The 57671-nt window shown below is 48.3% G+C and carries 42 protein-coding genes (2 of these 42 running past the window's edge); 26 read left to right on the top strand and 16 right to left on the bottom strand.

What is annotated here, in order from left to right:
• From ACKTSF_RS00790 to ACKTSF_RS00810, 5 genes are all read left to right on the top strand, one after another.
• Positions 1–1932, top strand: the 3' portion of a protein-coding gene (locus ACKTSF_RS00790) for a glycoside hydrolase family 31 protein (RefSeq protein WP_407885706.1). It extends 114 nt beyond the left edge of the window; only the last 1932 of its 2046 coding nucleotides appear in the window; its start codon lies off the left edge, out of view; it ends in the stop codon at positions 1930–1932.
• Positions 1933–2240: 308 nt separating this feature from the next.
• On the top strand, positions 2241–4244 hold the full coding sequence (locus tag ACKTSF_RS00795) for a MucBP domain-containing protein (RefSeq protein ID WP_407885708.1): 2004 nt from the start codon (positions 2241–2243) through the stop codon (positions 4242–4244).
• Between the two features lie 318 nt (positions 4245–4562).
• Positions 4563–7256: a MucBP domain-containing protein gene (locus tag ACKTSF_RS00800; RefSeq protein WP_407885710.1), complete on the top strand. Its 2694-nt coding sequence runs from the start codon at positions 4563–4565 to the stop codon at positions 7254–7256.
• Positions 7257–7694: 438 nt separating this feature from the next.
• Positions 7695–9980, top strand: a complete 2286-nt coding sequence (locus ACKTSF_RS00805; RefSeq protein WP_407885712.1) for a MucBP domain-containing protein — start codon at positions 7695–7697, stop codon at positions 9978–9980.
• Positions 9981–10333: 353 nt separating this feature from the next.
• Positions 10334–12403, top strand: coding sequence for a collagen-binding domain-containing protein (locus ACKTSF_RS00810; protein ID WP_407885713.1), 2070 nt, complete (start codon positions 10334–10336; stop codon positions 12401–12403).
• 109 nt (positions 12404–12512) lie between these two features.
• On the opposite strand, the gene ACKTSF_RS00815 is transcribed toward ACKTSF_RS00810, so the two are convergent.
• The 3 genes from ACKTSF_RS00815 to ACKTSF_RS00825 all read right to left on the bottom strand — a co-directional run bounded on the left by ACKTSF_RS00815 (position 12513) and on the right by ACKTSF_RS00825 (position 15939).
• Entirely contained in the window at positions 12513–13256 is a 744-nt protein-coding gene (locus ACKTSF_RS00815; protein WP_407885715.1) for a sulfite exporter TauE/SafE family protein, read from the bottom strand.
• Between the two features lie 384 nt (positions 13257–13640).
• Positions 13641–15050, bottom strand: a complete 1410-nt coding sequence (locus tag ACKTSF_RS00820; protein ID WP_407885717.1) for an adhesin — start codon at positions 15048–15050, stop codon at positions 13641–13643.
• Positions 15051–15237: 187 nt separating this feature from the next.
• Complete coding sequence (locus ACKTSF_RS00825) at positions 15238–15939, bottom strand: SDR family NAD(P)-dependent oxidoreductase (protein ID WP_407885719.1); 702 nt, start codon at positions 15937–15939, stop codon at positions 15238–15240.
• A 173-nt stretch (positions 15940–16112) separates the two neighbouring features.
• Between ACKTSF_RS00825 and ACKTSF_RS00830 the strand changes: the two genes are divergently transcribed.
• Positions 16113–16991 (top strand): NAD(P)H-binding protein, encoded by an 879-nt coding sequence (locus ACKTSF_RS00830; protein WP_407885721.1) that lies wholly within the window; start codon positions 16113–16115, stop codon positions 16989–16991.
• Positions 16992–16994: 3 nt separating this feature from the next.
• Entirely contained in the window at positions 16995–17432 is a 438-nt protein-coding gene (locus tag ACKTSF_RS00835; protein ID WP_407885723.1) for an Rrf2 family transcriptional regulator, read from the top strand.
• 134 nt (positions 17433–17566) lie between these two features.
• On the opposite strand, the gene ACKTSF_RS00840 is transcribed toward ACKTSF_RS00835, so the two are convergent.
• The 4 genes from ACKTSF_RS00840 to ACKTSF_RS00855 form a co-directional block, all read right to left on the bottom strand.
• Positions 17567–19882, bottom strand: coding sequence for a CDP-glycerol glycerophosphotransferase family protein (locus ACKTSF_RS00840; protein ID WP_407885725.1), 2316 nt, complete (start codon positions 19880–19882; stop codon positions 17567–17569).
• A gap of 9 nt (positions 19883–19891) precedes the next feature.
• The gene (locus ACKTSF_RS00845) at positions 19892–20824 is read right to left on the bottom strand and encodes a hypothetical protein (RefSeq protein WP_407885726.1); all 933 of its coding nucleotides are present in this window, start codon (positions 20822–20824) and stop codon (positions 19892–19894) included.
• Between the two features lie 324 nt (positions 20825–21148).
• Positions 21149–21709: a hypothetical protein gene (locus ACKTSF_RS00850; protein ID WP_407885727.1), complete on the bottom strand. Its 561-nt coding sequence runs from the start codon at positions 21707–21709 to the stop codon at positions 21149–21151.
• A gap of 530 nt (positions 21710–22239) precedes the next feature.
• Positions 22240–22602, bottom strand: coding sequence for a winged helix-turn-helix transcriptional regulator (locus ACKTSF_RS00855; RefSeq protein ID WP_407885728.1), 363 nt, complete (start codon positions 22600–22602; stop codon positions 22240–22242).
• A 123-nt stretch (positions 22603–22725) separates the two neighbouring features.
• On the opposite strand from ACKTSF_RS00855, the gene ACKTSF_RS00860 reads away from it, so the two are divergent.
• From ACKTSF_RS00860 to ACKTSF_RS00870, 3 genes are all read left to right on the top strand, one after another.
• Positions 22726–23931: an MFS transporter gene (locus ACKTSF_RS00860; protein WP_407885730.1), complete on the top strand. Its 1206-nt coding sequence runs from the start codon at positions 22726–22728 to the stop codon at positions 23929–23931.
• A gap of 174 nt (positions 23932–24105) precedes the next feature.
• A complete protein-coding gene (locus ACKTSF_RS00865) occupies positions 24106–26256 on the top strand; it encodes a lectin-like domain-containing protein (RefSeq protein WP_407885731.1) in 2151 nt (716 codons plus the stop codon).
• Positions 26257–26515: 259 nt separating this feature from the next.
• Positions 26516–28681, top strand: coding sequence for a WxL domain-containing protein (locus ACKTSF_RS00870; RefSeq protein WP_407885733.1), 2166 nt, complete (start codon positions 26516–26518; stop codon positions 28679–28681).
• 22 nt (positions 28682–28703) lie between these two features.
• Here ACKTSF_RS00870 and ACKTSF_RS00875 read toward each other — a convergent pair whose 3' ends face one another.
• The 3 genes from ACKTSF_RS00875 to ACKTSF_RS00885 form a co-directional block, all read right to left on the bottom strand.
• Positions 28704–29363 (bottom strand): TetR/AcrR family transcriptional regulator, encoded by a 660-nt coding sequence (locus ACKTSF_RS00875; RefSeq protein WP_407885735.1) that lies wholly within the window; start codon positions 29361–29363, stop codon positions 28704–28706.
• A 351-nt stretch (positions 29364–29714) separates the two neighbouring features.
• Complete coding sequence (locus ACKTSF_RS00880) at positions 29715–29987, bottom strand: hypothetical protein (RefSeq protein ID WP_407885736.1); 273 nt, start codon at positions 29985–29987, stop codon at positions 29715–29717.
• A 228-nt stretch (positions 29988–30215) separates the two neighbouring features.
• Positions 30216–31166, bottom strand: a complete 951-nt coding sequence (locus ACKTSF_RS00885) for an aldo/keto reductase (protein ID WP_407885738.1) — start codon at positions 31164–31166, stop codon at positions 30216–30218.
• Positions 31167–31466: 300 nt separating this feature from the next.
• Between ACKTSF_RS00885 and ACKTSF_RS00890 the strand changes: the two genes are divergently transcribed.
• From ACKTSF_RS00890 to ACKTSF_RS00920, 7 genes are all read left to right on the top strand, one after another.
• A complete protein-coding gene (locus ACKTSF_RS00890) occupies positions 31467–32225 on the top strand; it encodes an ABC transporter ATP-binding protein (protein ID WP_407885740.1) in 759 nt (252 codons plus the stop codon).
• Positions 32226–32239: 14 nt separating this feature from the next.
• Entirely contained in the window at positions 32240–34060 is a 1821-nt protein-coding gene (locus tag ACKTSF_RS00895; RefSeq protein WP_407885742.1) for an FtsX-like permease family protein, read from the top strand.
• Positions 34061–34098: 38 nt separating this feature from the next.
• Entirely contained in the window at positions 34099–34479 is a 381-nt protein-coding gene (locus ACKTSF_RS00900) for a GntR family transcriptional regulator (RefSeq protein WP_407885744.1), read from the top strand.
• 223 nt (positions 34480–34702) lie between these two features.
• The gene (locus ACKTSF_RS00905) at positions 34703–35107 is read left to right on the top strand and encodes an iron-sulfur cluster biosynthesis family protein (RefSeq protein ID WP_407885746.1); all 405 of its coding nucleotides are present in this window, start codon (positions 34703–34705) and stop codon (positions 35105–35107) included.
• A gap of 262 nt (positions 35108–35369) precedes the next feature.
• Complete coding sequence (locus tag ACKTSF_RS00910) at positions 35370–36689, top strand: collagen binding domain-containing protein (RefSeq protein ID WP_407885748.1); 1320 nt, start codon at positions 35370–35372, stop codon at positions 36687–36689.
• A 131-nt stretch (positions 36690–36820) separates the two neighbouring features.
• The gene (locus tag ACKTSF_RS00915) at positions 36821–38614 is read left to right on the top strand and encodes a heavy metal translocating P-type ATPase (RefSeq protein WP_407885749.1); all 1794 of its coding nucleotides are present in this window, start codon (positions 36821–36823) and stop codon (positions 38612–38614) included.
• 812 nt (positions 38615–39426) lie between these two features.
• Positions 39427–40962, top strand: coding sequence for a multicopper oxidase family protein (locus ACKTSF_RS00920; RefSeq protein ID WP_407885751.1), 1536 nt, complete (start codon positions 39427–39429; stop codon positions 40960–40962).
• Between the two features lie 572 nt (positions 40963–41534).
• On the opposite strand, the gene ACKTSF_RS00925 is transcribed toward ACKTSF_RS00920, so the two are convergent.
• Positions 41535–41873 (bottom strand): ArsR/SmtB family transcription factor, encoded by a 339-nt coding sequence (locus ACKTSF_RS00925; RefSeq protein WP_407885753.1) that lies wholly within the window; start codon positions 41871–41873, stop codon positions 41535–41537.
• A gap of 70 nt (positions 41874–41943) precedes the next feature.
• Here ACKTSF_RS00925 and ACKTSF_RS00930 point away from each other — a divergent pair, with 70 nt between their 5' ends.
• On the top strand, positions 41944–42549 hold the full coding sequence (locus tag ACKTSF_RS00930; RefSeq protein WP_407885755.1) for a cadmium resistance transporter: 606 nt from the start codon (positions 41944–41946) through the stop codon (positions 42547–42549).
• 52 nt (positions 42550–42601) lie between these two features.
• On the opposite strand, the gene ACKTSF_RS00935 is transcribed toward ACKTSF_RS00930, so the two are convergent.
• Positions 42602–43645 (bottom strand): YeiH family protein, encoded by a 1044-nt coding sequence (locus tag ACKTSF_RS00935; protein WP_407885757.1) that lies wholly within the window; start codon positions 43643–43645, stop codon positions 42602–42604.
• 108 nt (positions 43646–43753) lie between these two features.
• On the opposite strand from ACKTSF_RS00935, the gene ACKTSF_RS00940 reads away from it, so the two are divergent.
• The 4 genes from ACKTSF_RS00940 (at position 43754) to ACKTSF_RS00955 (ending at position 49790) form a co-directional block, all read left to right on the top strand.
• The gene (locus ACKTSF_RS00940; RefSeq protein ID WP_407885759.1) at positions 43754–44638 is read left to right on the top strand and encodes a LysR family transcriptional regulator; all 885 of its coding nucleotides are present in this window, start codon (positions 43754–43756) and stop codon (positions 44636–44638) included.
• 115 nt (positions 44639–44753) lie between these two features.
• Positions 44754–45959 carry an MFS transporter gene (locus ACKTSF_RS00945; protein WP_407885761.1) on the top strand — a complete coding sequence of 402 codons (1206 nt, stop codon included), beginning with the start codon at positions 44754–44756 and terminating at the stop codon, positions 45957–45959.
• Positions 45960–47163: 1204 nt separating this feature from the next.
• Positions 47164–48024 carry a helix-turn-helix domain-containing protein gene (locus ACKTSF_RS00950; RefSeq protein ID WP_407885763.1) on the top strand — a complete coding sequence of 287 codons (861 nt, stop codon included), beginning with the start codon at positions 47164–47166 and terminating at the stop codon, positions 48022–48024.
• A 134-nt stretch (positions 48025–48158) separates the two neighbouring features.
• Positions 48159–49790, top strand: a complete 1632-nt coding sequence (locus ACKTSF_RS00955) for an ABC-F family ATP-binding cassette domain-containing protein (protein ID WP_407885765.1) — start codon at positions 48159–48161, stop codon at positions 49788–49790.
• 114 nt (positions 49791–49904) lie between these two features.
• Here the strand turns inward: ACKTSF_RS00955 and ACKTSF_RS00960 are convergent, their stop codons facing one another.
• Together ACKTSF_RS00960 and ACKTSF_RS00965 are read right to left on the bottom strand one after the other, a co-directional pair.
• Positions 49905–50843: a DMT family transporter gene (locus tag ACKTSF_RS00960; protein ID WP_407885767.1), complete on the bottom strand. Its 939-nt coding sequence runs from the start codon at positions 50841–50843 to the stop codon at positions 49905–49907.
• Between the two features lie 123 nt (positions 50844–50966).
• Complete coding sequence (locus ACKTSF_RS00965) at positions 50967–51908, bottom strand: nucleoside hydrolase (RefSeq protein ID WP_407885769.1); 942 nt, start codon at positions 51906–51908, stop codon at positions 50967–50969.
• Between the two features lie 180 nt (positions 51909–52088).
• Between ACKTSF_RS00965 and ACKTSF_RS00970 the strand changes: the two genes are divergently transcribed.
• The 3 genes from ACKTSF_RS00970 to ACKTSF_RS00980 all read left to right on the top strand — a co-directional run bounded on the left by ACKTSF_RS00970 (position 52089) and on the right by ACKTSF_RS00980 (position 54073).
• Entirely contained in the window at positions 52089–52307 is a 219-nt protein-coding gene (locus tag ACKTSF_RS00970) for a hypothetical protein (RefSeq protein WP_407885771.1), read from the top strand.
• A gap of 176 nt (positions 52308–52483) precedes the next feature.
• Positions 52484–53209, top strand: a complete 726-nt coding sequence (locus ACKTSF_RS00975) for a hypothetical protein (RefSeq protein ID WP_407885773.1) — start codon at positions 52484–52486, stop codon at positions 53207–53209.
• 63 nt (positions 53210–53272) lie between these two features.
• Positions 53273–54073 (top strand): chitosanase, encoded by an 801-nt coding sequence (locus ACKTSF_RS00980; RefSeq protein ID WP_407885775.1) that lies wholly within the window; start codon positions 53273–53275, stop codon positions 54071–54073.
• A 146-nt stretch (positions 54074–54219) separates the two neighbouring features.
• Here ACKTSF_RS00980 and ACKTSF_RS00985 read toward each other — a convergent pair whose 3' ends face one another.
• Positions 54220–55938 (bottom strand): aryl-sulfate sulfotransferase, encoded by a 1719-nt coding sequence (locus tag ACKTSF_RS00985; RefSeq protein ID WP_407885777.1) that lies wholly within the window; start codon positions 55936–55938, stop codon positions 54220–54222.
• Between the two features lie 144 nt (positions 55939–56082).
• On the opposite strand from ACKTSF_RS00985, the gene ACKTSF_RS00990 reads away from it, so the two are divergent.
• Positions 56083–56220 carry a hypothetical protein gene (locus ACKTSF_RS00990; RefSeq protein ID WP_407885778.1) on the top strand — a complete coding sequence of 46 codons (138 nt, stop codon included), beginning with the start codon at positions 56083–56085 and terminating at the stop codon, positions 56218–56220.
• 255 nt (positions 56221–56475) lie between these two features.
• Here the strand turns inward: ACKTSF_RS00990 and ACKTSF_RS00995 are convergent, their stop codons facing one another.
• Positions 56476–57671, bottom strand: partial view of an ATP-binding protein gene (locus ACKTSF_RS00995; RefSeq protein WP_407885780.1) — the 3' portion only. Its footprint extends 331 nt past the window's final position; 1196 of the gene's 1527 nt are visible here — the last part of the coding sequence; the start codon falls outside the window, past its right edge; it ends in the stop codon at positions 56476–56478.

Genomic DNA, 57671 nt, shown 5'->3' on the forward strand with positions numbered 1-57671 from the left:
TGTCATGAAGATAACGCTCTTTCAATGGCTGTTAATCACAGGGCAGATGAATGTCTTGCTGTTGGGCAACGTGGTGAAATTACGAACGGTAAGATAAAGGCTGCCGTGAATGGTCGAGGAAAGATTACCTTTTTCGACCAGAATGACAAAATTCTTCTTGATGAGTATCAAAGAAGTCGTAACGCGACGATGAAAAAAGGCGTGGATGAAGATAGAACAACCCGATTTAACAGTGCTTTAAAAATTGAGCCACGGACATTTTCAGGTATTGCTGGTGGCGATTTCAAGTTAACGCTACGGTTTGAATCAGAACCAAATGAGAAAGTCTTTGGCATGGGACAATATCAGCAAGCCAATTTAGACTTAAAAGGAACTGAGTTGGAACTGGCCCAACGTAATTCTCAGGCCACAGTTCCCTTCATGATTTCAAATCTTGGGTATGGCTTTCTCTGGAATAATCCGGCGATTGGCCGAGCAACGTTTGGCAAGAATGTGACAACTTGGGAGGCCAATGCAACCAAGGAATTAGATTATTGGATAACGGCAGGAGACACGCCTTCAGAAATTGAACGGCACTATGCTGAAGTTACCGGAACTGTTCCCGAAATCCCCGACTACGGACTGGGTTTCTGGCAGAGTCGGCTGCGTTATCGGACACAGGAAGAATTGCTACATGCGGCCCATGAGTACAAACGTCGTCATTTACCAATTGATGTGATTGTTATTGATTACTTTCACTGGCCAAAATCTGGGGAGTTCCGGTTTGATCATAAATATTGGCCAGATCCAGAAGCGATGTGCCAAGAGCTGGATAAAATGGGTATTAAGCTGATGGTGTCAATTTGGCCAACTGTAGATAACACAGCTTCGACATTTGCGGACCTGAATGAACGTGGGCTGCTGGTTCGAGCAGACAAAGGTCCCCAGATTATGATGGACTTTCTCGGAAATAATGGTTTCGTTGACTTTACCAACCCTAAAGCACAACGTTATGTGTGGGATTTGGTTAAGAAAAATTATTATAAAAAGGGTGTTACCTTATTCTGGCTTGACGAAGCAGAACCTGAGTATCGCGCCTATGATTTTGACAATTACCGTTATTATGAAGGCTCTGCACTGGAAGTTGCTAATAAATATCCTGTTGGATTTTCTAAGGCCTTTTATGATGGTATGAGGTCTGAGGGCATTGATAATCCGATGAACTTGGTTCGTTGTGCCTGGGCTGGCAGCCAAAAGTATGGGGCGCTTGTCTGGTCAGGAGATGTTGACTCGAGTTTTAAATCATTACGTAATCAACTAGCAGCGGGATTGAGCATGGGGATTGCTGGTATTCCTTGGTGGACAACTGATATTGGTGGTTTTCACGGTGGTGTTGATACCGATCCAGACTTTCAGGAGTTAGTGACTCGGTGGTTTGAGTTTGCCACATTCTGTCCGGTAATGCGGATGCACGGGGATCGGGATCCACATACTGAACCACTAGGAGATGGGGGTGGACGACAGCCATCAGGCGCTGAGACGGAAGTATGGGCGTATGGTGAAAAAGCATATAACATTATGCGGCGCCATCTCAACATTCGTGAGGCTCTTAAACCATACCTTAAAAGACAAATGGATGTCGCTCATCAAAAGGGTGACCCGATTATGCGGCCACTTTTCTTTGACTTTCCGCGTGATGATGTTTGGGATATTACTGATGAGTATATGTTCGGAACGGATATTCTCGTTGCGCCAGTACTCTATGCAAAGTTGGATAAGCGTCAAGTTTATTTACCAGGTGATTCTGACGTGGATTGGTTCGATGTGTACACTGGTGAAAAACATCTGGGTGGGACTATGATTACGGTCAATTTGGATTTGGATCACTTACCGGTCTTCACTAAGAACAAAGAATTACTAAATAATTTTGATGCCTACCATGAAGTGGAATAGAAGCTACGTATCAGATGTCACTGACTTTCTGTCTAGTGGCATTTTTTGATTGTCATCTTAGTTGAAGCTATAGATCACCTCACATTATTTTAAGAAATGATTCACCTCTTTTTAAGTGAAAGTACGCATGGATGAATCGATAAGAATCTGCAGTAGGGTTAATAATATAATTATATTCATATTTAATAATTAACATTATGATATACTTCTAGTCTTTAATATAGTATAATTTAGGAGGAAAGCTTGGGAGTATAATATTTTCAACGGTAAGGTATTGATTGACGAGTGACGGGTTAGAGGAGCTTATCTTGAAAAAAATCAATTTATTGCAGAATACATATATTGCTGCTAAAACTGTGATGCTAATTGTCATTGTAGCCGCCATTGTGATAGTTAGTGACTTCAATCATAACCAGGCGGTTGCTGCGGAGACGGCGACCCATATGGATCAATTGGTTCAAAGTTTTGGGCCACTCAAGTCGGTAGACGGTAAGCTTCCCAGTACAACGCCTGGTGATATTGATCAGTGGATGCCTAATAAGCGGCTACAAGAATCCATCCTCATGCAATTGAACATTCAGGCTAAAGCGAATAACATTCCATTGAAGTGGCACGATGTGAGCGAAATAAGTCAATTGGATTTGCAGTTTTTACAGATTATCAATGTCGATGGAAGTCCGCAAGGTGGCAATGTCTCAACGTATATTGATGGGCAACAATCCTTTTCAATTGTCGGTTTACAATATGCGCAGAATGCAACCTTTCTCAGCTTAAGTGGTGGGGATTATAATTATGCGCCGTTTACGCTCTTTGGGGACTTAGTAGATATTTCACCGTTGCGGCTGATGCCGGGACTAAAAACTGTGTATTTAGACTACAATCGCATTGAAGATGTCTCTCCGTTGGCGGGATTACAGAAGCTAACTTTTCTATCATTGGTCAACAATCATATCCATGACTTTTCCAGCTTACAGCCGATTCAAGCGGCTGTTAAGGACTATCGATATCAGCACGTGACGTTACCTAGGATTGCGATTGATCCGGTTGATCGGTGGGCACATTTGGAGAACAACTTTCGGTTGCCGAATGGGGAGCTGGCACATTTGATTGTTCGGCCCCGGATGACGATCGATGATTTTTATGACCTACCAGGCGTTGGGAATGAACGCGTTCGATCTCGGATTTACATGAATATTAATAACGACACGATCTATCAAGATGATGCCGAAACGGGTCTGGAGTATTGGGAGATACCGGATCAGGAGGCTGGAATCACAACACTTCCTGGGTGGCACATTACACCACAGCCAGATCGAAACTTTCTACTGGCTGAGGGTCAGTCCGAAGATGAGTCGGAAATTTTTGATATTGTCCAGCCTTATCGCATTGATTCTATGACCGCAGGAAAGATCACCGTGCATTATCGTGATGAGCAGGACAGAACGATTGCACCTGACAAGGAATTGCCGGCAGGGGAGATTGGGAGCCCGTATACGACGCAACCGATTAAGCGGGCAGGTTATACGCTTTTAACAGCGCCTGCCAATGCCACGGGCAAGTATACGGAAACAGCGATTACAATTACGTACAAATACCACAAACAGGCACCAGCAGTCACGGCCCCTAAGCCACCAACACCGACGCAATCGGTAAAGCCAACTTTGCCGGGGACCGTGCATACTTTAAAAGCAACCGTCACCGTGCACTATTTGGATCAGGCTGGGGTGAAATTGCATGCGGATCGCATATTGCGCGGGCAGATCGGGGAATCTTATACAACTGATGCGATCAGTATTCAGGGATATATGCTGTATGATGTGCCACGAAACAGCAAAGGCGTCTTTACCAAGTATCCTGAGGATGTGACTTACGTTTATCAAACGACCATTGCATCGAATGATGTGATCGGAGCTAGCATTAACGGGACGGTAGGGGATGGCGTGACGGCTGACAAGCGTCCCGTTCAAATGATCGGGCAACAAGCTAGCAAGGCCGAGGCCAAGCCAGTAAAGCAGCGGACTAGGAGCGGCGACAGGAAGCGTACAATCACTTCTCAGGGATCTCGACACATAGCTCGGTCAGTGCCTCCGACAATTAAAAGTGCGGGGCCCGCACCGGCAACGTATCCCGGGCAAAGTGATGACACAGTACAGGCGTCAAGGAGCCCTCACAATAAGCGACAACGCGTCGCACAACGACCTAATCTGGATTGGGCGTGGCTCATTATTTTTGTAGGTGTTAGCATGATGACGCTGTGGTTATTTGGTTGGCATCGATCCCGGCGAAGGGAAAGAGAAGACCAGCAGAATTAATAATGACGGTGAAGTGCATCTTAGCAGGTGCGCTTCTTTTGCTGCGATTGAAGTCCATTTAATGTAGAAATATTACCAGAGCGTCGGTATGGCAGCGCAATTATAACGTACACCATTTAATTGTATAAGATACAAGTTTGTGAAAATTCACAAGCGGATTAATTCTATGCCAAATTTAAGCAAATCACCTCCATACCGATCTTTCTAGATATACTGATTTTTGTTGAAAGGGACGCACAATTCCGATTAGACCGTTTTGAAAAAAACCAAAAAAATAAATTGTGAATTCTCTGGGGGAGATTAATAATGAACAAGCAAATGAATACAAAAACGCATTACAAGATGTACAAGAAGGGTAAGTCCTGGGTGATTGCGGGGATCGCGAGTGGGGCCATGATCATGAGTATTGGCGGGGTAACTGCTCAAGCGAATGATCAAGCGATATCAGCTAAAGTTGAAGTCACTGCTAAGGCGGAGTCAACAGCCAGCTCTGTTGAAATGACAGCGGATACAATTGCTGAAGTTCCCGAGGTTACACCCGTTGACGTTGCGGCAACACCTGTGAGCCGACCTGAAATGGAAACGTCTTCGGAAGCTGGTGCGGATAACGAAACGCCAGCAACCGAGACGCCAGCACCTGAGACGCCAGCAACCGAAACGCCAGCAACCGAAACGCCAGCAACCGAAACGCCAGCAACCGAAACACCAGCAACCGAAACGCCAGCAACCGAGACACCAGCAACCGAGACACCAGCAACCGAGACACCAGCAACCGAGACGCCAGCAACTGAAGCGCCAGCAACTGAAACGCCGGTAACCGAAACGCCGGTAACCGAAACGCCAGCAACTGAAACACCAGCAACCGAGACGCCAGGAACTGAAACGCCGGTAACCGAAGCATCAGTAGTTGAAGCACCAACGCCAAATAGTGATTTAGAAACTGTACCAGAGACTCGTCCAGCTGAGATTGTGACAACACCAGTCGCTGTCACGAATCAGACTAGTGCAAGCCATACGTTAGAGGCCGTTCAACTGGTTCAAGCAGAAGTAGCCAAGCCCACAACTACTAAACTCAGTCATACCAAGGAAGCAACGACTATCGATCAATGGATGCCAAACAAAACGCTACAGAAATTGGTTCTGATTCATTTACAAAAGCTGACTGGCGTCGATAAGACTTGGGATAGCGTCGATGATATCACGCAGGACGATCTGCAATTATTGAAGGATCTCTTTGCACTCGGTCATGATGGCTATGACACTTATATCGATGGCAAGACAGAATTTTCTTTGGAAGGGTTGCAGTACGCCACTAACCTGGAAGTCATTATGATGGGCGCATCGTTGAACTATAAGCCGGGAGCAGTCTACGGAGATATTGTCGATGTGACACCGTTAGCAAATCTGCAACATTTAACGACTGTCGATTTGCAAAACAACCGAATCAAGGATGTGACACCGTTAGCGAATTTACAAAATTTAACCAGCTTACAACTGGCCTATAATCATATTCGTGATTTCTCTCCACTAAAGGGGAAGGCGCCAGCTGACTTCAACTACACGGGACAATTTATCATGCTTGAGCCAGCGATGATTAGTGATAAGGATCGCAAAGGACACTTACAAATTCAATGTATTGACGTTGAAGGTAACGTGGTAACGTTAACCGCTGGGGCTGCATTGGCCGAACCAGTCTTCTATACGGATGAAGAGGGGCACACCTATCACATCTACTATACAGGGGGCTATCCAACGCCGGATGGAAATGGGGGAATTAACTATACGAACATTCAGGATCAGAAACCAGGGGCCACGGAATTTCCAGGAGCAACCAATGTAGCAGTTCTCGATGACTATTACTATCTGACTGGCACGTACAAACCACAAGCTGGCGTTGTTGACTTCGCGGTCGTTCAACCTTACGTGATTTCGCAGGAGGCGGCCAACGTGACAGTCCATTTTCAAGATGAAGATGGCAACGAGCTTGCTGACGATGTAGAACTGTCGGGGGGCTTAGTCGGAGAGAGTTATACGACAACACCCAAGCCCATTAAAGGATACACATTATTGACGACACCAAGCAACGCGACGGGTAAGTACAGTGAGACCAAAACTGATGTCGTTTACGTTTATACGCAAGATGAAGATGTGGCAGCGAGTCAGACGACTGTGACGGTTCATCACCAGACGGCGGACGGCAAGCCAGTTGCGGCCGACCAAGTTCAAACCGGAAAGCCAGGTGATGCGTATACGACACAACCGGTAACACCGACGGGGTATAAGTTAGTTACGACGCCAGCCAATGCTAATGGTACCTTTGGTGAAACTAATATCACAGTAACCTATATCTACCAGCTGGTTGAAGCTGGTAACGGCGGTGACGGTGGATCGACCGGTGGCGGCGATAATGGTTCTGGTAATACTGGTGGCGACAATAGTGGATCTGGTGGAAACACCGGCGACAACAATGGGTCAGGCAACGCCGGTGGCGGCAATAACGGCTCTGGTAATACCGGTGGCGACAACAATGGGTCAGGCAACGCCGGTGACGGCGATAGCGGCTCTGGTAATACCGGTGGCGACAACAATGGGTCAGGCAACGCCGGTGACGGCGATAGCGGCTCTGGTAATACCGGTGGTGACAGCAATGGGTCAGGTAATGCTGGCTCCAACGGTAATGATTCAAGTGGCCATAACACGGGACAAGGTAACGTGACCGGTGGCACTGGAGCTATTGTTACGGGAGAGAATTCAGGCCAATCTCTGACGACCGTTCAGTCGACATCTGATGCTAAGCCCCAATCTTTACCGTTAAGTACAGGTGAAAATATGACGAGCACGCGGCCGACTACTGAAGATAATCGTGCAGATAAGGAGACTAATGTGGATGCTAGTGGCGTAAGTGCTATGGCTTTACCACAGACAAGTGAAAAGCAATCGTCTTCACTCTGGGGAATTGCCCTGTTACTAGGCACGTTCAGTCTGTTAGGAATCAAACGAAAGAAAAAGTAGACACATTATTTAAGTAAAAGTCGTAACGCCACTGAGCGGGGTTACGACTTTTTCGCGTGTCAGGTAAAAAGAATGACTAAAGTAGGATTTAAAAATAGGTCATAAATTGACAAGTATAGTAGGTAATATGCAAAATTCACTGGTAAATGATAGTCATAAAGTGATTGTGGCCATAAAAGTTATAGGTCGAAAAACACATAGACCATAAATACTCACCATTAATCACCAGTGCGTGTATCGCTTTACCTAGATGCCTTAAAACTTGCAAGTAGCCGACGTCAGTGCGCCGTGAACGAACGGGTCAGGAAGCAACCTATCTTAAAAATGTGAAATCGGTTACAATGTGGATGTAGAGCTTTTGCCCACATTAACTAATTTGTCACATTCACTTAGCGTGTAGGAAAATGATAAACGTGTAAACGTTGAGGAGGAAGACCCATGAATAACGTGGCTAGCGAGACGAAACGACACTATAAGAGCTATAAGGCAGGTAAACACTGGGTTGTCGCTGGTATTACTGCAATGACACTGGGATTGGGCCTGATGGTGTCCACGGAAACGGCAGCAGCAGATGATACGATGGTAACGGGTGAAAATGCGACGGCGAAATTAACAGCACAAGCTGCAACGCCGGCACAGCAGACCACTTTAAAGACACAAGCGAGTGGTGAAGCAAATTCAGAATCAAGCGATGGTGCAGTTGAAAAGCCGGCAGAAGAAGCGCCAAACGACATGGGCAGTGAGGAGCCAGTGACGGCGCCAACGGTAAATAAGGATCAAGAAAAGGTTGGTTTAGACGCTTCTGATGAGCCTGAGGGTGAGACGCCAACGCCTGAAGCAGGTGTTCCGGGAACGTCAGGCAATAAGTCGTCTACGGCCACAGGCGATTCTGCAGATAAGAATCCAGCTGTTAGTGACCCAGCGGTACCAGCAGAGGATACCCAAGTTAACGACGAAGAGTCAGCCTCTGTGACACCGAAGCCAATTGCCATGAGAGCACCAGCGGCGGTATCTCCTATTTGGGGAGTGAATGCGAGTGAGTGGCTTCCAGATGCAACGCTACGGGATATCGTGATTCGTCAGATAAATGTGGGGGCACCAACCTCAACGATTACGGGGAAACCGTATTACGTTGCAACCGACAGTAACCTCTATCAATATGTTGATAAGCTGACAGACTTGAATGATTACGTGGGTGTGGGGAACGTGGCCAATTTTGCCGGCTTAGGGTATTTCACCAATCTACAGACGTTGTCTTTGACACGCATGCAGGTTCCGATCTCGGCTCTGATCGACTTCTCGGTGGTGCCCTTGGCCTCAGTGTCGCTTCACTTGGCAAATGATGGTGCTAACCACGATATGACGACAATCATGGACACGTATTTTGGAAGCAATCTGAAGTTACGATTCTTGCGTTTGGGAAATAGTTACTTGACCGGGAACATACCAGATTTGAGTAAATATACCAACCTTGAAATGATCTATCTGGCTAACAATCAGCTGACAGGAAGTATACCAAGTTTGAAGACCATTCCCAATCTTTGGTCGCTGGACGTTAGTCATAATCAGCTGAGTGGCGCCTTTCCAGATGTGGGTAACTGGCCTTCAATGACAATGGTAGATGTTTCTTACAATCAACTATCGGGGGCACTACCCGACTTGAGTGGCTTCCGAGGGACAATGACCTACATGTATAACCATTTGAGTAATGGGGTCATTCAACTGCTCGGCAAAAATGATCAGCCCATCGTCAACTATGGTGTCTACCAACGACTCATTGGTAATACCCACAAGATCAGTGCCGCTAACCGAACTTTTGACCCGGTCACAGGCGTGGTAACGGGTTTTCAAGATATGGCGACGGGACAAGTTGATGACAATGAGGGAACCTGGACGGCCGCAATAGCTAATGGCATCACTGTGGCGTATGGGGAGCCCGATCCGAATATGGCGACTACGGATATTGCCGCATGGGCCACTACTGCCGAAGATGCCACCAATTGGTTTAGTATCCAACGAATATCTGGTAATAAAGTTGGATTGACGTTTACCGCTAAGGACGATGTGCCAGATGGCACCTATACCATCCAAGTGGTCAACCAGAGTTTTGGTGCCCTATGGGGATACAGTGCCTACCTTACCTTTAAAGTTGAAAATGAAATTCTGGTTGATCCTGGAAATCCGGGTAAACCTGATCCCGGTATCACGACGGGGACGGTCACGATCGTTAACGTGGATCAGGATGGCAAGATCATCAGTCAGACGCAGCAATCTGGAAACGTTGGCGATGCCTTTACCATCAATGCCCAGACACTGACGGGATATAAATTAGTCGGTAAAAGTATCGCAAATGGTACCTATACGGCAGCCAATCAGACGATCACCTTTACCTATCAGGCTTTGAATCAGGGCGGCGACGGGGACACTGTTAACCCTGATGTGCCAGCAATTGATAAGACGGTCGATACCACGAACGGTGGGGATGCCGACCAGGTTGTCGTTGATAAGCAAAGCCAGCGGTCAACGCGTAAACGCACGGGAACTGTGAATCTGAATGCGGCTTCTTCGGCGACACTGACGCAACAGGCTACTAAGCAGCAAGCGGCTGCGGCGACCACCTTACCGCAGACCGATGAGGCCACCGTTTCACCGTGGGCTGGTTTGGCACTACTGCTCGGCGGTGCTCTGACCGGTTTTGCCCTAAACCGTAAGCGGCGTCACTAATCTAGGGGAAACCGACGACTAGGGTGTTAGATACACGCTCATTTGAATTTTAGTTACGAAACGACTCCGACAGCCAACGGTCGGGTCGTTTTATTTTGGCTTCCTACTAAATACTAATGTAAAAAATGGCAATCTTGTCGCGTTAATTTTCAAAATAACGACCAAATTTTATGAAAACACGTGCTGTTGCTAGTTTGATGAACTAACAATCTGCCAACAATATTTCTTTGGTAAACTACACAATCGTTAATTTGTTAAATTAAAAAATAATTTCAAAATAGCGTTGAATGTTCCCCTGGAGAGGACGAAAATAGAGATGGTATCTTATAGTGAAAGGTAGGGATTTAGTCGATATGGAAACAAAACGCACGCATTTTAAGATGTATAAAGACGGTCGTAAGTGGGTGTTCGCCTGCGCAGTGATGCTTGCCATTGGGGGTGGCGGCATGGTGACGGCTAACGCGTCGGCAACGGAGAGTAGTAGCAATGTGTCAGTCTCTTCTAGCAGCGTGGGATCTGCTGAGAGTGACAGCGGTGGTAGCAGTGAGAGCAACTCTGGCAATAGTAATGCTAGCACTAGCAGTGATGACAGCAATCGTAATAGCAGTAGCAGTAGCAGTACTGATAGTAATAGCGGGTTGGCGCAGGCACAATCAGAAAGTACGGATGTCTCTTCGGCTAAGGCAACTAGTGAAACAGGTAGTCAAAAGCAAAAGTCTAAAGTCGCTTCTGAGAGTTCAACTGCAAAGATCAAGAGCGTAAAGAAATCAGTGACTTCTAATAAGCACATTTCTAAAATGGCGCATACCGTTACGAAAGCGTCAGGGATTAACGCACGTCTGATGACCCCTCAGGAAGGTCTTTCAACAGCTTTAGCCAATGCAAAGCTGCGCGAAAAGGTTAACGCTCTGGTTGAAAGCGCCCAGGCAAAATATGTGCCGGCCACGACCACTGCTCTCGAACCTTTGGCGGAAGCCGAAATTCAATCCGGCGGAACCGTCTACGATGACTATCCCGATTTGGATAACTTGTTAGGTGTCTCGTCCGTCTTCCATATATTTGCCCGAGAAGCTGAATTGCACGCCCATACCAACGGGAATGTTGCCGTTCAGAATCTGATTGGGAATGTGAACTTCGGGACGAACATCATTGAAGAATTACTCGACAAGGATATCTCTTACATACAGAACATTACCAACATTGCCGGGAGTTCCTTTGTTTCCGGGGGTGACACCCGTGAGAACAAGGTCGTCTTTGGGGATGGCATCAGCATTGATATCAGCAATCCTAACCGGCCGATGGTCAATGGGGTTTATATCGACCACCTTTTAGCCAATGAAGTCTACCAAGATCAGAACGGCCAAACCTACATCGATTTCGATGCCGAATTTGCTAAATTAAAGACGTTGAACGAATCCCTTGCCAATAAAGCGAGTGAAGCCAGTTACAGCAACGGTGATTTTGCCGATCAAAATAACCGGGTCATTGACGTGAGCGATATGACGCCAAACGCCAACGGTCAGATTGTGATTAACCTGTCGCCGGATGTTTTGCAAGGCAATACACCGCTTTACATCAAGGGCCTGTCTCCCGATGCTGAGGGCAATACGGTGATTATCAACGTGGATACTGGCGGTCAGGCCGATTACACCATCAACTCACAGATCAAGCTGACCTACAGTGATGGGACCGACCGGGATAACCAGGAAACAGAACATTTTGGAGACAACCACTTGCTGTGGAACTTTTACGATAGCACTGCTAGTGACAAACAGTATGGCGGGGAAATTAACGTCAACGCGCCATTCCAAGGCAGCATGTTGGCACCATCCGCGACAATCGTGGCTAACCAAAATATTGATGGGAACATCATCGCTGATAAAGTCATTGTCAAGGCGGAAACCCATCGGTGGGATCTGCAAGGTAACGGCGATAACGAAGAGGAAGAGACATTTGAAAAGCCCGTTCATCCCGGAATCAACGTGGAATTGCCGAATATTGAGAAGCCTGAAACGCCGGGGCCTGAAAACCCTGGTACCGAGGAGCCGGGGATCACAGAACCAGGTGACGAGGGTGATCTGACCTATGAGCATGAACATCCAAACTATACCGAAGATGAAGTGGTCACGGACTACTGGGATGACTTGATTGCTGATGAAGCAGATACGCCATCAGCGGCACATGCGCGTGAAGCAGCATTGCTACAACGAGTTGACCAAGCGATTGCAGCGGCTAGAGCGCAAGGCAATGCACAACGGGTTGCCCAGCTTCAAGCACTGAAGAACCGAATTCTTGCCGACTTGGGCGGATTGCCACAAACAGGCGAGGCTCAAAATAAGTGGGCACCAGTCGTCGGAGCGGCACTCTTAGCTAGTCTGCTGGGAACGCTGGGCGCCGTCATCATTAAGAAGCGTCGCGATTAATTACAAGCAAACAAAAAGCGCCAATCAGCGTTGTAATTCGCTGATTGGCGCTTTTAGTCGTGAATAACTAAGGACATATCACCACATGTCTTCAGTGAATAAGTTTAGATTAGAATACCATTTTCAAAGCCATGAAGATGATCAGTACGCCCATAAAGGGGTTGAGGTAGGCATTTAGCTTCTGCGGGTTCGCGTGCATCAGGAGACGTGGGGCGCAGAAAGCCCCCAGCATCGCGCCAATCATCAGGCTGACACCAATGCTCCAGTTGACGCTGTTGGCTGACATGTGGAAGATGAGGCCAACGAGGGTTGTCCCAACCAACACATAGGCGGAGGTGGCCGCGGCTGGAATCATATCGAGGCCCAGAACCAAGAGCCCGGCAATGATTGGGCCGCCACCGGATAGGCCGGCAACCCCAACCATTAGTCCACTCAGCACGCCGTAGCAAGCCGCTTGCAGGCCCTGGTGTTGTACGGGCTTGCTCTGACGGTGACTGAAACGTTTAACAAGAATCTGGATGCCCAATAGAAATAAGATGATGGCGACCAGCCACGTGTACAGCTTGACCGGGATGTAGGGGGACAACAGAGCGCCTACGATGGTTGCCGGAATGGCTGCAATTAACATCTGATTGCCAATCTTAAAGTGAATCTGGCCGGTACGGTAGTGACCGTAAGCGCCGACTAGGAGGGACGGAAAAGCTGTGAATAGTGAGGTTGCCGCTGCCGCACCGGGAGCCAAATGAAAGACGGTCGTGAGCAGGCCAAGGTAGATGGCCGCACCACCGCCACCAGTGGAAATAACCAGGAGGCCAACTAAAAATCCTATAAGTAGTAAAAATAACCAGGTCATTAAGTGAGGCATCTCCTTGTCCAATAAATAGCTATTTTTAGTGTACAAGTCGTACGGGCTACCGTCAATTTTTCTGAGTTGATGTATCCGTGCTAGCGTTGTCATAAGTTCAGATAGAGCATTTTTTAATTGATTCTTAGATCACTGAGATTAGGCGAAAATAATGATTAGAAAAAATGAGAGTGGTATAAAAGGCGGTTAGCTGGCGGGCATTAAGGCTGATAGCCGGATAATCCCGGGTTTGGATTGTTCGGCTATCAGTTTTAAGCGGAGTCAGCTGCCTTCTGTCCCACGTTTCAGCAATATAGCTTTGGAGAGTCAAAAAGAGTCTGGGGTTTTATCCCAGACTCGCTTTTTGACCTGTATGAACTAGTGCTAATCGTGTTATTTCGCAATCAGCTTACCGCCACCATTTAAGGTATAGGTCTTACCGTTGAGCCATTTATTCGCGCTATTGCTCTTGCTGTAGTAAACATTGTGGCCGTTGGACTTGATGTGTGTCAAGCTGCTCTTGGTACTGATCAACGACGAGACGTATGAATCTTTAGTGACGTTCCAGGTGTTGTTTCCCTTGAGAATGATCGTAGTTTTACCAGACGTATTGGCACTGTTGATGGCTCCGGTCAAGACGCTCCCAGAGGTCAAACTCAGTTTCAGTGTACTGCCTTTGGCAACGAGAATATTCCCCTTTAATGTCTGATTTTTTGCAGTAAATGTCAGCTTACCACCGTTGCTGCCACTGGTTCCCCAGCGATCGTTGGCAAGGCGAATCAAAGTGCTTGAGGCATTACTTAACTTCACATTGTTTAGATTAATCTTTGCTGTGGTGTTGGTTACGTAGAAGAGCGCTCCAGTGTGGTTGGTCGTTCCTTTAGAGCCACTCTTAACTGTGGATGTCAGGCTACCATTGGTCATGGAGAAGATCGAAGTACCAACTTCAGAATCGCCGGACATACTTTGGTAGAGCATGACACCATTGTTCTTTTTTCCAGTCAATTGACTATTTTTAAGTGTAATGCTATTTGATCCCTCAATATCGGCAGCTTCTGCCCCAGTGGCGGTTCCAGTTACATTCTGGGCAGAAATTGCACCCGTTGAGTAGATGATTGGCGAACCATCACCGGCTGTTTTCAGGGTTCCTTTGTTCAGGCTGACTGTGCCGCCACCACGATCGGTAGCCAGCGCAGCAGAGTGACTTCCCTTAGTGGTGATATTGGTATTTGTGGCCGTAATTTTACCCGTATAAGTTGCGTCGAGTCCACGTGATGAACTTTTAGTTGTGCTGATTTGACTGTTTTTGACCGTCACCCGGGCATTTTTTCCAGTCGCAAAGATACCATTGGCTCCCGTAGCTGTGGTCTTTTCTGTGAGGCCAGATATTGTTGCTTGACCGCCCTTAGTCACCAGCAAGCCAGCGTTCTGGCCGAAGAAGTTGCTATTGTCAGTGTTGGTGGTACCCCCAGACTTGGTCAGCTGACTGGCAGTGAGCGTCAGCTTGCCACCGTTTTTAACGTACACGGCTGAGCGATTGGCTGTGTTAGCCGTGATCGTTTTCTTATTCAGCACCTTTTTACCGGAAATTGTCGTCTGTCCGGACAGCTTGGCACTGCTACTGCTTGTCTGGCCAGGCGCACTGGTACCACTGGGCTTGGCACCACTCGGTTTTGTTTTGGCCATCGCCTGAGTCGGTGGTGTTGACTGGTTGGTATTTAGTAGTTGTGGTGCTGTAATCAGGCCACCTACGACAGCAGTTCCGGCTAGTGCGATGGTGATGGTTCGTTTGGTCTTTGTCATTAGAAAGTCCTCCCTTACTTAATCAACAATGAGTTGCTTACTTTCAGTTATATCGTCTGAACCTTAAAACATGCTAGGACTTGAGAAAAACTTAACCAGTTCATTTCTAGAAAAACGAGAAAAAATAGGCCGCCTCGCATCAGTAATATCTGCTGACGCGAGGCGGTCTTTACATTAGATTTGAAAATCAGAACTTAACTGGCACAATGACACCATTGACGTAGCTAGCGGCGTCAGAACACAGAAATAGTGCTGTCTGGGCAATCTTGTTACCGCTAGGCATGGTGGGAACGGTGATGCCCAGTGGAGATTCGGTATCCTTGTTGCCGGGGGCGATGGCGTTGGTCCGAATACCAGCATTTTGGTACATGAATGCCGTATTCTTTGTCAGGCCAACCACGGCATGTTTGGAAGCGGCATAGGCCGCACTGGCCCGGTCGCTAGTATCACCTTCGACTGCGGCAATGTTAAGAATAACCCCGGCGTCTTGGGTCGTGAACCGTTTGAGGGCTTCACGCGTGGCCAACATCACACTGGTCGTATTAACCGTCATGACTCTGTCCCACAGCTCGTTGGTCAGCGTATCGGCGGGTGCTAACTTGTCGAGCATTCCGGCGTTATTAACCAGAATATCCAGACGCCCAAATTGATCCACAGCGCGTTGAACCATGGCAGTGACATCAGCGTCTTTGGTGACGTCGGTCACCGCGGCGATGGCTGTTCCACCAGCGGCATTGATACCGTCAACCACGGCTTTTAGCGCTTCGGTGTTACTGTCGGCAGCCACGACCTGAGCGCCTTGCTTGGCAAATAATTCGGCAATGGCTTGGCCTTTACCAGAACCGGCACCAGTGACAATTGCAACTTTATTAGCTAATTGTTGAACCACATTACTCACTCCTCATCGAAACTATTTTTAGATTAATGTATCTTAACTTTATTATAGTCGTTTGCAACGAGTAAGCGGTGCAATTTATCAAAATTCAAGATCGTTTACGTTGACGGAAATCGAATCAGATATTATCTTAAAAGTAACAACAAATTAAAAGGGAGTCCTGCATGATGAAATATGTCGTTACTGGTGCCGCTGGTCACCTAGGCACCCAAATTGTTAAGGCTTTAGCCCATTTGGTCGCACCACAACAGATAACGCTCGGTGTTCATACGCCGGCGAAAGCCACCGCTTTTTCGGCACGGGGGATGGTGGTCCTGCCACTGGATTATCGCGATGCCGATACAGTGGCAACCGTCCTAGATGCGGCTGATGTGGCAATCTATGTGCCTAGCAAGAGTCACGATAGTTTTAGTCGGGTCACGGAATTTGAAAACGTCATCGCCGCTGCCGAAAAGGCACAGGTGGGGCATTTGATCGTGATGGGCTTCATTGCTGACCAGGTGGACAATCCGTTTGATCTCTCCGCTTTCTATGGCTACGTGCCGCGCCGACTGGCTGGCATGGATCTGAGCTACACCATTCTGCGAAATGCGCTGTATGCTGATCCGTTGGTTCCCTATTTGCCAGAGTTGATCGAACGCCATAACGTCATTTATCCAATGGGAGATGCGTCTCTGAGTTTCATCAGTCTCGCCGATAGTGCGGCGGCCTTTGCCAAGGTCGCTGTGACACCAGCGCTATGGCGGCAGCCAATCTACACGCTGACCCAGGAGCGTTCATACACGATGCCAGCACTTGCAAAAGTTCTCAGCACGGTTTCTGGTGAGCAGATTGGTTACGCACCGGTCACACTCAGCGAGTTTGCGACGCTGTATAACCAAGGCAATGAGGGCCATATGTTGGCTTCCATGTACGATGCTGGCAGTCGCGGCTTGCTGGCGACAGTGGCCGATGACTACCGTAAAATTATGGGCCACCCCGCGGAGAGTCTACCGGGCTTTTTAACAGGTGCTTTAGCGGCAACTCAGTTGACAAAGGGAGTGTAAAACATGCGGTATTCCCATAAACTTAGTGATGCCGTGCATATTCTGGCGTATATTGAAATTTACCATGATAATGATTTATCTAGTACGGCCATCGCACTGAGCGTTGAATCCAATCCGGGACTGGTTCGGCGCTTGATGTCGGCGCTACGAACAGCTGGGTTGCTTGCGACACAGCGGGGGACGGCCACACCAGAATTGACGCGTGATCCGGCGGAAATCTCACTGTTGGCCATTTATCGGGCGGTCGAAACGGATGACAACCTATTACACATCGATGATCAGACTAATCTACACTGTATTGTGGGTGGCAACATCCAGGAGACATTGCGGGTGGCCTACGCTAAGGTGCAGGCTGCGGCTGAATCCCAGATGGCTACCATTACGCTGGCCAGTCTGATTGCTGATATTTGGCAGCGAGAGCGGCAGAAAGAACAATCTTAATGCGTTTGACAGCCTCGGATAGCGACGACTATCGTATCTAAAGGGACAGCTATTTCTGATTATAGATTGAATGGATAGCAAAAACGTCCATGTTGGTAAATTACCGGCATGGGCGTTTTGACGTTAACGGAAGTTTAGTTTAAGTCGTCTTGATCGAAGAAGGCGTCAACCACACGTTGCGTGGCGTGGCCATCTTCCCAAGCATTGAACCGTTGACTGAAGGTCTTGTAGGCCGTCGCATAGTCACGGGTAACCTGCGGCAAGTTGTGCAGCGCCGCTAAGACATCATCATTGGTCTTTAAAAGAGGACCAGGTAAATCTTTTTCCATGTTCAGGTAGAAGCCGCGCAGGACGCTACCATACTTCTCGTAATCGTAAACGAAATAGAGAATTGGGCGTTTCAAGATGGCGTAATCGAAGAACACACTGGAGTAATCGGTGATCAGGACATCCGAGATTAAGTAGAGTTCCGCGATGTCGTCGTAGCTAGATTCGTTGTACACGAAGTCACCAAAACCAGTTGTATCTAAGTGTTCCGTGATAAAGTAGTGGGTCCGTAAGACCAACACGTACTCATCGCCAAGTTCACGACGCAGGCGATTGATGTCGAGCTTCAAAGTAAACTTGTAATCACCAACACCGTAGTAATCATCGTCACGCCAAGTTGGTGCGTAGAGGATGATCTTCTTACCTTGCGGAATACCTAGCTGTTCCTTGATCTGACGTGCCCGGGCATCACGGTCCGGGGCACTCAGGATATCATTTCGCGGATAGCCGGACTTCAGCATCTTTTCGACGGGATACATGAAGGCGTGTTCGAACACATCCACTGAAAATTGATTGGCCGTGACCAGGTAGTCCCATTGACGAGACTGCTGGAAGAAAATTTGCTTGTAGAGCGGGTTGGCGCTGGCTACGTTATCCATATCGAAAACTAAATGTTTCAGTGGTGTCCCGTGCCAAGTCGCAAGAAACTTGGTTCCTGGCCGCTTGACGAACCACTTCGGTTGGCGCATGTTGATGACCTGAAACTTAGCTGTGGCTAAATAATACATATACCGCCAGCCAAATCGTTTTACCACAACTGTGTTAGGCCGCTTATCTGGCATTCCGGTTACGCCGGGATTGGAAATCCAGACGTGCTTGAACTGACCGGGGTAGTTGGTCTGCAGGTAGTTGTAGATAGCCTTAGGGCTATCTGAGAAGTTTCGCCCCAGGAAGGATTCGTAGAGAATCGTCTTGGGCTTGATTGGGAGCTTGGTGAACCACCACATGTAGGAAAGACGAGTGATACCGCGTCCACGATGCTTGATTACCCGGCCAAGCTGCCGTAGATGCACGATTCGGTTGATGGCACGGTGTGGGTAGACTGGCTGTTGCCGAATTCGATTGAGAATATGGCGACTCAACATGGAGATTTCGCCAAGGGCTTCCTCATCGACTAACTGTAAAAAGTTGTGAAGCTGCACAATCAGTTGCGGAACGTCAGTGATACTCGGTTCATCGGCCGTGGCGCCAGTAGCTAAGGCCATATAGAGGAATCGGTGAATCCGGTTCAGACAGTAGCGACTAAAGGCCAGATGGAGGTCTGCGTCGTTAATGTCAGCTATGCTAGTATGCCAGGCAGCAATTCGTTGTTGCCAACGGTCAGGTACCTCGAGCTGGTGAACGGAAGGTTGGTTGATTGGGTCATTGTGTTTTACCCGAATGTAGGTTGGATCGGCCAAGCGAAGGTAGCTAGTGGTTCGTGCCATGACCTGCGTCAAGAAAGTATAGTCCGGATAAAGCACGTTGGTCGTATCGAATGTCAACTGGTTGTCTTGAACCAAGTGACGGTTGATGACTTTTCCTGTAATTTTCAGTTGCCGGTTGAACTGGTCCCACCGATCATCCCCGGTACAGCGAACATACTTGTGTTGCAGCCAATTGATAGCCGTTGGTGCTACTTGTAGATCGGTTGAGAGTTGGCTAAGCATAGCCTCGCTCAAATTAACAGCGCGGTTTTTGAGTTGCCGCCGCTTAGGGCCGCCCCATTTTGGAAGACTGTCCGCAATGGGCGTCTGGTCTTGACTAGCCACGAAGGACGTGTGGGGCTCATAAGTAGGGTACTGGTACAGATCTGCCAGCGTGTCAGTGGCAAGTGGGTGGATAGCCGCAATCTCAGCCAAGGCATTGGCCGTCAGGTAGTCATCGCTATCGACGAAAACCAACCAGTCGCCGGTTGCAGCGGCTAGGGCGGCATTGCGAGCGGCACCGAGAGTCGTACCCGCAAAGCTGACTTGGTGCACGGCAAAAGGCAACTGCCAGTCAGGTGCGGTTAAGTCGAGTGGGGCATTCAGGGCAATCACCCATTCAAAATTATGCGTAGACTGATTAATTAAATTGTGCCGAAGTTCTAGTAATTGAGATAACTCTGCGGGTTGGCAGGGCGTGATTATGCTGAATTTCATGGGGCCCTCCTAGTAGAACAACTGATGTGCCAAACGAGGCGACACCAGTTGCAAGAGTCCAAGGCGAGACCAACGATGGGTAGACCCATCGATTAGTTGTTTGATGCGAATCAGTAAGGTCGTGTGCGCCTGCTTAGAGAGTTGCTTACGGCCAGCCAACGTCAACAAAGAATTGAGTTGAACCTGCATGTAGTCTGCATAAGCAGGCTGCCACATCACATCCAGTTGGGTAGGGTCAATCCGTGTCAACTCATTGAGCCAAGCAGTGGGCGTGGCCTCCACCCACATCGCGCGTTGAATCGTTGGTACATGGAGGCGCACGATATCAGTACCTTGGCGTAAGACGGCGAAGGCCTGTGCAGCAGAAACGAGGGGCAGCGTTGATGTTAACCGTTCAGTTGGCAATAGAACGCCGGTTGGCCGGATACGTTGCGTTAGTTGCCGAACGTTTTGCAGATTTGTCTGGACACTGTAACTTTGAAGGCTCCAGAGCGTGAGCAGGCGTTCATCCGAATCGTCAATTGTGGTCGTGGCGAGTTGCCGGTAGGTCTGTTGTAGACTGGATTCTTGATGGTCGGCAACATATGCCATGATTTGAGTGTCTAGGTCTTCCGACAAGTCAAAAGCCGACAGACTGATTGGACTGCCAGAATGGTTGGCAATGACTTGTGCCCACTGGTGAAAGGCGCCAGGAAGAACGTGGTCGGTTTCTCTTAAATTAATGAGATAGTTGTGTGGTGCTAATGCAGATTGTGATTGATTGACCGTCAGATCCCAGGCATAAGCTTGGTGTTGTTGCTCGGGTGTGAGTGTCTGATCCGTAGGTAATTGCAGATTAAAAGACGCATCCGCAAAGTGTTGACTGGTCAACTCCCCGACGAGTGTGCTTAAGCACGCCCAGTCAAGCTGGCTTTGCGGCACGATATTAACGAATACGTGCATGGTATTTCCCTTCTCCGATGAGGTAGCTAATTATAGAAACGTGACAGAGCTATAACGTACCTATTATACAGAGTTTATCCGATCAACGCACTAACTAATTTAAAAGTTTGGAAGGGCGAACAGAATCGTCTATTAAGGGAGGAATCTATCTTGTGTCCAAAAATGGAGGACGAGAGAGGGGATGAGCACGAAAGTTACCATTTCATAGCACAATCATTTTGGACAGTTAAATATGGTCAAATGGGGGATTCCTTTGAAGGTGGAAACTTTTCCTAATGGACTTGTGTGCCTATTGGTAACTCGTAAACGAACGTTTCAGAATTATTACCCGACTGAAAAGCCAGCGCCGTGACCCCCATAATTGGTGAACTTACCATTGTGTTCATGGATACCCCAGAGGATGTAGGTCCGATTGCCAACTTGTTTAACCTTTTCCTTCATGAATGAAACGTAGCTGCCATTAATATAGGAGCTATAGACAATGTTTGACGATTGATTCTGACGCTTAACTTTTTTTAACTTGGTTGCATATCTTTTATGTAGTTGATTGATCTTGCGGGTCAGTGCCTTGGCTTGTTTTGTGGAATAAACGGTTCCCTTTTCTTGGGCAACAGTCTTCTTCAAGCGGTTAAGAATCTTGATCTTATGTTGGAGAACATCTTTCCAAGCGAGGGATAGTCCCTTGGCGTTTAAGGTTACCGCCTTAAGTGTTTTCTGATTCTTCTTAATGAAGACTTTTCTTTCAGTGCGAAGTTCTTGTTTACTGGGTGTTTTGGAGGCGAAGACAGTGGTCGTTGGTAAAATCAATGTGGCGGCTAAAACGATGACTGTCAAAAATAAGCCAAATATCTGTCGGCGACCATTATTAGCTGTTAGATGTTTCATAGGATTCTCCTCTCACTTGGCTGGACGGAAAGACAGACATGGTGTTACCGAGGTCAAGAACCATTTTCAACTCACCTTTACCAGAATTATAATATATGCGAACATAATAAAGATGTTAATAACCGGCTGGATAAGGCCAGTTGTTAATGAATTTCCTTGGTTAAGAGTGTTGGATTAATTAAACCATAGCATTCGTTGAAGTTCCTGACAAGCATTATCTCCGCGCGAAAATTTGTAGAGGTGTCGTGATGGCAGGTGGTCTAATTGGACTTGATAGACCGGCTATGAGAAATTTGATGGCAATAGAAATTGGTCTGACACCACATATAATTATCTTTATTCTTGGCCAGTGGTGCTTACCGGATCTAGCGCGATGTTTCTGAACGGATTGTCCTTGAAGGTTGAACATATAGAAATACTGACGAAAATCGAACTCATAAGTGTTGAAGGTGCGACATTGGCTAAAAATAGCCGATACTCTCTGAATGTAATCAAAGAGTATCAGCTATTGGATTACTGGTGATCAAGGACTAGACGTCATCGCGACTCAACAGCGTGATGGTTTCTCCATCGGATTGCCGCCGGTCGATATTGTCTTCACCCCAGACACAGAGCTCGTGAAGAATGCCGGACAGTGATTGGCCGTAATCGGTCAGACTGTAGTCGACTCGTGGTGGCACTTGCTGATACACATGGCGGGATACGATGTTGGCGGCTTCCAATTCTCGGAGTTGTTGGGTCAACATCTTCTGAGAAATCTGTGGAATGGCGCGGGCTAGCTCACCGGTGCGCATGGTTTGGTGACGTAAGTGACAGAGAATAATAGATTTCCATTTACCGCCGATAATTTCCATCGTGGCCTCGACGCCAATATGATAAGTTTTTGTGGGCATAAAATAGCCTCCTGACTGATGGTTACTTTTTAGTGGGTAGGGCACTTTAAAGTGGGTTCTTGTTCTTGAGTTCTTAACCAGTATAATCAATATCTATTGAGTTAGCAATTCAAGGAGGTTATTATGACAAAAAAAATTTCACCAACATTTACATTACTCGCACTGGCCGTCAGTGCCTTTGCAATCGGGTCAACTGAATTCATTAGTGTGGGGTTGATTCCCCTTTTAATTCAAAATTTCCACGTGAGCATGGCTCAGGCCGGTTTGACGGTCTCAGTTTATGCGTTGGGAATTATGGTTGGTGCACCGGTTATGACGTTATTAACTGGACAGATCAATCGGCATACATTAATGGTTATCATCATGTTGCTCTTCATCTCAGGGAACTTAGTTGCTGCGTTTGCACCAACCTTCGTGATTCTCTTGGCAGGGCGGGTCATTGCCGCTCTGGCTCACGGTATCTTTATGACGGTGGCGTCCGTCATTGCTGCTGACGTGGTGGCGCCCTCTAAGCGTGCTTCTGCAATTGCCGTAATGTTTACAGGACTCACTGTGGCGACAGTCACTGGGGTACCGCTGGGAACGATGATTGGTCAATTAGGTGGCTGGCGTTGGTCGTTTATCTTCATCAGTGTGATTGGCGTTCTCGGTCTGATTGCTGACTACATCTTAGTCCCTCGGAATCTACCCTTGCCTAGCAAGGCAACTGCCCGTGGAATTCTTCGTGTTTTGGGGAATCCGCAACTGTTATTGGCGTTACTGGTGACAGCACTAGGTTATGGGGGGACCTTCGTCGCCTACACTTATCTGTCACCATTATTAGAACAGCAGATGGGATGGTCTAGTAGTGCCGTAGTCGTTATTCTGGTCGTGTACGGTTTGATGGTTGCATTCGGTAATACTTTGGGAGGACGGTGGGCTAATGCCAAGCCGTTGACGGCTCTGTTGAAAATGTTTACCGGATTATTTGCAACTTTATTGCTCTTGACAGTCACGGCAAACAGCCAGTGGCTAGGTTTACTGACAGTTCTAGCGATGGGGTTCTTTGCATTCATGAACGTGCCCGGTCTTCAGTTATACATTGTACAGTTGGCGGAAAAGCATACACCGGCTGACATTACAATGGCTTCAGCGTTGAATATTGCGGCTTTTAATGTGGGTATTGCTCTGGGTTCAGGCATTGGGGGTCAGGTGACGAGTCGCTTTGGCTTAGGCTGGACGCCGTTGTTTGGTGCACTGATGGTGGGCTTTAGTATCGTTTTAACCCTTGGGTTGATCCGTTTGGCACGGCCATCTAAAGTACTGATCAATAAATTTAATCATAATTAGCATCAGTGACACGGCAGGGAGGTAAAACTCTCTGTCGTTTTATTTTACGCGAAACGTAAACGCTAACATAATGATTGAAATACCTAAATGTTTATATTAGGAGGTTTCTATGCCATTGACACGACCACTCCGGTATAATTTAGCCTTAACGACTACAGCTTAGGGGGGAGTACGGTGAAAAATTTTTTATTCTTATTTTTATTGATAGGAATGGTCGTGAACATCTGGCACAACCGGGAGGCGCAAGCAATGACCGAAAATGCCGATTTGGCGCATGCAATTGCCACTGCACCGGCGGGAATGCCGTTGGATCAGGCCTTCACGACAAACATTCCGGGGTCGTCGACGAAGCTGTTAGATTCGACAACCGTACCGAAATCCATTGCGCAAATTACGCCGGACGAACCCAATCAAGTAGGTGCTATTTGGTCACGGAAGGGATCTGGAAGCCAGAAAAATCAGTTCGACCTGACTAGGAAAATGGATATGGGCTTTTGGCTATACTTCGGCGATCGCGGGGAGGCTGCTGGTGAAGGCATGGCATTTGTCGTACAAAATTCAGCGCAAGGTGATCAGGCGTTGGCAGCTAGTGGTCAGTCTCTTGGTGTCTGGGGCCACGTGACCAGTAATCAGAAGGGGTTGTCACAACAGATTGCACAAACGGCCATTCAAAATAGCTGGGCACTAGAGTTTGACACACACGTGAATGCCGATATTCATAATCTCACGGGTTATTTCGATAACGCGCAGGCCACGAACAAGACACCTCATATTGCTTACGCGTCACCGGCAGATCCAGCGTATTATTTGTGGACCTCAGAGTTAGTGAACGGCACGTGGGCTTACAATTATGGGATGCGGCACTACCATGCTAATGCATTGCATCATGGCGCAGATGGGTCCTGGCACCAATTGACGATGAGTTGGGATCCAGACTCGAGCCGATTGACCTATTATTACGATGATCGAGATCCAGCAACGAATGCCGAAAGGGAAATGTTTGATTCAGATATATTCCGGGTGGCACCCAAGGATGTGACGAATGGGGCGAGCGAACAAACGAAGGTTTACTGGGGAATTACGGGATCGACTGGGCCTGATAATCGCGCGAATAATCTCGTTATGATTGATCACGCTTCCTCATTGGGAAAGGTCGATGCCACCGCACATCTCGATAATGAGACGACGGCGCAATCAGTCGTCTCAGGGCGTACGGTGTCTGCGGGCGATCAGCTGACTTATCGTTATGAATTTGATTACCAGCCCTCCGATGATGAGCAGGAGTTGAAGCCGTTAACGATGACGATGCCGGTACCAGAAGGTTTGGATTTTACCAATGGTCAGATAAGCTATAGTGATCAGACCACAGAAAAAATCTCCAAGCCGAAGGGAAAACAAATACGGGTGACCTGGTCGAAGGGACTGGCAAAGCAACGGCACCATGCGACCGTTAAAGTGACGGGGAAAGCCTTGCCCGCTAAACAACCGACGACACGGCCAGCTGCGTCTGCCAATTTCTATGGCGGCAATTATCAAACGACGTTAACCGCGCCGGACTACCAGATTGCAGGTGGTCTATACCTAAGGTTGGCCAACCTGGGAGAGGATGTCTACGTGCTCAAACACCATGAGACAGCCACGATAAAAGTACGGCTACAAAACGGAGAGTTGCCACTCTCAGAGGACATAATTAGTCAGTATCCTCTGCAAATCAGTCTAAATGGGAAGTCCCACGCAATGACAGATTTTTCTGGTAGCCAAGTTGTAGGTGATATTCCGGGAACCTATCAGCTCCAGATTCCGGCTAAAATGTTGAAGGAGGGGGATAATCATCTCCAACTACGGGCAGTGGGTAACCAAATATCGTCAAATGCGTTGACGATTTCACTGGTTCGGTCGCCAGGGACTTTAAGTTTTGAATACGTTCCGCCAAAGGCTTCGTTTGAACCGAAAATTCTAACGGGGCGGCGTGTATTATTGAAACGACAAGATAATTGGCACCTCGCTGTTCGTGATGAGCGAGGCCCTGAGAAAAAATGGCGATTGCAGGTTAAAATGATTGGTAATTTTGCAACGACGACCGGCAGAAAGCTGAATGGGTATCCGTTGTTGTTGACCGCTCATGGCCAGCAGCCGTTGGGAAATAATGCTGTAACAGTCACTGAAAAGTCTAGTCAAGCCGACAGTGAAGTTGTCTGGATCGACCGTGCCTGGACCGCTAACACGGGAATTCTGTTGTCAGTCGCTGCTGATGCCTTGAATGGCGATTATACCGGGAACTTGCAGTGGTCTCTAGAAGATGTGCCGAATCTAAATGAGGGTTAGGTTCTGTTGAAGAAAAGAAACTGTGCCACTCCAGAATCAGTATGGAAATGAAAATAGTCAGTTTTAACCGGCAACCCTTCGAAAAATGGGCCCCTCAAGATACGAGGAAAGCCCACTAACTCAGCACTTATAGTTGTGCACAACTATGTTTTGCACAATTCTTTGCAAAAACAGCTTAATTTTACAGTCAAACGGCGCATTCTGCTGTATACTCCCTAAGCGAGTGTTAATTCGAAAGAAATTACGGGAGGAAATACACATGCGCCAATTACTGATTATTATTATAACATGCCTGGGGATTGGCTTGCTGACTGAACGTCAGGCCCAGGCTGCTGGAGTTGCATTAGATGAAGATATGCAAGCGGCTATTAAGACTGCCCCCAATGGGATGACGTTATCGTCGTTGTTTGATGCGAATGACGTGGATTATTCCGCGACGCAGTTGGTGGATGGGGAGCTGACTAAAGCGTCAATCGCGCAGATTACCAATGACAATATCGAGCCACGAGCTGAACAGGTTGGGGCACTCTGGTCGCAGCAGCTAGGTAAAACAGGGGCCAAAGTCAATTTAACACATGATACGAGCTGGTCATTTTGGCTCTACTTTGGAAATAAACAGGCTAATCAAAGTTCTGGAATGGCTTTCGTTCTGCAAAATGATGAGGAGGCCACCCATGCCATTGCACACTCTGGAAAGGGCCAATCGCTTGGCGTTTGGGCGGGCGATACGAATTCGCGACTCACACCGGCGAATTTAGCTTCTGGGGCGATTCAGAATAGTTGGGCATTGGAATTTGATACAACGGTGAACAAAACTCCCAGTCCCGGAGCGGGTGAGTACTATGACGCGGAGGGGGTGCCCAGTCAGGGACCACACATTGCGAGCGGGTATCCCAGTGATGCCTCCATGTATAAACAGTATGGACAACGCAATAAGTATTACTATGCTTTAAGACATCAACAGCCTAAATTGATGGCTAATCCGGCTGATGGGCAGTGGCGACACGTGACGATTAACTGGCAGGTCGAGACCAGTCAGCTAACTTATGCTTTCAACGATCAGAATGCCAAAACTCGCGAGCCAGTGACACCAGAGGTTCAAGACACGATAAAGATTGACCGTAAGAAGTTGTCGAGTGACAAGAAGACATTGGCTAACGAAGTGACATGGGGAATTACGGGATCTACCGGTAAACGGAATAGTGCCAACCAATTGGTTGTCCTTGATAAAACGCCCCGACAGATACACTTTTCAACATCGGCAGATACGAACATAATGAAAAATCTGGCGGTCGTACGACGTATTAAAGAGGGAGATGTGGTCAACTCTGGCGAGACACTACGCTACACGATGCGAGCAACCGCCGATCAACCAACGCCAGCGGGGACTCTGACGACGGCAATGGCCCAGTTGCCAGCATTATCGGCAGTCAAACGAATACGGGGGTACTTTACGAACGACGGTGGCCACGCCTTGTATACCCTAACCGATAAAGAATTGCTGACGGAACAGGTTGATGCGCAGATGACGAACCAGGCATTTTCCATGGCTAACCCGTCGATGGTTTTTTGGTTAAAAACGGAGATGCAGCCGGTAGATCATGATGTTTATGTACCACCACGGAGGGTCGTGTTTTCCGGTGTGGATCATTACGTTGAACTGAAATCAGCAGGTTACAAGGTGCGGCGAAAGCTTAATCTAAAGTTGGAGAATTTAGGCGAGGATTCGGTGAATGTGGAGAAGGGGGCAGACGTGACGGTTAATGCACGTCTTTCTAATAACGGAAATGATATTAGTCCAGATACAATGGCAGATAGTCGTGTTCGCGTGGAAGTTGGTGCACTGACCTTTACCATGAATCAACTCAAGGGAACTTGGCAGGGAACATCGGGTAAGTTTCAGTTCAAGGTTCCCAACCGGTTGTTGAAGGCAGGGAAAAATAACATTATCGTTCGAGCGACCAACCAAAACGAGACGGCCGAGCCTTTAAAGATTACAGTTAACCAGCGCTCTGGAGATTTGACGTTTGATCAAATGCCATGTAATTGTAATTTTAAGGGTGAATTGAATGGAAAACATCAGACAATTACCAGGGATAAGGGGTGGCAGCTTCAGGTCCGTGACGGTCGTGGTGCTGGAAACTCTTGGAAACTGCAACTGAATGTTAGCAAAAAGTTTATCAGTAAAGATGGTCAAGAACTGAGTGGGAATCTGATTTATCGCAAAAAAAATAGTCATTACAAACAGGAAATAGGTGATAAGCCGACGGTGATTGAGGAACAGACAACCAAGACTGATGACGAACGGGTAGACGTGGCTGGAAAGTGGCAGGCAAACGAAGGTGTTTTAGTCGAAGTCGATGGGGATACCGTTGCCGGTGACTACAGTGGTGAGCTGCTGTGGCAACTGACGGATGCTCCATAAAAAACAAGCCTAGACGTGGTGTCTAGGCTTGTTCTGGTTGTAAGACTTTTTCCAATTCGGCGACTAAATACTTGGCTTCGGCTTCATCATTCCAATCTCGTGCCGGGAAGAGAACGTAACGATCCAGAATATAACCAACAACGATTGAAGCAATGTAACGAAAGATCATGTTAAACGGCCAGTCAATAATTAAATTGTGTTTTTGGAGTTTGGTAACCGTTCCTTCAAAGGATCCGATGAATTGATCACGCGCAACCTCGATAAATTCTTGGCGGAGATCCTCGTTATAGAGAAGTTCACTGAAGAATACTTTGATAGCATCCTGATTGGCTTCGGCAAATTCCATACGATTTTGAACGAAAATTTTTAAAAAATCATGGAGGTTGGTGAAGGGTCTACTCAGGGTATCCTTCTTTAATTCGGCAGCAACATCGGGAATGATTTGAAAGATAACGGGTTCCAAGGCGACCCGTAAGATGTTGGCCTTAGACTTGAAATGTTTAAACATAGTACCCTCAGATTGATGAGCGGCAACGGCGATTTGGTGGGTACTTGTGTTGGCGTATCCTTGTTTCGCAAACAGTTGGATGCTAGCGATCAGCACGTCCTTTTGTTTCTGTGTGAGATCCTTCGTTGCCTGAATCGTCGCAGGAAACTGATCCAAAATTTTATTGTTAGACATGGTATGACCACCTTTTATGGTTTTAAATGGTTAATCACAGATTTTACGGAGCGCTATAGTTACTTAGCTTTTACTGAAATAGTTGCCTGCCACTGCCAAGGACTCTGGCATGTGGGGGAAACATGTTTAACCCGAGTTTACCTACAGTCCAAATGGCCGGCATTGCTGATAGGATGACGATTCAATTTACTATCGCTAGATCTGTTCTCACTAAGTTTACCAGCTTGGCAGGAAAATGCCACTAATTGCCAAATGGCTTCTGATAAGGAAGATGGCTGGATTCGGTCATCGGTTGGCCATAAAAAACGAGGATGCTCGCAGTCATCCCCGTTTTTTAAGTAATGTGTCTATTTAAGATTGATGTGCCTGAGCAGTTGTTTTTCTGTAAGCAAAGTAGAATTGCGTAATTGCCAAGATGACGTTAACCCAGTTAACCGCAGTGAACCAACCTGTCAGACCAGCGACGCCAGCAGCACCGTAGAATACCCAGAAGCCGGCAATAATAGCAACCACGTTGATCCAGCCAAACCACTTCATTAATTCCCGGTTTGTCGTTGCCGTGCAAGTCCAAATACCGTTGATAACTAACCAAATAGCAAGAATCCAAAATGTTGTGGTAAACATGATAAAATCCCCTTTCTAGTTATCGAGCGAGTAATCACTCGCCCTCGATTACAACTACAGTTTAACACCGTTTTAGAAAAGTACAACCCCTTTATAAAAAAAATTATAGACAATTTGGACCCGCTTTATCCAACGACTGATAGCCCTGCATTTTGCCGACTTACAGGCAAATAAAAAACGTTCAGAAAGTAATCTGAGCGTTTCATGACGCGTTAATTGTTGTTACTTTTAAGGTAAGTCGTTTCCGGCAGCCAGGTAAATGTCATACCATTCCTGTTTGGTTAAGTTAACGTCGGCACCGGCCGCACTGTCCTTGATATGGGTGGGGTTCATCGTCCCTAGCAACACTTGAATGTTGGCCGGGTGACGAAGAATCCAGGCCACGGCGATCCCGTTCTTGGAAACGCCATATTTGTCGGCCAGCTTCTGCAGAACCTTATTTAAGTCGGCGTACTTCGGATCGTTGATAAACATGCCAGCAAACAGGCCATACTGGAATGGGGACCACGCTTGAATCGTGATGTGATTTCGACGTGCAAATTCAATCATGCCAAAGTCGTTGTGCGTTGGGACATCACCCATATTGACGTGAAGCCCTTCTGTAATCATACCAGCATGAGCTGCGCTAAATTGAAGTTGGTTGAACATCAGCTTTTGGTCAACGGCATCTTGAACCATCAGGTATTGTTGCACGTTGAAATTAGAAACACCAAAATGGCGAACTTTACCCTCACGTTGCAGGGTATTGAAGGCGTCAGCGATTTCTTCCGGTTCCATCAATGGATCTGGCCGATGAAGTAGAAAGGCATCCAAGTAATCGATTCCCATCCGGGAAAGAATCCCATCAACGGCGTCAATCAGATGCTGTTTACCGTAATCGTAGCGTTGGCCAAAGACCAAGTCGTCGTGGCTCCGGTTAGGGTCGAGCACGATGCCCCCCTTGGATTGGATGTAGAAATCATTCCGTGAAAGACCGGACGCTTTGAGGGCTTCACCGAAGACCTCTTCAGACTTGCCGTTGACGTAAATATCAGCAGAATCGATGTAGTTAATGCCGGCCTCGTGTGCTGCCTGAAGGGATGTCATGGCATCATCTTTACTCAGGACACCCATCCGCATAATCCCTAAAGCGACGGCGGAAGCTTGCCAGTTACTGCCACCTAATTGCAGTTGTTTCATCAGAAAAACTCCTTTGTTTTCAGATTTGAGACTTACGGCCTTAATTGTACAACGAAACTCGGGAAAGGTCGCGTGCGAAGTTTCGTCTGCTAGGAATGGCGGGCTCATGCTGACGGTCAACCGTCGTTCTCTTTTAGGGGTGACCGCATAGTTCTAGTTTGTGAATAAACTGAGTAATCGTGGAGAAAAACGGGTGACAGAGATCGGCTATCAAAAATAAAGATTGACAATTCCAGCTCAACCGTTATAGTTAATTACACAAGTAACTAACCAATAGACTAAAGAGTGGGGGATTTTACAATGACAACAAATACTGTGGTTAATGTCCACAATCTAGAAAAGACTTACGGCAAGGCTAACGAACGCCAATACAAGGCACTCAAGGGCCTCGACTTTACGGTTGAATCCGGCGAATTTGTCGGTATCATGGGGGCCTCTGGTTCGGGGAAAACGACGCTGTTGAACATGCTTTCAACGCTTGATGTCCCAACCAAGGGGGATGTTGTGGTCAACGGTCATGACGTCACGAAGATGCGGGGCAATCAACTTGCTGATTTTCGGGCACAAGAAGTCGGGTTTATTTTCCAAGACTTTAACTTGTTAGAAAGTCTGACGACTGAAGAGAATATCGGCTTACCCCTTGCTTTGAAGGGGACGCCATCCAGAGTGATGGATCAGGCTATTCATGAGGTTGCCACGACCTTGTCGATTGCCGACCTCTTACAAAAGTACCCAGCCGAACTATCTGGTGGTCAAAAGCAACGAGTCGCTGCCGCACGGGCCATCGTGCATCACCCTTCAATTCTAATGGGAGATGAACCAACCGGGGCACTAGATTCTACGAGCGCTCGTGAGCTACTCGATCTGTTGACGACGATTAATCAGAAACAGCATATGTCCGTGCTGTTGGTGACCCATGATCCGTTTTCCGCCAGCTTTTGCCAACGCATCCTGTTCATCAAAGACGGCCAAATTGGTTCCGAGATCAAGCGTGGCGAACAAGACCGGAGTGCCTTTTACCAGCAGATCTTAAATGAGCTGGGGACGTTTAACGAGTAAGGGGGAAGTCAATAATGTTAGGAAAATTAGCACTGGCCGGAATCAAGAACCGGCGGCGAGACTACCTCGTCTTACTGGCGGGACTGACCATGTCGGCCGCCATCTTCTACATGTTTGCCAATTTGGCGACCAATCAGGCTTTCCTGAAAGCCAATGCGGTGGTCAAACAAGCCAGCTTGATCTTTGGTTTCGGGGCAGTCCTGTTGATTCTGATTACCATTGTCTATATTATGTATGCCAATAGTTTTCTATTGAGTATGCGTCAACACGACTATGGCTTGTTCATGATGCTCGGCGCGACTCGGAAGCGAATCGGGGAATTGGTCTTCCTGGAAACACTGATTCTGGGGGCTATCGCGACCGCTATTGGGATTGGACTGGGATTGCTGATGAGCCAGTTCTTAGTGGGCCTTCTGTTGGATATGCTGGGCTTGCACCTTGCCCATCTGTCCGCATTTTATCTGCCGGCCATCATGGCGACGGCGGTGCTCTACGTGGGCCTCTTTATCTTGGCGTCGTTATTTAACATGGTCCGATTGACCCGGACGACCGTGTTGAAACTGCTTCACACGGATGAGCAGGCTAACCAACCCAAGAGCCACCCATTTCGGCAGATGGTCGCCGCTGTTTTAGGCGTTGTCTTCCTGGGCATCGGCTACTGGGCGTTGGCCGCCATTAAGACGTTACAGATGACGGCGATTCCAGTCGCCCTGATCACCATTACGATTGGCACCTACCTGCTCTTCCGTGCGACCCTGTTGGTGATTATCCAGGGGCTGCGCCGAACCAAGTGGGCCAAGCGGCATTTAAACGGTTTCCTCTTGGGCCAACTGAACTTCCGGGTCTACAATTACACGCGGATGCTAACGATCGTATCACTACTATTCGCCATGGCACTGGGCGCCATCACTGTGGGGTCCGGCTATCACCGGCAGCTGCCACTGATGGCCAATTCCATCGGGACCTATACTGTCGCTATTCACGATAAGAATGACCAGGAACAAGCTTTAATTGACCAGTTAAACGTCAAGCATCAAGCAACATATACCCAGAAACGGCAGGGAAAGATTGTCTTCTATAACGCTGCCGAACTTCAGCAACAGCCATTCGAACTCAGTGAGAGTGCCCAACTGGCAAAGAGTCTGAAGCACCCGAAGTTCTATACGGAGTCCCTTGCCAAATTCAAGAAGAGTGGCAGCCAGGATTTTGATTTTCAAAGCCTAGCCGTTCGCAAGGATATGGGCTTCTATACGCCAAAGATTCTCAGTGCCGCACAGTTTGCCAAGCAAAAGGGAACCACAATGACTGTGACGACAGTGCGGGTCAAGGATCTTGTGCAGGATCAAAAAATTCTGAAGCGATTGAACCGCATGGAAGTGAAACGCTTTGCCCTCCCTGAACAGATGACGGTCGGAAATTATCAGAGTTATGAGATGATGAGCGGTATCTTTGGGGGCCTGGAATTCATGGGATACTTCTTAGGAATCGCTTTCCTGGCAATGTTAGCCTCCTGCTTGATGTTCAAGATTCTCTCGGGGGCACCTGGCGACAAGCAACGTTACCGGATGCTCTATAAGGTTGGGGTGCGTCAGAGCTTGATGCGTCACGGGATCGCGAAAGAAATTGGGATTTTATTCCTGATTCCTGGTATTATGGGAGTAATCGATGTTCTGTTTGGCCTGCAAATGTTCAAGCCAATCATGTCTAGTCCGATGAGTCCGTACTTGGGTATCGGCAGTATCTTTGCCATCTTCATCGGGTTGTACGCAATTTACTATGCGATTACCTTGACCCTCTACTGGCGGATCGTGTTGCCAAAGACGCCAACGGACTAGTCGACAGAACGAGTTCACAAAGAATGTGGGAAATGACAATGAAATTTAATTTCGATAGTCCGGAACCAATTTATCTGCAGGTGGCCGAGCAGGTTGAAGAAGCCATCTTCACCGGAATCTATCGGGCGGGCGAACAGGTCCCGTCCACGACAGAAATGTCCAAAGAATTTCATATTAATCCGGCAACGGTGCTCAAGGGGATCAATCGGCTAGTTGCCGCGGGAATTATCGAAAAGCGCCGTGGGGTGGGGATGTTCGTCACAACCACGGCTGAGACGACGATTCGTGAGAAACGGCGCGCGGAGTTTTATGACCGTTATGTCAGCCGCTTCATTAGCGAGGCCAAGAAGCTCAATCTGTCAGAGGCCGAGCTGATTGCGCTGATTAAACGTGGATATGAGAATGAGTCGACCGACTAGTCCATTTTGTTGAAAGAATTAGATGAGGAGTCTGGGGTCAAACCCCCAGGCTTTTTTGGTATTTGCCAACCAATAGTGCGACACAGGGCAGCTGATGGTGCTTAGAATTGAAGGGGCAGAGGGTCACGCTGAGTCGAGTTGATTTACAAATTAACCTAATGACTGTATAGTTAATTGTGCACAACTGATTAGATGATGACTGGCAAGAAAGAGGGAAATAATCATGGAAATCACGATTAAAGATGCAGCGAAGGCGTACCTAGCTGAGAACGTTCAACCGGGCAGTACGTTGTTACTGACCACGGATGACGGTTCCAACCGGTACTCAACGGTGGGTGGCACCTGTGCCATTGGTGATAAATTCCAATTTGTCGCCCTGACTGATGATGATCCTGAGTACCCAATCACACTGGAGAACAACGCAGACTGGATATTGAAGACGAACGCCGATACTGAATTGTATTTGAGCAATGGGCTGATCTTAGATCGGGTCTTCAACCAGCTTTCCTTGCGGGATGACAGTGGTATCTTGGACAGTGCCGTTGGGTTAATCACCTACACGACTGAAGAAAAATCAAAATTAGATTTAAAGAAGGAAATGCAAACGCTGGGTACGCGTATCTGCTAAGCATTTTTTTGGGGGGGGCGACTAGTCGATGAGACTGGTGGCCCTTTTTTGACGAAATTTGACTGAGAACCAAACTGATTGTTATCCAAAGACGAGAATGCTGAGGGTCCAGAATACCATATTTGGTAACGCTACCAGCGACGATTCTTCAAAGATCGAGAAGTTCTTCCCTCAATTTTCGAAACTTGTCCCGCTACTGTTGCCAAGCGGTTGCACAGGCGCGTATAATTTGGATGTATAAAAGTTTCGGGAGGGGATATTTTTGAAGATAAATAATAAATCTTGGCGACTGATAATTGGATTCGTTAGTTTAGTGTTCTTATTGGTTGTCAGTCAAGTGGCGACACCGGTCAAAGCCGCAACTCACTATAATGGTGCAGACTTTACCACCTCAGCCAGTGTCACCAACGGACCGGATTTCAAACATTCCGATACGATCGACGTTCAGTACAACTTGGACTTTGGGAACACACCACTTAAAAGTGGCGATACGATCACACTTGATTTTCCAGAGAACTTGAAGGGAAAGACGCCAGGCGACACTTTCAAAGTGTACGACGATGAAGGCACAGTGATTGGTGAGGCTGTCATATCCGACAAGGGCGTGGTGATCACCATGAACGATGCGTTAGAGGGTAAAACCAATAACAAGTTGACCTTGAACATGATGACGAAGTACCGTTACGAAGACTCTGGTGAAAAGGATGTTGTTTTCCCACTCGAAAATAATGGGAGTAGCACATCTCAAATTAATATTGTTGAAAATGAAGCCAACCTTTCAAAGAAAGGGACGCTACAGGATGATGGCACGATTAAGTGGACGATCTTAGTCGACCGGCGTGCTATTGATATGGAGAATTTGGACATCACCGATACAATCGGGGCCAATCAGGAATTGATTCACGGCATGACCGTCAGCAATGGCTACTGGTCAAATACCACGACCTACAAGCGTGAAAAGCCGGCAATGACTGAAGGAACCGACTACAACGTTACATACAATGATAATGGATTTGATTTGTCCTTTAAGGACACTGTCAGCAATCTCGTGGTCATCGATTACTACACCAAGGTGACTGACCCATCGTTGATCGATTCTGGATACAAATTTAGAAACAAGGCTATCATGACTTGGGGTGGGGGCACCTCAGGGAGTAAGAATTCCGAAGAAGCAAATGGGAAGGTTTCCTCTTCAAACGGGAATAGCGGTTCTGGTGGTGGTGACACGCACGAGACCGAGGAACCTGGCGTTGATCCCGATGTCGATACTGGGACTGGGACGACCGATACCGATGGCGGCACTGAAACCGATAAAGAAGAGGCTGCTCGCGAAGATAAAGAAAACGAACAGGCTGCTAAGAAAGAAGCTGCCAAGAAGGCTGCTAAAAAGCAAGCTGCCAAGGCCGCTGCTGCAAAGGCTGCAGTTGCTAAAGCAACCGCAACTGAAAATCCTGGCACCACGAAGACCACAAACACGAAGTTACCTCAGACCAATGATCAGGGGAACTTATCCGGCGTGCTTGGTGGCGTTCTGGTACTGACGACATTAGGTGTTGGCGTGATTGTTCGCCGTCACTTCTAAACTTAATTTTTCAAGAGAGTCCAGCTGCGGTTGGACTCTTTTTGTAGGCAATAGTTTAGTCCACATGTGGTAAAAGTCACAAGCTTTGGTATACTCGAGGTAACAACTATGATTTCTGGGGAGGGACCATGATGCAACAATTACGGCAATATCGCCAATTTTGGTTCGTCATTATCTTAGGAGCCATCGCACTCTGGCTCCAGTTTGTTAATCATCAAGCAATATGGGCACAGATCGTGATTACTGGGTTGGGCCTGCTGTTGGCCATTATTATGTTTATTGAAATGGTGCGGACGTTGCGTTCTGGCAAATTCGGTGTGGATCTGCTGGCCATTACGGCGGTGCTGGCCACACTAGCTGTGGGTGAATATTGGGCGGCATTGATCGTTCTGCTGATGCTGACCGGGGGCGATGCCCTGGAAGACTTTGCGGCCAGTCGGGCTAATAGTGAGCTTCAAGAGCTGTTAAATAATTCACCGCAGACCGCGCACCGGGCCGATGGCGATCAATTGACCGATATCGCCGTGAGCTTGGTTGCTGTTGGCGATCGGCTACTGGTCAAGCCTGGCGAAGTCATGCCCGTTGATGGGACGTTGACGACCGGACCCACGACGGTTAACGAGGCCTCGCTGACCGGTGAAGCCCGCCCGATTGAGAAACAGGCCGGTGATATGGTTATGTCCGGGAGTGTCAATGGGGAAGCGTCGGTCTATTTGCAAGCCGGCCAGACCGCCGACAACAGTCAATATCAGAACATTGTCCGTCTGGTCCAGCAAGCTGAGTCGCAGCCCGCTAAGTTTGTACGGATGGCCGATCGATATGCGGTACCGTTCACGCTGCTGGCCTACGTCATTGCGGGTCTGGCTTGGTTCTTCTCTGGCGATCCAGTTCGGTTAGCGGAAGTTCTTGTCGTCGCGTCACCTTGTCCCTTGATCCTAGCGGCACCGATTGCCCTGATATCGGGGATGAGTCGGGCCAGCCGAAATGGGATTATTGTCAAGACTGGGACCACGCTAGAAAAGTTGGCGCAGGTCAAGACGTTTGCATTTGATAAGACCGGAACGATTACCCAGGGCCGTCTGGTCGTGGATCAAGTCGTTCCCGTCACAGCGTTGCCCGCGGAGAAATTGTTACAACTAGCGGCCAGCACAGAGCAGCACTCAGGTCACGTTCTGGCACAATCTTTAGTTGCGGCCACGACTGAACCGCTATTACCAGCGACCAAGGTCAATGAGACCACCGCTCAAGGGGTAGCAGCGATGGTGGCTGGTCAGAAAGTTCGTGTCGGCAAGAGTAGTTTCGTGACGGATGATACTGTTGAGAAATCCAACCAAACGGCAGTCTACGTTTCAATTGCCGGTATTTACCAAGGATATGTCAGCTTCAATGATCGTGTGCGGCCTGAAGCCAGTCAAACGATGACGGCGCTGCGAACAGCCGGTGCCGAACATCTCCTGATGATTTCGGGAGACCGCCGACCAATCGCCGAAACGATTGCGGGTGAGGTCGGAATCGATCAGGTGCATGCAGATTGTCTGCCCGCCGACAAAATTAAGGTCTTGGCGGATTTGCCAGCCGAACAACGGCCGGTGGCTATGGTGGGCGATGGTATCAACGACGCGCCGTCACTGGCGACCGCTGATGTCGGTATCGCCATGGGTGCGCACGGCGCCACAGCAGCCAGCGAGTCGGCGGATGCTGTGGTCTTGAAGGATGATCTGACTCGGGTCAGCACGGCCCGTCAGATTGCGCAAGACACCATGCGTGTGGCTAAACAGGCTGTGTTAATCGGGATCTTCATCTGTACCGGGTTGATGTTGATCGCCAGCTTCGGTGTGATTCCGGCTATCATTGGGGCCGTCTTCCAAGAAGTTGTGGATACGGTTACCATTCTCTACGCGCTAAGGGCGCGGACGGACCGGTAGGCGTTATTGTCTGAAGGTTCAAAGTTCCCAAACACTCATTATGACTGTTGTGACAACGATACTGGGCCTAAAATTAGGCAACGTTGGCCAACCATCGCCTTACCGGCCGGCAGATATGAGCTGGAACGGTGCGAACACAACTTGAAGCCTCGAAAGGTCCGAGTCTACAAGCTTGGTTTTCTACTAAGCCAGTGGGAAAAGAACCCACTGACTAAGTAGAACGACGCGCCTGAGCCCATATCTGCCGACCTCTCGGCTTACTTGGGTGTTCCAAGGTTATATAGCCAGATGATGCCTATAGAAACGTTATTGATTTACGCTAAAACGTTAGCACTCATCCGGAATTCCACGTTTGAAATTGACGTGCACAATCAGAGCCGGAGGCGGCCAGGGATGCAGCTAGCCGTGTCGACGATGTTAGACCGGGCGATTCTTTCCCGGCCTTACATCGTGGGACGACCTGAGAGACGCCTGAACTTGGCGGCTTTCAGGCGAGCCCCCAGCCCGTCCTTTGGCTGGAGGCGTTCCCCACAGCAAGCGGAATTCCTGGCCGCCGGAGTGCGCCCATTTCAACTAGTTTAACGGTGACAACCCTTACTGTCGCAAGAGTAACATGAACATTTCATCTTTCAACCTTAAGTTATTGTCTTGAATATTGGATTTTACAAAGGCTGCCTAGGGGCGGCCTTTTTGTTTTTGAGGAAAGTTCAACGCGTTTTCGGTAATGGAGAGTTCATTTCCCCCAAACTGGTGAATGCGTTATCATAGACCTGTACAGTGTTGCCAAATCAAATCGAAGAGGAGCCTGAAAGATGACAAAATCAATCTACACCGATTATTTCTTTGATGAACCGGCTTTTAACACACATGACGGGGGCTACATACCACTGGAGGAGCCAGATACGCCGCAACAACCACTGCGGATTCCACCACTTTTAAAGCCTGACAGGGAGACCGCTACAGATACTTACTATACGGTTGAGGCGCAAGCTGGAGAGACGCAACTGTTGCCTGGCAAGAAGACCAAGACCTGGGGATATAACGGGAGTTTACTTGGTCAGACCATTGTCTTCGCTAAGGGCAAGACGATGCATATCGATTTGAAAAACAGTTTACCTGAATTGACGACGTTCCACTGGCATGGTTTGAATGTCCCGGGACCTTACACCGATGGTGGGTGTCACGCGCCAGTTTATCCTGGCAAGACACGACATATTGATTTTAAAGTCGACCAACCGGCCGCAACGCTATGGCTTCACGCCCATCCGTGTCCTTCAACGGCCGAACAGGTCTGGAAGGGTTTGGCAGGACTGGCATTGGTGACTGATGATCAAGAGGCTGAGCTGCCATTTCCTAGAAATTACGGGGTCGATGACATTCCGTTAGTCTTGCAAGACCGGCGTTTCCATGAAGATAACCAGTGGGATTACGAAGCTGATTACGATCCAGACGGGGTCCAAGGGCCAACAGCAATGATTAATGGGACAATTAATCCTTACTTTGATGTGACGACGCAACGGTTACGGCTACGCATTTTGGATGGCGCTAACCGGCGTGAGTGGCGCCTTCACTTTAGCGACGACCTGCCATTCACGCAGGTTGCCTCAGACGGTGGTGTCATGCCAGAACCGATTTCATTTACCCACTTGATGTTGACCTGTGCGGAACGGGCCGAAATCATTGTGGACTTTGGCAAAGTTAAGCCGGGGCAAACGGTCACGCTGTATTCCGACGACGTGCCATTGGTTCGTTTCCGGATTCACGATTTTAAGCCGGATGCAGCCAAGTTGCCAGAACATCTCGTTGATATTCCCAATCCAGAAGTCACGCCGGAGACACCGATTCGTAAGGTCGTGATGTCTGGGATGGACGAACAGGTCATGATCGACGGCAAGAAGTTTGAAATGCAACGAATTGACGCCAAGCAAAGGGTAGGGAACGTCGAGCTGTGGGACGTTTCTAACACCAACGACATGGATGCCGGGATGGTTCATCCCTTCCACATGCATGGGACGCAATTCCTAGTGATCTCGCGGAATGGCAAGGCACCATACCCCAACGAACGTGGCTTCAAGGACACGGTCGGTGTCAACCCGGGCGAAACGGTCCGCATCAAGGTCTGGTTCGAGCATACTGGAGTTTACATGTACCATTGCCACATCATCGAGCACGAAGACGGCGGCATGATGGCACAAATTGAAGCCTATGACCCAGACCATCCACAAACTTATAAATTAATGGATATGGATACCTTAATGAACGCGGTAGCCAAGGAGCGGGGGATTGCGGTTAAGGATCTCCACCTGGCAGGAATGAGTTCGTATGAGAAGATGGGAATGAAGATGTAAGAGCGTGAGGCAAGCCGCTTAGACTCTGAGCATTAACGTCATTAAGTGCCAGCTCGGTGGAACCGAGCCGGTGCTTAATGGGGTTAAGCGGAAGAGTCTGGCTTGCGGAACGCGTTTCAGAAGCCGCATATTTTCGGACATCCTGGCGAGAGCATGTTTGACGATTGAAGCTAAAGTAATAACCATTAGCAACCTGTGCCGGACAGGAGGACTTAGCTTTCTAAGCGCAGGGACCTGCCCGACTGAACACGTTTCAGAAGTCGCAAGTTTCCGGGCATTCTGGCGAGAGAAAGTCTAACGAACTAAGCCAAACTAATCAGTAACGGCCGGCTACAAGCATGAGGCTCTGAGCTTTCTAGGCGCAGGGACCTGCCAGACTGAACGCGTTTCAAAAGCCGCTTATTTCCGAATATCCGAGGCGAGAACGAAACTAGTTTTGTAAGCCAGTCCAGTTCTTCTCAGCCAGCTCTTAAATTCAGTCTAAATACCCAAAACCGCAGATACCATCTGGTTAATTCCAAATGGTATCTGCGGTTTTATATTGAAAAAATTCAACTGGTCCACGGCGTCACTCAATGTCCATGGGTCTTCCCCCGCAACACGTGGTCCACGTGAGCCAAGGTTTCGTTGACGATATCGAGAATATGCGGGTCATCCAGACGATAGAAATTTTGTTTGCCCACGCGACGAACGGCAACTAACTGTTCCTTCTTTAACAGGGCCAGTTGGTGGGAAATCACAGACTGTTCCACAGTCAATAACTCGCTGAGCTGACTAACGTTAAGTTCTTGTTGTTCCAAGAGATAGAGCAGTTGTAAGCGGGTGGGATTACTGAGTAATTTAAAGATTAATTGTGAGGCCTGAACCATTCGTGGATCAATCAAGGTGACTTTTTCTTCAGAATCCGGCATAAAAAGGTTGCTCCTTTCATATGTAGATGGTAACATATGTTGTAGATAACATGCATGAGGAGATGGCAACATGTTAAAAACGATCCTTACGGGAGTCACGGCATATATTTCCACCGGACTCGACTACTTAATTATTCTAATGGTAATTTTCGCCCGCGTAAAGCACCAAGACCGCTGGTTAGTGTTGGCGGGGGATTTTTTGGGAACAATCGTGTTGGTTGGTAGCTCATTGATAGTGGCCTTTTTCTTGGGATTCGTACCATCACCGTGGTTGTTGGGACTCCTCGGTTTGATTCCAATTTATTTGGGAATCAAGTTGTGGATTCAAGGGGACGACGATGACACCGGGGAGATTGCCGCCAAGGTGGCGAAGCCCCAGAGCCTTATCTGGAATGTCGCTTTAATTACGATAGCAACTTGTGGCGCGGATAACATCGGCATTTACGTGCCCATCTTTACCACGGTGGCACCGACTGCGATTCCGTTGATACTTCTGACGTTTGCGATAATGGTCGTCCTGTTCTGGGAGATTGGGTATCGATTGGCGTGTCTGCCTAAGGTAGCAAAGGTTTTGGAAAAACAGGGACGCTACATTACAATCGCCGTTTACCTGTTGATTGGTCTGTATATCTTGTGGGATAGCGGGACGATTCAGCACTTAGTTGGCATGATCTAAAAAATAGTGAATCGTCAATCGCTGACGGTTCACTATTTTTGCCTTAATAGAGTTAGAAGAATAGCTTGCTGGCAATTGTCACACAGGTCATCAGGATGACTGATGAAATGGTGGCAGCCAGGAAGACGTTACCGCCGCGCTGGAAGATTACACGGAAGTTAACGCTCATCCCAAGGGCAGCCATGGCCATGCCCAGGAAGATGTAAGCCAATTTAACTAGGCCGGCCAGAGCAACGTCACCGAGTGGCAGGAAAGTGCCGATGATACTGGTCAGAATGAAACCGGCCATGAACCAAGGAATTGGTAATTTTGCTGGGACTTCATTGGCTGCCGCTTCAGAATTAGCTTTGCGTGATTGCCGTTGGTACCACCAACCAATGATCAGTGCTGCGGGGGCCAACAGGAGAACTCGTGAGAGCTTGGTAATGATAGCGGTGTCCAGACTGACTGGACCACCGGCACTACCTGCGGCGACGGCGTGGGCTATTTCGTGGAGCGAGCCCCCAGTCAGCACCCCAAATTGAACGGCAGTTAGGTGGAGCAATGGCTTCAGACCAATTTCAATCAACGTGAAGACTGTTCCCAAGATAGCGACGATGGCGACGGCCAAGACTTCATTTTCCCGTTGCCGTTCGGCCTTGTCAGCGGGTACCTTGATCTGTGGCGATACGCCCATGACGGCAGCGGCCCCACAAATACTGGTCCCGGTGGCGGTCAGAATGGCCAACTCCTTTTCCACGCCGAGTTTCCGGCTGAGGTTGTAAGTCAGGAGTACCATACCGGTCACCACGAAGATAGCCAACGTAATGGTCTTCACGCCGGCCTGGGCGAGTTGAACCAGATTTAATTTAAAGCCTAAAAGAATAATACCAAGACGCAGAAATTTATTACTGATGAAGCCAATACCAGCCCGGTTGGCGTTGATGACCTGGGGCTGAACCTGGCAGGCCATACCTAACAGGAGCGCGATGACCAAGGCACCGACTAGGTTTAAGTAAGGTAGCTGTGCCAGGAAGCTACCGGCAACGGCACAGACTAAAGTTAGGAGCGAGGCCAGCCAGAAGCCACGGCTCACAACAGTTGTACGAATATCCAAAAGAATTTCCTCCTCAAAAAATGTCTAAACCTAGTTTACCGGAAGTTGGTTATAAGATAAAATTGGAATGAATAATAATGATATAAGCATTACTTATGAAAAGGAGCTATGACTATGCTTGACCACCGGTATCAGACGTTTCTCGTGTTAGCCACGACTAAATCGTATACGCAAACGGCCCATCAGCTATATATCAGTCAGCCAGCGGTTTCCCAACAAATTAAGAGTTTGGAGGCGGAATTGGGTGTGGAACTCGTCCACTACGAACGACCCAAACTGACGATTACGCCAGCCGGTTTGGAACTCGCCGCCTTTGTCCAGCGGGTTCAGGTGCAGGCAGATACGGTGGTGGCGACCCTCCAGCATCCACAGAAGGCGCGGCAGGTTACCTTTAGCACGACATTATCGATCAGTGAATTCTTGGCCCCACAACTGATTGGTCTATTGCAGGCCCAGCGCTATCATGAAATTAATTGCCGGGTGACCAATACTCACGCGGCTTTGGCGGCGATTGAATCCGGGGATAGTGATTTTGCCTTGATTGAAGGGAATTTTGACAAACAGCGCTATGGCTATGAGGTGGTGCGACAAGAACCCTTTGTCGGGGTGGTGGCCGCTGACCATCCGTTGGCGAAACGGGCAGCGGTGAGTTGGGCAGACCTGACCGCCTATCCCTTAATTGTGCGGGAGGAAGGGTCCGGCAGTCGTGAAATTTTGGAAAATTTAGCACACGCGGCCAATGTGACCTTTGCGGAATTCCCCCAGTTGGTAACGGTGAATAACCCGACTGCGATTCGTGAAATCTTATTGCGTGGGAGTGGCATCAGCTTCGTCTACCGCTCTGTGGTTGCTGAAGCTTTACAAACAAAGAAATTGGCAGTCCTACCCCTTCAGGCCGGGCAATTGCGACATGATTTGGATTTGGTCTATCCTCGTGATAGCTATTTTGCGGACAATTATCGCCGATGGGCAGCTGCCCTTAAAAAGAAATAAGTTGCTAAATAACTAAAATTTTCTGAGAAAATGAGCAGATGATTAGACAAACACCCCTAAATATTGATATATTTATCTCAATGCTGTAAAAATTAGCGAGAAGGGGTGAGCCATCGTGACGAAGAAAACGAGACGGGCCATTTTTATTTTAGTGTTTAGTGAATTTTTAGTGTGTTTGGGAATTAGTTTAGTGATTCCAGTCATGCCGTTCCTGAAGAATCAATTGCATCTGACCGCAACGGATATGGGGATTATGAGTGCCCTGTTTGCCTTCGCGCAGTTCGTGGCATCACCCTTGATCGGACGGCTGTCGGATAAAATCGGACGGAAGCCAGTCCTAACGACAGGACTGTTCCTGTTCATGGTTTCTGAAGTGCTGTTTGCCTTGACCAACCAGTTGATGGCCTTCAATATTTCACGGGTTATCGGTGGATTGTCCGCAGCCATGGTCGTGCCGACGGCGATGGCTTTAGCTGCCGACATTACGACGAAACGCCAACGGGCACGGGTCATCGGCTGGTTGTCGGCTGCCTTTAGTGGGGGTCTGATCCTGGGTCCTGGTATTGGTGGGATTTTAGCTGGAATCAGCTACAAGACACCGTTCTGGGCCGCTGGTGCGTTGGGCTTGATTAGTGCAATCGTTCTGATCAGCTTGTTGCCAAGCGATGCCGAAACCAGTAAGATTCGGGACGCGGAGGCGACGACCTCTATGGCTACTAAGCCAGCAGCCCATCCAATGACTAAGGAATTTTGGACGGTGCCAATCATTATCCTATTTACCATGATTCTGGTCTCTTCCTTTGGTCTCCAAGGGTTTGAAAGTATCTACAGTATCTACGTCAACGAAGTCTTCCACTTTAGCCTGAGCAATATCGCATTAGTGTTGACGCTTAATGGATTAATATCATTATTCTTACAAGTTGCGATGTTTGATACCCTGGTCAGTAAGTGGGGCGAACGGCGAGTTATCCGGGTCTGCTTCTTCCTGGCTGCAATCTGCGTAGTATGGATTACCCAGGCTCACGGGAAGATTGCTGTGATGATTGCTACACTGATCATCTTCTCAGCGTTCGACCTGTTGCGGCCAGCCATCACAACGTTGCTGACCAAGGCGAGCGAGTCCAATCAGGGGTTGATCAACGGGTTGAACATGTCTCTGACGAGTGTCGGAAACATTGTGGGACCTATCATGTCGGGGATGCTACTCGATATGAATCCACATTACCCATACCTGGTGGTGTCGGTCTTCCTGATTGTTTCCTACCTGATGGCCTTTCTGCTGAAGCGACCGGACCAACTGCAGTCAGCTACGGAGGAGTAGCTTGGTATTAGCTAGCGTGTCCGTATTTTTGAGATAAATATGAGGCGTCCGAGATGAAAACTTCTCGGACGCCTCTTTTTGTTGTGAATGATTATTTTTGTCTAGAGCGTTTATCTTTCTCTCGCCGGCATACTTGGGAAAATTGTGGTTTCTGAAACGTGTTCAGTTGGGCAGGTCCCTGCGCTTAGCAAGAATAAGTACTCCTGTCCGGCACAGGTTGTTAGTGGTTACTTTATCTTAGTTCGTCAGACTTGCTCTCGCCGATCTATCCGGAAGCTTGCGGCTTCTGAAACGCGTTCCCTCGGGCAGTCCCTTCCGCTTAACCCCAATAAGCGCCGGCTCGGCTTCGCCAAGCTGGCACTTATTGACGTTAATGCTCAGGGCCTAACCGCCCTCACTTACGCTCTGATTGAAACGAGTTCCGCAAGGCAGGTTCCTGCGCTTAGAAAGCTAAGTGACTCCTGCTCGGCGAAGGTTGTTAGTGGTTACTTTATCTTAGTTCGTCAGACTTGCTCTCGCCAGAATGTCCGAAAACTTGCGGCTTCTGAAACGAGTTCCGCAAGGCAGATTCTTCCGCTTAGAAAAATAAGTGACTCCTGCTCGGCGAGGCCGAACAGAAGCCACTTATTTCCCTAATGCTCAGAATCTAAGCGCCTTGCTCCACTCTCTTACACACAAAAACAACCAGACCCAACAACTCGGTCTAGCTGCCCCCCTAAAGCCTCTGATGGCCAAAGCCTATTCTGTTTCTTCACAGTACGGTGGGTGATCTCTTCCCCAAGAGAAACCATCGGTAGTTGGTTGATCGACCCACTCCCCAAAGCAGTCGATGTGATTATCCTGAAAGGTGATGGCTAGGCGCTCTTGTGCGACTAGCAGCTGGTCTCACTGGCACTCCCCAGTAGCGGCGAGAATCGGCGCTGACGGACAAACTTTCGCGAGGTTTTCTATGGCTGTGTGATAGGAACCCGACTCTTGTAAATCTGTTTGGCCCCTATCGGATGATACAAGTACATTGTACTGGGGATTTAGTAAGTGCATAATCCCATAATTTAATGATTGCGTTACTTATTTTAACCATCTGGGTGATTAACGTGGTATACTACGGTACAAAATAACTTGCTGCAATTGGTCTACTTGGGGGTAATGAAATTGGAGCCGTTTACTTTGTTGGATGAGATTTTGCAGAAATGGGGGAACAAACATGCCTCAGCCGTATCACGAACGCTTAAACTTTACAATGCAATTGCCGTTGCGCGTCATTAGTCACGGTACCGGCGGCCCAAAATTGGTATTGCCGCATTGGCACCAAGCGGTAGAATTGGCCTACCCATATTGTGGGCAACCGGGGACCGTGCATATTGGGGGCTCCAGCTTTGAAATGGCCGCCGGGCACGTCTACGTGATTAACTCTGAAGTGGTCCACAGCTACGAGACGATGTTGGATGAAAATAACCAAATTATGACGTTGTTGATGCCCGCAGCTTGGTTACGAAACGTGGTCGATAATGAGCAGCTCCCAATCTGGGGGCCGGTTGATCTGGATCTACACGATGCGGCCTATCGCGGCATCGGGCAGGCAGTTGGTGTATTGGTGGATAATGCCATTCACGAGCGTGACAGTCAGGCGGATTACCTGGCAAGCCTGGGTGCTGAATATCAGCTGGTAGGACAGCTCCTGAAACAATTGAAGATCAACGGGCAGGTCGATAATGATCAATTGCCATTGCCAGAGCCTTTGCGACAGGCCGTAGGAGAGCTGCAACAGAACTACGGGCAACCTGTCTCAATTGCTGAGTTAGCGGCGAAGTTAAATTACTCCAGTGTTTATTTCTCTCGGTATTTTAAAGAGTATATGGGTATCTCACCAAAGGCTTATCTGGGACAGATTAGGCTGGAACGGGCTACGGAACTCTTGATGACCTCGGATGATTCCATCCAAACGATCGCCACTAAGACGGGCTTTCGGACCGAAAAGAATTTCTTCGTAACCTTCAAACAACATTTTCTGATGACACCGAAGTCTTACCGTGAGCGGTATGCGGCTCAGCGTGCTTGGTCGTAGCGTAACCGTTGCTTGTGAACGATATTTATGGTAGACTAGGCCAAAATAACACAACGAATATGAGTGGAAACCAACGTTGCCGTTAACTGACACGTTGGTTTTTTACGCAAAAATCTAGGAGGTATCGTTCATTCATGTTAACCGTCAATAATGTCAGTATGCAGTTCTCCGACCGGAAGCTCTACGACGAAGTCAATCTCAAATTCACCCCGGGGAATTGCTACGGGGTCATTGGCGCTAACGGCGCCGGCAAGTCCACTTTCTTAAAGATTATCGAAAACAAGTTAAAGCCGACGACTGGGACCGTCTCCATGGGCCCTAACGAACGGATGTCCAGCCTGAACCAAGATCACTTTGCCTTTGAAGATGAAATTGTCTTGAACACAGTGATTCAAGGTCACAAGAAGCTTTACGATATCATGACCGAAAAGAACGCCATCTACATGAAGGCCGATTTTAGCGATGCAGATGGGATTCGCGCCGCTGAACTTGAAGGTGAGTTTGGTGAAATGGGTGGTTGGGAAGCCGAAGCCGAAGCGAGCCAAATGCTGCAAGCCCTGGGCATCGATGAATCTCTCCACCAGGTTCAAATGCGTGAATTAACGGAACCCCAAAAGGTGAAGGTCTTACTTGGCCAAGCCCTGTTCGGTCATCCTGATGTTTTACTCTTAGACGAACCGACCAACGGGTTGGATGTTCAATCTATCAGTTGGTTGGAAAACTTTCTGGCGGATTACGAAAACACCGTCATCGTCGTTTCCCATGACCGGCATTTTCTGAACCAAGTCTGCACCCACATGTGCGATGTGGACTTTGGCAAGATTACGCTGTTTGTCGGAAACTACGATTTTTGGATGGAATCCAGTGAGCTAGCTGCGCAACTGAAGGCCAACGCTAACGCCAAGAAGGCTGACCAGATCAAGCAACTGCAAGAATTCGTGGCGCGGTTCAGTGCCAATGCCTCGAAGTCTAAACAGGCGACATCTCGGAAGAAGCAATTGGAAAAGATCACGTTAGATGACATCAAGCCTTCTTCACGAAAGTACCCGTTCATTAAGTTCACTCCAGAACGAGAACTCGGAAACGACTTGGTTCGCGTGGAACACATTTCCAAGGCCATCGATGGCGTAACGATTCTCGACGACGTCAACTTCACGTTGCGTCCCGATGAGAAGACAGCATTCATCAGCCGCAATGACTTAACGACTACTATTTTGATGCAAATCATCGCTGGTGAAATGGCACCTGATAGCGGGACTGTGACCTGGGGACAAACGACCAGCACAACTTACTTGCCTAAGAACGTCAACGACTACTTTGCTAACAATGAGTTGACGGTTATTGACTGGCTGCGACAGTTTGCGTCCAAGGAAGAGAGCGACAACACCTTCTTACGGGGGTTCCTTGGGAAGATGCTGTTCTCTGGTGACGATGTAAACCGGGAAGTCGACGTGATGTCCGGGGGCGAAAAGGTCCGGGCGATGCTTTCCAAGATGATGTTGAGCAAGGCCAACGTGCTACTACTCGACGACCCAACCAATCACTTGGATCTGGAATCTATCACGGCATTGAACGACAGTCTGGTTGGTTTCACCGGCAGTATTCTCTTCACGTCCCATGACCACGAGTTCATTCAGACGATTGCTAACCGAATCATTGAAGTTAGCCCTAATGGCATTGTGGATCGGGCCGACACGACTTACGATGAATTCTTGGGCCACAAACAGGTTCAAGACCAAGTTAACGCATTGTACGCTGACAAATAAAATTTTAACGTTAAAGCAAGAGGCCAAGAATTAGTTCTTCGGCCTCTTTTTGTGTACCTTCGCAGGATGACGCAATGGTGATTTACCAGTGAATCGTCACTTTAAGCTAGTTTATTAGAATAGGCGAATCATCACAACTCCAGCAATCAGTGTTGCCAGTCCTAACAGCTGCACCGGAACGACCGGCTTACGGTTTGCGCCCAGCAAGCCAAACTGATCGACGAGAAGCCCTCCAGCAATTTGTCCCAGTAAGGCGAAGACTACGGTTTGACCAGTACCGATAATCGGGGCCAGATAGGCGTTCCCCAGCACGAAGATGGCACCCAACACCCCACCAATCCACAGCCACCAAGGCTTACCCGGTCCGGCTGCTCGGCGGACTTCCTTTAGTCCATGGTTGGCGATGAGGACGATGATCAGTAGTCCCAGCGTCCCAATCAAAAATGAGATAAAGGCCGCGTGAACTGCCGAGTTCAGGACGAGTCCAAGTCGACCATTGATGGTCGTTTGGGTCGCGCCGAGTGCCCCGGCCAGCACTCCCAACAAGCGCCAAAGTAGGGAATTGCTAGCAGTCGTTGACCGTTGCACCTGATGACGCCGCTGTAGAATTTCCGGCAGCGCTACCGTGATCATGATGCCGGCCAGTGCGAGCAGAAGACCGATAGCTTTGATGAGGGTCAGGGGCTGCTTGGTTGCGTTGAACCAGCCAAAATTGTCGATGACTGACCCCATGATGACCTGTCCCAGAATTGGCATGATGGCCGTTTGAACGGCGCCAATGTGTGGAAACAGGAGAATATTGGTGGTTAGAAAGATTACACCCAACAGGCCACCAATCCAGATCCACCAGGGTTGCGTTGCCAATAGAGTGCCGGAGACCAGCAGTGATTGATGACCCAGTAGCGTGATGATCGCCAGGAAGAGGGTCCCGATAGCAAATGAGACGAACGAAGCTTGATAGGGTGAGCCAATAAAGCGCCGCAGTCGTGAATTGACGGCGGTCTGGAAGGATACGATGATGCCGATAGTAATACCTATGGTGATGGGAAGCATAAACGTTGTCTCCTTGTACAATGTATTTTTTTAAGTCGCTGAGATCAATATTCTATGTAGAACGTGTCGTCGTTATATCATCGAAAAAGGAAGCGACATCGTTGCCACTTCCCTTAGTATAACTTATTTATCGGCTAAGATGGCCAATTCGTCGATCCGCTGAAAGAAGCCATCGTGGTCGACCTGAGTGACCAACGTCACGGGGCGACCATCAGGTGTCTCAAATGTACGGCCACGACCAGGGCCAGTTGTGAGGACATCGCTGGTCACGACCTTTGTGGTGACAATGGCCGGCGTCTCGGTGGCTACCGTGGTCAGAACGTCCCAGAGAAAGTAGGTCGAGTTGGTCTCAAAGTGTTGTAGGGCAGGCACCAACGCGTACCCTTGACCGATGAAATCAATCGCTGGATGTTGGCGTAAGGTAGCCCAGTGTTGTCGGATAACTGGGGTCAGTGGCACCTGGTGCGTGCTTTCCAGGCCCACCATTTGGATGGGAATCTGGCTGTCCCAGACGGTCTTCACGGCATCGGGATCCCAGAAGGCATTCCATTCGGTCGTGCCATCCTGCTCGGGTTCCGCGACGTTTCCGTGACCATCGAAAGTGCCACCCATCCAGTAAAGCTGATCAATTTTGTCAACAATACTAGGGTCGGTGGTCAGCGCGCGAGCAAGGTCAGTCAGTGGCCCCGTCATGAGTAGCGTGGTCTGACCATCCTCAGCCTGAACCTTGTCGATCAGATCGAGGTGGGCAGGTTTGGCGGCGACGGGAGTGGTCACCGTCCCGGCTTCGTTCAAGATGGGTAGGGCGTCGAGACTAAAGGCATCGAGTCGCCACACCTTGGGAAAAGGATTGACGCCCCGTGAATCGGAAGCGGCCACATCGAGTTGGATGTCGTGGCCGAAACGGTCAATAATCTTACGGCTAGCAGCCAGTGCGGGTTCCAGGTAGCAATCGGCGCCAATGACGCTGACTCCGGTCAGATGAATATCTGGCATCTGCAGCAAGAGTAGTAGTGAGACTAAATCATCGACGCCACCGTCGTGGTTAAAATAAACATTATGCATTTGGCACATTCCCCATTTCCGAATATTAATCAATTAATCCCAAAGCATAGTTCATATATTACCGACTTTTTAAATGGAAAGCAACCCATAGACTCCGAACGATTTAGCCAGAGTTAAGAAAACTCCCGTATACTGCTACTTATGCGATCGCAGTTTATTTTTAGAAAGGATGGTTCCGAGATGCAATCAACGCGTAAAGGACCCAAACGCTGGCTAGCCTTGGTCGTTGCCGGCCTCATCTTATTCGTCGGTGGCGGCGGGACGGGCTACATGCTCGGCCAGCAGCAGGCCAAGTCTGCACAAACAACGCAGCTAAAAAACGCACCGAAGGGCATGAAAGGTCGCCCGTCAGGCAAACCTAGTGGCATGCCAACTCAGAGCAGCTCTAGCAGTAATTAGCGAACATTAGTGCCTTGGAAAGACCGCGAGGATCCAGAAGAGATTTCTGGGTCCTTTTTGCGTGGCTTGACTGGCAATTCAACATTGACAGGGATTATTTGAAGGCGGATTATATAGGGGATTGATTAATGCCATCATGTGGTTAACTAAATAAGATGTTTCGGGGAGTGTTTAGGTTGCGGGTAAAAGATGGTTTGAAGTTGGGGTTAACGGTTATGGTGTTCGGCTTGGTTAGTTTGGGTGCGGGGATAACGGCTCAGGCGAAGACAAAAAATGTCATTGATCACAAGGATTGCGCGGCGACAAATAAGATTTTCAAGGCACAGGGGTTCAAGCTATCCCTGCTTCGGGTTCCCAAGAATGGTGAGACTTATGTCGCGGCGTTTTCTAAGAAGCAGGCTGGCAAACGCTATGAATTTATCGCGGGCGAACAGCCGGCTGGCAACGCTGTTAAGGTAGACTTGGTCGTTTACCAAGGCAAAAAGGTCGTGTCGCGGAAGTCAACGCTTTGGGGGCATGTCGGCGGTAAATACGACCAAGATTTGGTCAGCCAAAATAGTCAGAATGAGACTTATATGATTGCTTCCAAAACGAAGACTTGGTCGATCAAGAGGATGTCGCCATACAACAAGGTGGCAACGTCAACCGCGCAACAGTTAATGGGGAGCGCAGCAGTGCGAGCCGATATGGCCTTCAATCGGAGTAGTCTGGAATATCAAGCTGATCTCGCCGGTAACCAGGGGAAGAATTTGCTGGTGCTGAATAAGCAAATGGATAATACATACTGGCAAGGTAAAAAGTTTCTGAAAAACTATAAAGCGTACGCTAATTATTCGAAGAAGTCGAAGAAGCTGTATCGAACGCTTCAGAAGAATGTGGCCTATCTGGAGAATGTTTCCTAGTCGCTGGGTGTCATTATCAGAAAACGAAAAGACGGGATAGCTTTGAATCGGGGAGATAGTTGAATGAAATTCAGAAAAATTTTATGGGGATTTTGCCTGGTGTTGGGGGTGGTGAGTCTCGGTGGCTGTACGATACAGACTGGTTACCAAGCCAAACACACCATCAAATCCGGTCAACTGCGCGCGACGACCTTTTCATTGGTAGCTAGTGCTGAGAACTCGACGACAAATTATCGGCAGCAGTATGGCTACATCGAAGATATTGGCGATCGCCGGGGGTATACGGCTGGCATCATTGGTTTCACCTCAGCGACGGGGGACTTGAAGCAGGTTGTCCAGCGTTACTGTCGGTTGAAGCCACATCATAATGGGTTGAGACAATACTTACCGGCACTTCGGCGTGTAAACGGCACGGCCTCTCACGCGGGTTTAGGGCCAAAGTTCGTGCGGGCCTGGCGTGATGCCGCTAAGGAGCCGAAGATGGTGCGCGCGCAAGATGAAATTTTGAATCGGCAATACCTGCGGCCGGTACTTCGCGCGTCTAAACAGGATAATCTCAGTCCTTTAGGCCAGTATATCTATTACGACGCCATCGTGGTTCATGGTCCCGGGGATGACAATAGTAGCTTTGGTGGTATCCGGCGGCGAGCATTGAAGCTGGCCAAGACACCACGACAGGGCGGCGATCAGGCGCAGTATCTGCGGGCCTTTCTGAAGGTTCGCACCCAAGTCATGCGGCAAGAGACGGCGCACAAGGATCTCTCCCGGCTGAAGGTTCAACAACAGCTGATCAAAGCTGGCAACTATCAGCTTAAACGGCCGTTGCATTGGCGGATGTATGGGGATGCCTATCATCTGAACTAGCGGAACCTCTACATCTAAATTAAAGCGACTTAATTTAGCAAAAGCACCCTTCCAAGGTTAAAATTGGAAGGGTGCTTTTGATTTGACTTGCTGCTGAGTTTACTGGTAAATCAGTTCAGAATATTGCAGACAACAGGCTGTCACACTTATTTGGTCTGAATATTCTGCAAGCTAAGGTTAGCCGATCCTGGATACAGTGTCATCCGCTGGGCCCGGTAGCTCCAATCCCCATGACCGAAGCCAGTTCGATCGACGTCGAAGACAATCTGGTTGGTCTTGCGGTTAACTTCCACGAACTCACTGCGCTTTCCGTTGTCCGCATAGCCGAAGCCAATCAAGGTGTTGCCCTTACCAACGGCGTAGCTACTGCCGACAATGTTGGTAAAGTTACGTTTACCCAACGTCCGACCAAAACTCCAGGTCTTGGTGACGGTCTTCTTCAGCTGATTGATGTGGACGATTTCACCGGCCGACCACTGCTTGGACTGCTTGGTCTTGCCCCGAGTGACGGGCACATTGTTATCATAGAATTCCAAGTCAATCTGACGACTGGTCTTCTTAGCTGTGTTGATCAACATAACGGCGTGCTGACCGCCGTTGTAACGGTAATGGGTGGTTGTTGGCGTTAACAGGTACTTGTGATAACGCTGTGGTAACTTTTCCGGTGCGGCCAGGATCCACTTGAGCTTGGCGGTCTTGTAGTTAATGGCCAGTATCATGTCCTGATTTCGCCCGGAAATGATGAGCTCGCCGTTCTTGCGGTTGTAGGTCATGGAATTTTGATGGAACCAGTCAATCTTGCCGTCGGAACGGTGGGTCCCGTTGTAATTTTCGTAGGCCGACTTGGGCAGAATGCGCTTGAGATCAATGATCTTTTTGATCTTCCCAGTATTGCGATCAACCTCGATCATGGTATCCTCGACAAACTTCTTACTCCCATCGTCTACCGTCAACAGAAAGTTATGGTTCGGCAACTCAATGGCGTCGTGGTGAATCACAGTGTTATCAGCTAGCTTGGACGGGTCATCCTTGGTCGGGAAGAGGCCGTTTAGGTTGTACTGATGGTAAACGCGTCCGTAAAAGTCGGTCTCCTGAAGCGCGTTGGATTTGGCGTTACTAGCCACCACTTTGGTATTGATTAGCAGGTGCTTATCGGCTAGCTGCTTGAACACGTGAGAAATTGGCTTGGTCGAGTACCAGCGAATCTGCCCCTTGGCGTCCAGTCCGTAGGTGTAGCCGAGACTGCTGACAGCGAAGGTCAACTTGGTATTGCCTTGACCTAACGCCATCAGTTTGGGCTTGCTAGTCTTGAGTGTATTCTTTCCGATTTCTTTGGGGGCGGCAGCTGTCTTCATGGTGTAGGTCGTCCGCGTCGTGGTCCCATTCTTGCGGGTAAAGGTCAGCGTGACACGATTGGTTCGGTCGGCGTAGAGGCCGAGAACGCCGACCGCGTGTTGGGTCTTGTAACCTTTGAGGGGCTTGGTAATCGTTGTGGCGGGCGTGTCTCCATGAACGGTCAGTGTGACCTTAGTGGCTGCCTCGGTCTTGACCAGAATCAGTCCGGCAAGTGGTGAGGTCTTGTAGGGATTCACAATAACCTTGGCGTTGGTGGATCCAGTCTTGACCTGTTTCAAGTCTTGTCGGTAGGTCTTACTTAGCTTGTTGGTACTGGTCGTATTCGTGGTGGCGAGTGCCGGCCGAATGTTGAGCTTGATCTGGTTGGTCGTCAAAATATCTTTCTTGGCGTAACGTTGATGAACCAACAGGTAGCGGCGAATATTGTGGCGCTCATGGTAGGCCGCGGCGCCGCCGACCACGATCAGTGCCAGCAGGACACCAATCGTGATTTTCCAAAACTTCTTCATCGTATGTAACTCCCTTTTCTAAAAACTAGCAGAGCGATCGTAGTATTCCCAACCATTGTAGCAAGGTTTTTGGGTTGCAGGCAAGTTAATATTTTAGACCGAAACTAGTTTATACATCGCGTGAATGGTGGCATCGGGCCGGCAGTGAGTCTTCAAATGGTTCAGGGAACTAAGCACAAATCGTATCGGATTTCGTTGTGGTATCGGCTGGTATTTAAGCAGGCTGAATTTGGGCATCCGGCTACCAAGGAATCCAATGAAGTAGAAATCACGAATAACTAGTCCTGGCTGGCACAACGAGTCACAGAGGGTAAATGGATAGTGTCGACGGCTTGACGGATAAGCTAGTAAGGGGGTAAAGAATTGTACTGTTTTCCTGCTAGCAGAACATTTTTGTTACACAAACGGGGAACGACTACCAGCAATGAGGCTGTGGCAGTCGTTCCCCGTGGGTATCACGTGTAATGATTTGTAAAAAAAACTAGTATTGATCTACAATTAATGGTTTGATCGCAAAATAAGTTAACAGTCAGAACATTAGTATTGAATCAGAATCTGACGATTACACGTGAGCAGTTGACCACATTTTTTTCTGTCTAGCGCATCTATTCCCCAAAATGGAATATATTTGACGAACTTCTTTCCTGCATTCGGATCATAAGGCTTAATTAGTTTTGCATTTATTGCATTATTAATTGCCTTAGATATTGCTGCACTATCTCTTGTTGTCAAGCGAAAGCGTTCACGAAGAGAGGTGTTGTTAATTTGTTCGTCTGCAACGTATTTCAGACATGCATGCCAGTAAATAGATTGATTTTTCTCTGTTATACTCATCTTTCCAAATGCTTTTTTTGCATGGAGCGTTACAACTGTAGACTCCGCTGATTGAGCACGAATGCTCATAGCTGGTAAATCAGCTTCTTCGAGAGAGTTAACGACTTTGTCAATTCCTGTTCCTCTGGATTCGACAATATGAAGGTTACTCAAAAGATTAGCTAATTCATCATTTCTCGATCGTGGTTTAAAATCTAAGAACCGTTTGGGATCGATTAGTGGTATTCCGGGATTAGAAATTTCAAGTCGAGAATCAAATATTTCTACAAATGGTCTACTACCTGTTATCGTAAAATCTTGATGGACTAACGCATTTGCGACTAGCTCACGAATAGCAATTTGTGGAAACATTGGAATATCTTGTCTACTAGCATTTGAATAATCTTCGGAATATGGAATATGAGCCATGATATTTTTAATCAAGTCATCGAAGCCAACGGCGATACCTTGGGATCCCTTTATATCAAAAATAGCATTACTTAACGGTTGCTTTCCAGAATATTGTGTTATTCGAATAGTCCGCATTTGTAGTCGTGGGAAGGCGTTTATATTCTTAGCTAGAGTATAGGCTCCTAGATTGGTGATATTAAATCTGTTGCCATTTTGAACAATAACTTTATCTTGGACCAACGCATCAATTGTTTGGGCAACATTAGTATCAAAAAGTTCTCGTCTCCTAATGTAATAATTAATATCTAGGAGGTTTTGGACATCCACAAATGATAGATCCGTTTGTGCGAATTCTAATTCAAATTTTGATGATTCAAACGCTTGCCACAATCGTCTTTCTTTTTCTGGGAATTTAGACAGTTGACTATTTGATGTGCCAACTCGGATATATTCTTTCCCAAGGTACTTAATTGGTCTGCTCACGTGAGTAACATCGATTGAAAGGACAA

This window comes from Levilactobacillus muriae, assembly GCF_045862015.1.
In the GTDB taxonomy this organism is placed as follows: domain Bacteria; phylum Bacillota; class Bacilli; order Lactobacillales; family Lactobacillaceae; genus Levilactobacillus; species Levilactobacillus muriae.

Bases quoted from the DNA above. Each gene is read 5' to 3' on its own strand.
- ACKTSF_RS00800 (WP_407885710.1), top strand. From the start codon at position 4,563: ATGAATACAAAAACGCATTACAAGATGTACAAGAAGGGTAAGTCCTGG.
- ACKTSF_RS00805 (WP_407885712.1), top strand. From the start codon at position 7,695: ATGAATAACGTGGCTAGCGAGACGAAACGACACTATAAGAGCTATAAG.
- ACKTSF_RS00810 (WP_407885713.1), top strand. From the start codon at position 10,334: ATGGAAACAAAACGCACGCATTTTAAGATGTATAAAGACGGTCGTAAG.
- ACKTSF_RS00815 (WP_407885715.1), bottom strand. From the start codon at position 13,256: ATGACCTGGTTATTTTTACTACTTATAGGATTTTTAGTTGGCCTCCTG.
- ACKTSF_RS00820 (WP_407885717.1), bottom strand. From the start codon at position 15,050: ATGACAAAGACCAAACGAACCATCACCATCGCACTAGCCGGAACTGCT.
- ACKTSF_RS00830 (WP_407885721.1), top strand. From the start codon at position 16,113: ATGAAATATGTCGTTACTGGTGCCGCTGGTCACCTAGGCACCCAAATT.
- ACKTSF_RS00835 (WP_407885723.1), top strand. From the start codon at position 16,995: ATGCGGTATTCCCATAAACTTAGTGATGCCGTGCATATTCTGGCGTAT.
- ACKTSF_RS00840 (WP_407885725.1), bottom strand. From the start codon at position 19,882: ATGAAATTCAGCATAATCACGCCCTGCCAACCCGCAGAGTTATCTCAA.
- ACKTSF_RS00845 (WP_407885726.1), bottom strand. From the start codon at position 20,824: ATGCACGTATTCGTTAATATCGTGCCGCAAAGCCAGCTTGACTGGGCG.
- ACKTSF_RS00850 (WP_407885727.1), bottom strand. From the start codon at position 21,709: ATGAAACATCTAACAGCTAATAATGGTCGCCGACAGATATTTGGCTTA.
- ACKTSF_RS00855 (WP_407885728.1), bottom strand. From the start codon at position 22,602: ATGCCCACAAAAACTTATCATATTGGCGTCGAGGCCACGATGGAAATT.
- ACKTSF_RS00860 (WP_407885730.1), top strand. From the start codon at position 22,726: ATGACAAAAAAAATTTCACCAACATTTACATTACTCGCACTGGCCGTC.
- ACKTSF_RS00870 (WP_407885733.1), top strand. From the start codon at position 26,516: ATGCGCCAATTACTGATTATTATTATAACATGCCTGGGGATTGGCTTG.
- ACKTSF_RS00875 (WP_407885735.1), bottom strand. From the start codon at position 29,363: ATGTCTAACAATAAAATTTTGGATCAGTTTCCTGCGACGATTCAGGCA.
- ACKTSF_RS00880 (WP_407885736.1), bottom strand. From the start codon at position 29,987: ATGTTTACCACAACATTTTGGATTCTTGCTATTTGGTTAGTTATCAAC.
- ACKTSF_RS00885 (WP_407885738.1), bottom strand. From the start codon at position 31,166: ATGAAACAACTGCAATTAGGTGGCAGTAACTGGCAAGCTTCCGCCGTC.
- ACKTSF_RS00890 (WP_407885740.1), top strand. From the start codon at position 31,467: ATGACAACAAATACTGTGGTTAATGTCCACAATCTAGAAAAGACTTAC.
- ACKTSF_RS00895 (WP_407885742.1), top strand. From the start codon at position 32,240: ATGTTAGGAAAATTAGCACTGGCCGGAATCAAGAACCGGCGGCGAGAC.
- ACKTSF_RS00900 (WP_407885744.1), top strand. From the start codon at position 34,099: ATGAAATTTAATTTCGATAGTCCGGAACCAATTTATCTGCAGGTGGCC.
- ACKTSF_RS00905 (WP_407885746.1), top strand. From the start codon at position 34,703: ATGGAAATCACGATTAAAGATGCAGCGAAGGCGTACCTAGCTGAGAAC.
- ACKTSF_RS00915 (WP_407885749.1), top strand. From the start codon at position 36,821: ATGCAACAATTACGGCAATATCGCCAATTTTGGTTCGTCATTATCTTA.
- ACKTSF_RS00920 (WP_407885751.1), top strand. From the start codon at position 39,427: ATGACAAAATCAATCTACACCGATTATTTCTTTGATGAACCGGCTTTT.
- ACKTSF_RS00925 (WP_407885753.1), bottom strand. From the start codon at position 41,873: ATGCCGGATTCTGAAGAAAAAGTCACCTTGATTGATCCACGAATGGTT.
- ACKTSF_RS00930 (WP_407885755.1), top strand. From the start codon at position 41,944: ATGTTAAAAACGATCCTTACGGGAGTCACGGCATATATTTCCACCGGA.
- ACKTSF_RS00940 (WP_407885759.1), top strand. From the start codon at position 43,754: ATGACTATGCTTGACCACCGGTATCAGACGTTTCTCGTGTTAGCCACG.
- ACKTSF_RS00950 (WP_407885763.1), top strand. From the start codon at position 47,164: ATGCCTCAGCCGTATCACGAACGCTTAAACTTTACAATGCAATTGCCG.
- ACKTSF_RS00955 (WP_407885765.1), top strand. From the start codon at position 48,159: ATGTTAACCGTCAATAATGTCAGTATGCAGTTCTCCGACCGGAAGCTC.
- ACKTSF_RS00960 (WP_407885767.1), bottom strand. From the start codon at position 50,843: ATGCTTCCCATCACCATAGGTATTACTATCGGCATCATCGTATCCTTC.
- ACKTSF_RS00965 (WP_407885769.1), bottom strand. From the start codon at position 51,908: ATGCATAATGTTTATTTTAACCACGACGGTGGCGTCGATGATTTAGTC.
- ACKTSF_RS00970 (WP_407885771.1), top strand. From the start codon at position 52,089: ATGCAATCAACGCGTAAAGGACCCAAACGCTGGCTAGCCTTGGTCGTT.
- ACKTSF_RS00980 (WP_407885775.1), top strand. From the start codon at position 53,273: ATGAAATTCAGAAAAATTTTATGGGGATTTTGCCTGGTGTTGGGGGTG.
- ACKTSF_RS00985 (WP_407885777.1), bottom strand. From the start codon at position 55,938: ATGAAGAAGTTTTGGAAAATCACGATTGGTGTCCTGCTGGCACTGATC.